The 57,671-nt window shown below is 48.1% G+C and carries 58 protein-coding genes and 1 riboswitch (1 of these 59 only partly in view); of the genes, 13 read left to right on the forward strand and 45 right to left on the reverse strand.

Annotated features, from left to right (window positions below; translation table 11 throughout):
• Window positions 1–13 precede the first annotated feature (13 nt).
• The 6 genes from ACUC6J_RS22885 to ACUC6J_RS22910 are packed head-to-tail and all read left to right on the forward strand — an operon-like array spanning window position 14 to window position 3,297.
• The gene (locus tag ACUC6J_RS22885) at window positions 14–658 is read left to right on the forward strand and encodes an immunity 50 family protein (protein ID WP_017427162.1); all 645 of its coding nucleotides are present in this window, start codon (window positions 14–16) and stop codon (window positions 656–658) included.
• Entirely contained in the window at window positions 651–1,061 is a 411-nt protein-coding gene (locus ACUC6J_RS22890; RefSeq protein WP_016822833.1) for a hypothetical protein, read from the forward strand. The genes ACUC6J_RS22885 and ACUC6J_RS22890 overlap by 8 nt, the downstream gene beginning before the upstream one ends.
• Window positions 1,062–1,105: 44 nt before the next feature.
• On the forward strand, window positions 1,106–1,612 hold the full coding sequence (locus ACUC6J_RS22895; protein WP_447249464.1) for a HEAT repeat domain-containing protein: 507 nt from the start codon (window positions 1,106–1,108) through the stop codon (window positions 1,610–1,612).
• A gap of 29 nt (window positions 1,613–1,641) precedes the next feature.
• Window positions 1,642–2,271 carry a hypothetical protein gene (locus tag ACUC6J_RS22900; protein WP_025366042.1) on the forward strand — a complete coding sequence of 210 codons (630 nt, stop codon included), beginning with the start codon at window positions 1,642–1,644 and terminating at the stop codon, window positions 2,269–2,271.
• Between the two features lie 28 nt (window positions 2,272–2,299).
• Window positions 2,300–2,860, forward strand: a complete 561-nt coding sequence (locus tag ACUC6J_RS22905; protein WP_044786187.1) for a hypothetical protein — start codon at window positions 2,300–2,302, stop codon at window positions 2,858–2,860.
• A 2-nt stretch (window positions 2,861–2,862) separates the two neighbouring features.
• Entirely contained in the window at window positions 2,863–3,297 is a 435-nt protein-coding gene (locus ACUC6J_RS22910; RefSeq protein ID WP_044786188.1) for an immunity 26/phosphotriesterase HocA family protein, read from the forward strand.
• A gap of 67 nt (window positions 3,298–3,364) precedes the next feature.
• Here ACUC6J_RS22910 and ACUC6J_RS22915 read toward each other — a convergent pair whose 3' ends face one another.
• Window positions 3,365–3,904, reverse strand: a complete 540-nt coding sequence (locus ACUC6J_RS22915; protein WP_447249465.1) for a hypothetical protein — start codon at window positions 3,902–3,904, stop codon at window positions 3,365–3,367.
• Between the two features lie 367 nt (window positions 3,905–4,271).
• On the opposite strand from ACUC6J_RS22915, the gene ACUC6J_RS22920 reads away from it, so the two are divergent.
• On the forward strand, window positions 4,272–4,916 hold the full coding sequence (locus ACUC6J_RS22920; protein WP_447249466.1) for a hypothetical protein: 645 nt from the start codon (window positions 4,272–4,274) through the stop codon (window positions 4,914–4,916).
• Between the two features lie 182 nt (window positions 4,917–5,098).
• Here the strand turns inward: ACUC6J_RS22920 and ACUC6J_RS22925 are convergent, their stop codons facing one another.
• On the reverse strand, window positions 5,099–6,733 hold the full coding sequence (locus tag ACUC6J_RS22925) for a DUF6138 family protein (RefSeq protein WP_447249467.1): 1,635 nt from the start codon (window positions 6,731–6,733) through the stop codon (window positions 5,099–5,101).
• Between the two features lie 203 nt (window positions 6,734–6,936).
• Between ACUC6J_RS22925 and ACUC6J_RS22930 the strand changes: the two genes are divergently transcribed.
• Together ACUC6J_RS22930 and ACUC6J_RS22935 are read left to right on the forward strand one after the other, a co-directional pair.
• Window positions 6,937–7,668: an SMI1/KNR4 family protein gene (locus ACUC6J_RS22930; RefSeq protein ID WP_228552457.1), complete on the forward strand. Its 732-nt coding sequence runs from the start codon at window positions 6,937–6,939 to the stop codon at window positions 7,666–7,668.
• 17 nt (window positions 7,669–7,685) lie between these two features.
• A complete protein-coding gene (locus ACUC6J_RS22935) occupies window positions 7,686–9,101 on the forward strand; it encodes an SMI1/KNR4 family protein (protein ID WP_447249468.1) in 1,416 nt (471 codons plus the stop codon).
• A 64-nt stretch (window positions 9,102–9,165) separates the two neighbouring features.
• Here the strand turns inward: ACUC6J_RS22935 and ACUC6J_RS22940 are convergent, their stop codons facing one another.
• Window positions 9,166–9,780 carry a TetR/AcrR family transcriptional regulator gene (locus ACUC6J_RS22940; RefSeq protein WP_016822822.1) on the reverse strand — a complete coding sequence of 205 codons (615 nt, stop codon included), beginning with the start codon at window positions 9,778–9,780 and terminating at the stop codon, window positions 9,166–9,168.
• Between the two features lie 25 nt (window positions 9,781–9,805).
• On the reverse strand, window positions 9,806–11,290 hold the full coding sequence (locus ACUC6J_RS22945; protein WP_447249469.1) for a phytoene desaturase family protein: 1,485 nt from the start codon (window positions 11,288–11,290) through the stop codon (window positions 9,806–9,808).
• Window positions 11,291–11,599: 309 nt separating this feature from the next.
• Between ACUC6J_RS22945 and ACUC6J_RS22950 the strand changes: the two genes are divergently transcribed.
• The gene (locus ACUC6J_RS22950) at window positions 11,600–12,832 is read left to right on the forward strand and encodes a peptidase (protein WP_447249470.1); all 1,233 of its coding nucleotides are present in this window, start codon (window positions 11,600–11,602) and stop codon (window positions 12,830–12,832) included.
• A gap of 114 nt (window positions 12,833–12,946) precedes the next feature.
• Here the strand turns inward: ACUC6J_RS22950 and ACUC6J_RS22955 are convergent, their stop codons facing one another.
• The 10 genes from ACUC6J_RS22955 to ACUC6J_RS23000 all read right to left on the reverse strand — a co-directional run bounded on the left by ACUC6J_RS22955 (window position 12,947) and on the right by ACUC6J_RS23000 (window position 21,712).
• Window positions 12,947–13,054, reverse strand: coding sequence for a putative metal homeostasis protein (locus tag ACUC6J_RS22955; protein ID WP_016822819.1), 108 nt, complete (start codon window positions 13,052–13,054; stop codon window positions 12,947–12,949).
• Window positions 13,055–13,292: 238 nt separating this feature from the next.
• Window positions 13,293–14,168, reverse strand: coding sequence for a cysteine ABC transporter substrate-binding protein (locus ACUC6J_RS22960; protein ID WP_017428606.1), 876 nt, complete (start codon window positions 14,166–14,168; stop codon window positions 13,293–13,295).
• Between the two features lie 137 nt (window positions 14,169–14,305).
• Window positions 14,306–15,061: an amino acid ABC transporter ATP-binding protein gene (locus ACUC6J_RS22965; RefSeq protein WP_017428605.1), complete on the reverse strand. Its 756-nt coding sequence runs from the start codon at window positions 15,059–15,061 to the stop codon at window positions 14,306–14,308.
• A 17-nt stretch (window positions 15,062–15,078) separates the two neighbouring features.
• A complete protein-coding gene (locus ACUC6J_RS22970) occupies window positions 15,079–15,756 on the reverse strand; it encodes an amino acid ABC transporter permease (protein ID WP_016822816.1) in 678 nt (225 codons plus the stop codon).
• Window positions 15,737–16,402: an amino acid ABC transporter permease gene (locus tag ACUC6J_RS22975; RefSeq protein ID WP_016822815.1), complete on the reverse strand. Its 666-nt coding sequence runs from the start codon at window positions 16,400–16,402 to the stop codon at window positions 15,737–15,739. Before ACUC6J_RS22975 ends, ACUC6J_RS22970 begins: the two co-directional genes overlap by 20 nt.
• Before the next feature lie 219 nt (window positions 16,403–16,621).
• Window positions 16,622–18,070, reverse strand: a complete 1,449-nt coding sequence (locus tag ACUC6J_RS22980; protein WP_019688861.1) for a SulP family inorganic anion transporter — start codon at window positions 18,068–18,070, stop codon at window positions 16,622–16,624.
• A gap of 272 nt (window positions 18,071–18,342) precedes the next feature.
• Entirely contained in the window at window positions 18,343–18,915 is a 573-nt protein-coding gene (locus tag ACUC6J_RS22985) for a hypothetical protein (RefSeq protein ID WP_277507908.1), read from the reverse strand.
• 23 nt (window positions 18,916–18,938) lie between these two features.
• Window positions 18,939–20,609 carry an ABC1 kinase family protein gene (locus ACUC6J_RS22990; protein ID WP_025366054.1) on the reverse strand — a complete coding sequence of 557 codons (1,671 nt, stop codon included), beginning with the start codon at window positions 20,607–20,609 and terminating at the stop codon, window positions 18,939–18,941.
• Between the two features lies 1 nt (window position 20,610).
• Entirely contained in the window at window positions 20,611–20,970 is a 360-nt protein-coding gene (locus ACUC6J_RS22995; RefSeq protein ID WP_016822808.1) for a phasin family protein, read from the reverse strand.
• 103 nt (window positions 20,971–21,073) lie between these two features.
• On the reverse strand, window positions 21,074–21,712 hold the full coding sequence (locus ACUC6J_RS23000) for a ThuA domain-containing protein (protein WP_016822807.1): 639 nt from the start codon (window positions 21,710–21,712) through the stop codon (window positions 21,074–21,076).
• A gap of 429 nt (window positions 21,713–22,141) precedes the next feature.
• On the opposite strand from ACUC6J_RS23000, the gene ACUC6J_RS23005 reads away from it, so the two are divergent.
• Entirely contained in the window at window positions 22,142–22,591 is a 450-nt protein-coding gene (locus tag ACUC6J_RS23005; RefSeq protein ID WP_016822806.1) for an AbrB/MazE/SpoVT family DNA-binding domain-containing protein, read from the forward strand.
• 107 nt (window positions 22,592–22,698) lie between these two features.
• Here ACUC6J_RS23005 and ACUC6J_RS23010 read toward each other — a convergent pair whose 3' ends face one another.
• From ACUC6J_RS23010 to ACUC6J_RS23100, 19 genes are all read right to left on the reverse strand, one after another.
• Window positions 22,699–24,153, reverse strand: a complete 1,455-nt coding sequence (locus ACUC6J_RS23010; RefSeq protein ID WP_447249471.1) for a cobyrinate a,c-diamide synthase — start codon at window positions 24,151–24,153, stop codon at window positions 22,699–22,701.
• On the reverse strand, window positions 24,146–25,234 hold the full coding sequence (locus tag ACUC6J_RS23015) for a cobalt-precorrin 5A hydrolase (RefSeq protein WP_447249472.1): 1,089 nt from the start codon (window positions 25,232–25,234) through the stop codon (window positions 24,146–24,148). Before ACUC6J_RS23015 ends, ACUC6J_RS23010 begins: the two co-directional genes overlap by 8 nt.
• A complete protein-coding gene (cobM, locus tag ACUC6J_RS23020) occupies window positions 25,227–26,021 on the reverse strand; it encodes a precorrin-4 C(11)-methyltransferase (protein ID WP_013373518.1) in 795 nt (264 codons plus the stop codon). The genes ACUC6J_RS23015 and cobM overlap by 8 nt, the downstream gene beginning before the upstream one ends.
• Complete coding sequence (gene cobI / locus ACUC6J_RS23025) at window positions 26,018–26,734, reverse strand: precorrin-2 C(20)-methyltransferase (protein ID WP_019688869.1); 717 nt, start codon at window positions 26,732–26,734, stop codon at window positions 26,018–26,020. The genes cobM and cobI overlap by 4 nt, the downstream gene beginning before the upstream one ends.
• Window positions 26,735–26,763: 29 nt before the next feature.
• A complete protein-coding gene (gene cbiE, locus ACUC6J_RS23030; protein ID WP_447249473.1) occupies window positions 26,764–28,020 on the reverse strand; it encodes a precorrin-6y C5,15-methyltransferase (decarboxylating) subunit CbiE in 1,257 nt (418 codons plus the stop codon).
• On the reverse strand, window positions 28,013–29,158 hold the full coding sequence (locus ACUC6J_RS23035; RefSeq protein WP_277507914.1) for a cobalt-precorrin-5B (C(1))-methyltransferase: 1,146 nt from the start codon (window positions 29,156–29,158) through the stop codon (window positions 28,013–28,015). The genes cbiE and ACUC6J_RS23035 overlap by 8 nt, the downstream gene beginning before the upstream one ends.
• 74 nt (window positions 29,159–29,232) lie before the next feature.
• Entirely contained in the window at window positions 29,233–29,877 is a 645-nt protein-coding gene (locus tag ACUC6J_RS23040; RefSeq protein WP_016822799.1) for a precorrin-8X methylmutase, read from the reverse strand.
• Window positions 29,878–30,042: 165 nt separating this feature from the next.
• Complete coding sequence (cobK, locus tag ACUC6J_RS23045) at window positions 30,043–30,822, reverse strand: precorrin-6A reductase (protein WP_016822798.1); 780 nt, start codon at window positions 30,820–30,822, stop codon at window positions 30,043–30,045.
• Window positions 30,819–31,892, reverse strand: coding sequence for a sirohydrochlorin chelatase (locus ACUC6J_RS23050; protein WP_430209188.1), 1,074 nt, complete (start codon window positions 31,890–31,892; stop codon window positions 30,819–30,821). The genes cobK and ACUC6J_RS23050 overlap by 4 nt, the downstream gene beginning before the upstream one ends.
• A gap of 94 nt (window positions 31,893–31,986) precedes the next feature.
• On the reverse strand, window positions 31,987–33,783 hold the full coding sequence (gene cobJ, locus ACUC6J_RS23055) for a precorrin-3B C(17)-methyltransferase (RefSeq protein ID WP_447249474.1): 1,797 nt from the start codon (window positions 33,781–33,783) through the stop codon (window positions 31,987–31,989).
• Between the two features lie 309 nt (window positions 33,784–34,092).
• Window positions 34,093–34,278: riboswitch (cobalamin riboswitch) on the reverse strand.
• A 57-nt stretch (window positions 34,279–34,335) separates the two neighbouring features.
• Window positions 34,336–34,890 (reverse strand): LOG family protein, encoded by a 555-nt coding sequence (locus ACUC6J_RS23060; RefSeq protein WP_044786214.1) that lies wholly within the window; start codon window positions 34,888–34,890, stop codon window positions 34,336–34,338.
• A 199-nt stretch (window positions 34,891–35,089) separates the two neighbouring features.
• A complete protein-coding gene (locus ACUC6J_RS23065) occupies window positions 35,090–35,947 on the reverse strand; it encodes a uroporphyrinogen-III synthase (protein ID WP_031462389.1) in 858 nt (285 codons plus the stop codon).
• Window positions 35,948–36,048: 101 nt separating this feature from the next.
• Window positions 36,049–37,215 carry a GerAB/ArcD/ProY family transporter gene (locus ACUC6J_RS23070; protein WP_090888860.1) on the reverse strand — a complete coding sequence of 389 codons (1,167 nt, stop codon included), beginning with the start codon at window positions 37,213–37,215 and terminating at the stop codon, window positions 36,049–36,051.
• A gap of 43 nt (window positions 37,216–37,258) precedes the next feature.
• Window positions 37,259–37,483 carry a hypothetical protein gene (locus ACUC6J_RS23075; protein WP_013373530.1) on the reverse strand — a complete coding sequence of 75 codons (225 nt, stop codon included), beginning with the start codon at window positions 37,481–37,483 and terminating at the stop codon, window positions 37,259–37,261.
• A complete protein-coding gene (locus ACUC6J_RS23080; protein ID WP_340865833.1) occupies window positions 37,476–38,693 on the reverse strand; it encodes a Ger(x)C family spore germination protein in 1,218 nt (405 codons plus the stop codon). The genes ACUC6J_RS23075 and ACUC6J_RS23080 overlap by 8 nt, the downstream gene beginning before the upstream one ends.
• Window positions 38,693–40,318 carry a spore germination protein gene (locus ACUC6J_RS23085; RefSeq protein WP_016822789.1) on the reverse strand — a complete coding sequence of 542 codons (1,626 nt, stop codon included), beginning with the start codon at window positions 40,316–40,318 and terminating at the stop codon, window positions 38,693–38,695. Before ACUC6J_RS23085 ends, ACUC6J_RS23080 begins: the two co-directional genes overlap by 1 nt.
• Before the next feature lie 179 nt (window positions 40,319–40,497).
• Entirely contained in the window at window positions 40,498–40,836 is a 339-nt protein-coding gene (locus ACUC6J_RS23090) for a hypothetical protein (protein ID WP_447249475.1), read from the reverse strand.
• A gap of 15 nt (window positions 40,837–40,851) precedes the next feature.
• Window positions 40,852–41,565: a pirin family protein gene (locus tag ACUC6J_RS23095; protein ID WP_107733774.1), complete on the reverse strand. Its 714-nt coding sequence runs from the start codon at window positions 41,563–41,565 to the stop codon at window positions 40,852–40,854.
• A gap of 70 nt (window positions 41,566–41,635) precedes the next feature.
• A complete protein-coding gene (locus ACUC6J_RS23100; RefSeq protein ID WP_016822786.1) occupies window positions 41,636–42,493 on the reverse strand; it encodes a LysR family transcriptional regulator in 858 nt (285 codons plus the stop codon).
• Between the two features lie 180 nt (window positions 42,494–42,673).
• Here ACUC6J_RS23100 and ACUC6J_RS23105 point away from each other — a divergent pair, with 180 nt between their 5' ends.
• The gene (locus tag ACUC6J_RS23105; RefSeq protein ID WP_025366067.1) at window positions 42,674–43,660 is read left to right on the forward strand and encodes a DMT family transporter; all 987 of its coding nucleotides are present in this window, start codon (window positions 42,674–42,676) and stop codon (window positions 43,658–43,660) included.
• 87 nt (window positions 43,661–43,747) lie between these two features.
• Here the strand turns inward: ACUC6J_RS23105 and ACUC6J_RS23110 are convergent, their stop codons facing one another.
• From ACUC6J_RS23110 to ACUC6J_RS23155, 10 genes are all read right to left on the reverse strand, one after another.
• On the reverse strand, window positions 43,748–45,736 hold the full coding sequence (locus ACUC6J_RS23110) for a methyl-accepting chemotaxis protein (RefSeq protein ID WP_025366068.1): 1,989 nt from the start codon (window positions 45,734–45,736) through the stop codon (window positions 43,748–43,750).
• Between the two features lie 158 nt (window positions 45,737–45,894).
• Window positions 45,895–46,302, reverse strand: coding sequence for a DoxX family protein (locus tag ACUC6J_RS23115; protein WP_013373539.1), 408 nt, complete (start codon window positions 46,300–46,302; stop codon window positions 45,895–45,897).
• A gap of 119 nt (window positions 46,303–46,421) precedes the next feature.
• Window positions 46,422–47,282: a M56 family metallopeptidase gene (locus ACUC6J_RS23120; protein ID WP_016822783.1), complete on the reverse strand. Its 861-nt coding sequence runs from the start codon at window positions 47,280–47,282 to the stop codon at window positions 46,422–46,424.
• Window positions 47,283–47,285: 3 nt separating this feature from the next.
• Window positions 47,286–47,699 carry a BlaI/MecI/CopY family transcriptional regulator gene (locus ACUC6J_RS23125; protein WP_016324858.1) on the reverse strand — a complete coding sequence of 138 codons (414 nt, stop codon included), beginning with the start codon at window positions 47,697–47,699 and terminating at the stop codon, window positions 47,286–47,288.
• 142 nt (window positions 47,700–47,841) lie between these two features.
• Entirely contained in the window at window positions 47,842–48,681 is an 840-nt protein-coding gene (locus tag ACUC6J_RS23130; protein ID WP_277507923.1) for a response regulator transcription factor, read from the reverse strand.
• The gene (locus ACUC6J_RS23135) at window positions 48,657–49,052 is read right to left on the reverse strand and encodes a Fur family transcriptional regulator (RefSeq protein WP_013373543.1); all 396 of its coding nucleotides are present in this window, start codon (window positions 49,050–49,052) and stop codon (window positions 48,657–48,659) included. Before ACUC6J_RS23135 ends, ACUC6J_RS23130 begins: the two co-directional genes overlap by 25 nt.
• Before the next feature lie 424 nt (window positions 49,053–49,476).
• Entirely contained in the window at window positions 49,477–50,583 is a 1,107-nt protein-coding gene (locus ACUC6J_RS23140; RefSeq protein ID WP_447249476.1) for a GerAB/ArcD/ProY family transporter, read from the reverse strand.
• Window positions 50,580–51,689, reverse strand: a complete 1,110-nt coding sequence (locus ACUC6J_RS23145) for a GerAB/ArcD/ProY family transporter (RefSeq protein ID WP_025366069.1) — start codon at window positions 51,687–51,689, stop codon at window positions 50,580–50,582. Before ACUC6J_RS23145 ends, ACUC6J_RS23140 begins: the two co-directional genes overlap by 4 nt.
• Window positions 51,690–51,712: 23 nt before the next feature.
• Entirely contained in the window at window positions 51,713–52,954 is a 1,242-nt protein-coding gene (locus tag ACUC6J_RS23150) for a Ger(x)C family spore germination protein (RefSeq protein WP_225164818.1), read from the reverse strand.
• Window positions 52,932–54,566, reverse strand: coding sequence for a spore germination protein (locus ACUC6J_RS23155; protein ID WP_250247967.1), 1,635 nt, complete (start codon window positions 54,564–54,566; stop codon window positions 52,932–52,934). Before ACUC6J_RS23155 ends, ACUC6J_RS23150 begins: the two co-directional genes overlap by 23 nt.
• A gap of 222 nt (window positions 54,567–54,788) precedes the next feature.
• Here ACUC6J_RS23155 and ACUC6J_RS23160 point away from each other — a divergent pair, with 222 nt between their 5' ends.
• The gene (locus ACUC6J_RS23160; RefSeq protein WP_031462399.1) at window positions 54,789–55,880 is read left to right on the forward strand and encodes a diguanylate cyclase; all 1,092 of its coding nucleotides are present in this window, start codon (window positions 54,789–54,791) and stop codon (window positions 55,878–55,880) included.
• 87 nt (window positions 55,881–55,967) lie between these two features.
• Here the strand turns inward: ACUC6J_RS23160 and ACUC6J_RS23165 are convergent, their stop codons facing one another.
• Window positions 55,968–56,465 carry an RrF2 family transcriptional regulator gene (locus ACUC6J_RS23165; protein ID WP_447249477.1) on the reverse strand — a complete coding sequence of 166 codons (498 nt, stop codon included), beginning with the start codon at window positions 56,463–56,465 and terminating at the stop codon, window positions 55,968–55,970.
• A 66-nt stretch (window positions 56,466–56,531) separates the two neighbouring features.
• Window positions 56,532–57,671: the 3' end of a glycoside hydrolase family 3 C-terminal domain-containing protein gene (locus ACUC6J_RS23170; RefSeq protein WP_447249478.1), read on the reverse strand. The gene runs 1,782 nt beyond the window's last position; only the last 1,140 of its 2,922 coding nucleotides appear in the window; its start codon lies beyond the right edge, outside the window; it ends in the stop codon at window positions 56,532–56,534.

Consider the following 57,671-nt stretch of genomic DNA (forward strand, 5'->3'; position numbering starts at 1 on the left):
GAGGCTGCAATTTATGCAAATTCAAGTTCACAATATTGAAAAAAAAGAAAACGAATATCTCATTCATTATCAAGCCGGAGGAGCACTGCCGTTCGTTCCGCATGATGTTGTCCTGATCCATGGCAAACAGTATTTTATTGGTACGATGTTGAAGGTAGAGTCGGAACAGGCCCTTATCCGTATCAATCCAGAATATGAAGACCAACTGACAGGGTCCATCGGACTGGAACTCGCTTTCTCTCCAACCGTTTCTATTCAAGGTGCAGACAGCATTGTCGAAAAGCTCGGCTATTTTCCACCTTTTCACTATGACCGAATCACGGCTGCCAACATGACGAAAGACCAGATTACACTGACGATTGAGCTATCTCCCGCTAGTGTGCTGGTTCCTAAATCACCGGATCTGGAGCCTTCGGCTGAGGCACCTGTGATCCCTGAAGCTCCAGTCCAGGACATTCCACGCTATGCAGTGACGTTTACATTTCTGGAAACCAAAGAGCATGTATTAACCCCTGTAGAAACAGAAAATATCATCTTGCAGCTTGATTTCCGCTATGAAGAAGCAGACATGGTCGTTGATATCGATGCCTTGTCGGGACTGTCAGGTAGCTTTCTGTGCAGAGGTATCCGTGCAGAGATTACGGAACTTCATGAATAAACAAGAAGCCCGTGAGCTGTTGCGCTGTCATTCTTTTATTCACGATGATTTGGAGCATCCCAAAATGCAAAGCGGATTTCTAGGGATGCTTCGTCCCTTTCAAGGCGAACTGATCGAGGACAACTTCCATGAGCTCATGACTATCATTGAAGTTCTGGCAGATGAGTTGGAGAAACCGTCCGTAGAACGGGAGCTTATATCCGCTCTGTGGGGAATTTGCCAATATACACGGGCATGGGCGTTGTATCCTGATAGTATGCTGCAACGGAATCACCTGCTGACCGCAGAGCAGATTAGTACCCTTGACGATTGGATTGATACAATCTCCTATGCGATTATGGTGCTGCTGGAGGGGGGCGGAACGGAAGAGGCTTTATCGAACTATAGACATAAGAGTAGGTAATACACAATGCCAAAAGTAATCTGGCTAAGAAATAAGGAGGGTATATGTCCATACAAACCGATGATGAGGGAAAGACATTTTTATCTATTTTCCCTACACTATCGTATGAAGATCGGTTGGTATCACTACGCGAATTAACAGCGATCCCCCAGCCTGTGGAGGACACCATCGCATTACTTTTGCAGCTTGCGCAGCAATCATCCGCGGATGATCCGCTTCGTATAGAAGCGCTGAAGGTCATCGGACTATATGCAGATCAGAGCCAGCAGCCGACCATCATGCGAGGAATTCGCGAGCTGCTGTCCAAGCCTGATGAAGATGATGATGTGCAAAACGCAGCTTTACAAACTTTGGCATGGATGCCTTATTCAGAAGCAGAGCTACGTTTAGCTTTGGACATAATTTGCAGTGATACATATATCTTAGTCAAGGGGGCCGCTTTTGCACTGCTCCGCGCACATAAAGCCAACCCTTTTGCACAACATGCGCTGAAGCAATTATTGCAACATGAGGAATTCGGCGCATCTGCCCAACGAGAGCTGTCCACATAATCGACAACCAAAGGAGAATTACTCTACTCATGCGTGTAAGAATATTTATATTCATATTGATTATCGGAATTATATGTGTGCCTGCGTATTTCATTATGAGCAGCTTTGGGTTATTCCAAAATGAAAAGGTGCTCGTACATTATAAGGTTGCCGTTGAGGTAAAGGGTAAAAAGTATGATGCCTGGCCTTTAATCAGTAGCTATACCGCGATCGATAAAAAAGGGGATCATCGTCAGCTCTACTATCAAGCAGAGGGCTCAGGCATAGAATACCTGTTTCAACTCGCATATGGACAATATGAACTCAGACCCTCCAAGGATAATCCTTTTCTGGACGGGGGAATCCACTACACCATGGACCATCCCGATTATGTGCGTGAGGAAAAACAGTATGAGAACGCCAACGACTATACGGAGTTAACCCATTACTACAATCAACAAGAGCAGGTTATTTATACTTACAATCCTGAAGCCAAGCTCGACAAAACCTATGTTCGCTCCATCATCACCGCTGGGATGACTCGCACCACTGGTAATTCAAGCCGTGCGGTAAAGGATAACTATATCAATATCAGTAAGCTGTTTAAGGACAAGCTGGGAGTGAACGTGAAGGTAGATGTTGACGAGGACAACAAAATCGTGACCCTGTCCATGTCATAATGAACGAAAAGAAAGGAAGGCGCTACGGATGACAGAAACACATCATGTTAAATTAGGACCCGCTTATTTGGATGGTTGGGTTGTACCCGAAAACCCGGAGGCATGGGTCGAGCAGGAATGGACAGGTAAGCTCCGTTCACAGGCCGGAAATACGAAATTCCACATTTTTTATTATGGAGAGTTCATGGACGAGCTGATTGCTGTAACGGAGTTTGCACCCCAGCTCATTATTGCAGAAGATGCAGTCACAGGTGAGCAGATCGTGATTTTTGATGGAACCCGCCATGGTTACGATGCACTGCTGTGTGAAGTATATACGGAAGAACAGCAGAACAATCGCACTCCCCTGCTACCTTATCTGGACGATGATGGTGAAGATACCTTTGAGGTGACCGTGACTGCTTTTTATAATGTTGATTGGGATGACGAGTTTGCGGATGATGTGGATGAGAACGGGCAGCTGGAGCTGATCAGCGGCGAACGATGTGATTTTGAAGAGGTAAAGCGAAATGGCTTTGATGCGATCAGCATTACGATTACCAGCGCTAAAGGCTTAAAAACAGAGATCATTCAGGAAGAGCTGGCCTGACGATGGTATTGAAAAGAATCAAACATCAGGAAGGCGACATTTTTGTTATCCCCATGCATGACGGCCGCTTTGCGGTATGTCAGGTGATCTGCGCGCTATATGGTCGATTCAAAAAAGCATTCTCCTTTGGTGTTATATCCATAGGTCAGAATCAAGCGTACGAGGGTGAAACCACATATCTTCCGTTCACCAATCACCGTGGCCGATTCGAAGTTATTTTCACAGCCACCCAAAATCTGGCGAAGGGAGTATGGCCCATTATCGATCATCGCCCTCTAACCGAGGAACAACAGCAGCTAAAGTATTTTAATTGTGCGGGCCATCTGTATTGCGGGGATGAATATATACGCAATCTGGAACTGGAAGAATATAATCAATATACTGTAATGGGTGTGGCTGGATATGAGCTAGTACAGCAATATTTAGCCCAAACATAAAAGCTAGAAGAATAGCAACGCAAAGAGCCACCTTAGACTTCGAAAACTAGGGTGGCTCTTTAACGATTTAAAAGGGTTCAAATGTATAAGGGAATGATGTACGATGTGTTCCCAAAACCGACTTTACACGCTCCCCATCCAGCAGCACTTCGACGAAGCTATACAAATCAGGGGCTGCATACCGAAAGTTGCCCCATGTGCGCAGATTCAAAGCATAAATTGGGAATTCCCCCCGTTCATCAGGCGATTGAACATCCCAGACCAGCAGGTCATTTCCTTCACTGGAAGCGAAGGGAACAGCATGCTCCAATAATTCCGGGAAACCGTCTGGCTCCAGCGCCGCTTCTTGTAAAACCTCTTCCGATTCCAGTACATCATCAAACCAGGCTCGCCAGTCATGGTAACGACGAAGCCATGAATCCGGGTGATCGCCGAGAGGAATATGAATGTTCCATAAGCTGCATAATCGTCCGTAGCCAAGAGTTTTGACGTAATCTATATAGGAAGGCGGAAAGCCCCTGTCGTTTTCAAAACGATGCTTTATAAGAAATTCCTCATCATAGTAGGCCTGAAATTGCGGACGCTGCAGTCCTGTAAAAATGCTCATATACCCATTCTCCTTTGCACTACGTAATCCTATTTCCACGCTTCGGCACATTGAAAAGGCCTTTTTCAAGTGTTAAAATGGAAATAAGATGTATATTCTAAAAAAGAGTGAAGATGCGTCAACATCCTCACTCTTTGGCAACAGCCGCTTTTAAGGGCGGTGGCTGCAAGTTTACGGTACATGAAATAGACCGGTTCCTACCACGGGCGGTCTATTTCTTTTTATGGAAGGAAAGAATCAGGACCCTCACCTCCTTCACAGGAAACTAGCCGACCGCCCATCTAAGCCATTCTGTTGTTAAGGAATATTATAACATATGATAATAAAAAGTACGTTTTTACGCTCTTTCCGAAAAGGAGGAACGAACATGGAGCAAAAACGCTTCAAAGATGAATATGGATATAAATATGACTTTGCCGCCGTGATCTGGAGGGGAGAACAGGTAGCTGTCCACTGCCCTCGCTGTCAGAGTCAAGCTTCTATTTCCAAATCAAAGGAAGACTGTTATTACGTTGTTCGTTGCTCTCATTGTTACTACACATTTCAGCAGCCAGAATCGTATAAATTCTATGCACGCAGCGTATGCAGCCATTGTGAACGATATTTTAATATCGAAATTCATGATGACCGAACGGTTACTCACAAAAATACAAATATACACTGTCCGCATTGCGAAACACTTAATCAGGTTCCGGTGCATCGTATGCAGTCACGTGAATGGCATACGGACGTGATCCAAAATGGAAAAGATCCTATTTTCCAGCTCCAGCTGTACTTCCTTGATTACTATCGGGGGAAACCAGTCTGGGCTCTTAACCGGATACACCTGAATTACCTGCTCTCCTATATCTCTGCCGAGTTGCGAGAAAAACCCTCATCCGGTATGATGCGTACGGCTTCCCATTCCATTCCCAAATACATTAAGGATGCCAAAAATCGCCAGGCCATTTTAAAAATATTACAAAAGCTACAGCATAAACAAGCGTCTAAGGGAGAGCATTACCAAACATGAGTATACAAACTTTTGACAGCCTAGAAGCACTGATCCAGGCCGTTTCCCAGACCATCACGTGCAATCTTGGCTGGAAATAGCGACTGTACAGGATGTTATTGAAGTGCTACGCCGCAGTGGAAGCGAGCCAGATATTCAACACATTGCGCAGGGACTGCGATATGATCAAGAATACGATGCTTTTATGGAATAAGCGGCTCCAGTAACTCTTTTACCTCAGGGACAGCCTGCTTCAGGCTGTTTTTTAGTTTCTTCGCGCCACCCCATATACGATAAACGAGCATCTCTTGTTCGTAGTCTTCCAGTTGTAGAAGCACATCTACTAACGCCTGTGCCTGCTCTACACTTTCAATGCCAGCCGATTTTAGTGGTTTGGCGGAATCATTACCTGCCAAAAGAATCCTCGCCCAAACGGGGATCGTATCCGGTGTCAGTCCATGCGCCTCAGCAAATACAGCGGCGTAACCGTCCTGTACCGACTGATGTTCACTGTCTACCAGCTTCATATAACGATTCACCAGCGAAAAATACTCCGTTCCTTTAAGTCCTAATCCCATCACCGCATAGGTTCCTGGCATCGCCGACTTCTCCCCCGGCTCTACATCGTTGTACCACTTGAATTCTTCCATCACGTTCTCGGCATATTCCGCCAGCAACGGAAGCAGCGAAGGGTATTCAAGTGCATTGGCAAAGAAACGATGTAATGCAGATTTGGCCAACTTGGGTACGGGTAGATAGTTTTTCACTTTGCTTTTAAACTTCATCCCATATTCCTTAGTAAAGCCTTTCCGTAATATATCACATAGATATATGAGTGCTTCTCTGTAGCTCTCTTCTTCCTCAGAACGAATCTGAACCTCTAGTGTTTGCAAAATATCATTCGCTTGGCAGGTGACACGCTCGCTTGTATATGACGCTGGAATGCTGCCTGATCCGCTCTTAAGCCACTGAACAGCCTGCTCTGAACCCAATTGTGCAGCAATCTCCAAATACTTCTGCCGTGCATCGGCATCGGTCAGACCCACTCGCATCGCGGTCAGCAGGAACATCTCCATAACCGGGGCGGGAATATCTGAAGGAAGAATATCGGGTCTCACCGTATAATCAAGCCCGTAACTTTTTCCCTGATCTGTATACTTAGCCAAAAATTCATCTTCAGCCCAATGCATTAAGCCTCTGCTCAGCTGATGCCTCCATGCTTCTTCTCGCTTGCGGCTGACCTGCACTTTTGCATCCATTCGATTCAGCAGTTCATTCACCCGCTGGGCGTCTACAGGGTACAAATGAGGATCAAGCAAGTGCCTTACTAAGAAAAAATCGTCCTCTTCCTTTGGCATAGCTCTACTGGCAGGATTGAGCTTCTGCTCCAGAAACTGTTCAATAGAGGCTAACAGGTGCTGCCGCTTATCTTCGTTCAGGAGCGAGAACGTAAAATGACTGGCCTTATTCTCCAAGACCACCTCCAGATGAAATTCCAGCCGATAACGAAAAAACATAGGACCAAATTCTTCCGAATTATACAGAGCCGCTATCCGTTCTTTGAACACTGGCATCCATTCATCCTGCACCTGCTGGAGCGTCACTTCCTCCGTAAAACCAGGAATTTTTGTGTCTGGTCTACGATGATCCCAATCAAACGGTTCGTAGGTATCCACCCATACCCCATCTCTCTTACAGGTAACTTTTAAGTATTCATGAATCCCTTCGTGAAGGACGCTTTTGTTCTTAAATTCCGCGATGCGCTTTTGCTCAGAAGCGTATCTCTGGTCAATCTCTTCAAAAATTGGATCTATGTAGGCCTGTACCCCCGATGTCATACGATGAGTTCCCCTTTCGTACCCTCACAAATTGTAGTTCTTACATAATTGAGATAGACTAATATTTAACTATTTTATTTCCTGATTATAGCATATCTCTCATTTACATTTGGGCTCCATCCCTATAGATAGAGTGCCGGAAAGCAGGTGTATTCTTCATGTATTGGGTTTCCACACGACACACGCCAGTGGCTGCCGATGAAATGACAAATTTCGAACATACCCATGGCATAACTTTACCAACTCCCTATGCTTCATTTCTCACCCAATACGGGCCAGGCACCTATTGCGGCCTGCTGGTGATTGAACCGCCTGATCCTCAACTTTTGCAATCCTATGCAGATTACGAACTGTGGACGCATGATGATAACTGTCCGATCACCGCGCAACAGCTGGGCGAGTGCGTGGTCATAGGCAGTTCCATAGATGGTGATTTTCTAGCGGTGCATCCTCAGGTCGAAGGCTTGCTTTGGCTACCGCGACATTCGGAAGTCATTACTATGAAGCCATTAGATGTTCAAACCCCATTTACAGATACGCTGGAGCATATACTACGGGATGAATTCGGAAAAACAGAGCCATTCCCCCGTTATTTCGAACCTGTCAGTCTGGACAGAACCGCGACATTCCTACTATTTAATCCCCCGGATACGGCAAAAGCTTACGATCCAGCCAATCCGAATGATCAAATTCCGGAAATAGCTCCGGCATCTATACAAGTATTGGCTCAGCGGTTTAAACAGCATTTTGACACAAACCTATGGATCGAAAACGAGCATACCTGCATGGCTTTTTTCCAGCTTCTTGGCGGATATGTGCGCTTCAACTATGCATATGGACGCGAAGTGGCGATCATTTATGAACCCAAGGCGATAGCACTTCATGATGAAATTCTATCATTCTTGCAAAAAGAGCATTGCCGAGTTGTAGAGTAAGAGGAGGACGAATACGAATGACAGTACATTTTGCATATACCTTAGAAAAGCTGGGGGAAATCGCTGATCGTCTGAGACAAGGTGGAATGCCTGACGTGGCATACCAATGCACGAAGGGGATTTCCGAAGAGGAACTGACTGAGCTGGAGGAACGGCTCCAGATCACTTTGCCTGCCTCCCTGTCTGAATTATTAAAGCGGTGTGGCAGCTTACATCTGCTATGGTGCCTCCCTCAACACTGTGTTGTAGTCGATGAATCAGAGTATTCATATGAAGGCAGCCATGACCTTGAACAAGAACCGACTAACCTTGACGATATTACAGGAGAATTTGGCTGGAATTATGAGGATATTAGCTATTTTACACCCTATGAAGAAGATAACGACTCAGCAGCGGACGAACAACGATATCTTATTTTGAACTATAACGGTGCTGGTGATCCGATCCTGCTTGATAGAGCGACATCCGCAACAGAGCCAGCAGTGTTCTGTTATGAGCATGAGTTGGACCAGTTCACGATGCTTGCAGAAAGTCTACCTACCTATATAGAAACCATGCTTACCTTGCACGGACTATGGCTGTGGGACTGGTCTAACGTGTTAGACGAGCATGGTATTCAGCTAAATAGCCCGTCGCTGCAGCTGTGGCAACGCTGGTTGGATATGTTCTGCACGATGAAACTGGAGGATGCCCGGTCGTTGGATACACTGATCCACTACACCACCATGCATGGCGTAGATCATCCTGCTGTACTGCAGGCTTTCCAGGCCTATGATCCAAAGGATATTTTTCTTGCCTGGGAGCAGCGCATTCAGTGTAACCCGGCCCAATTCGCTACATGGGCATTTTTCGTTGGGGAGACCGCAGGTATTGGGGCTGCTGATTGGGTTCGCTCCTTATGGGAGCCGGACACGGATACCGCGCAAGCATGGAGACCTCCCGCTTCAAATAACACACATACTAGGGCCGCATTTATCTCGACACGTGCCTATCTATCCGCCCGCTGCCTGCCCGAGCAGGAAGGGCTTACAAAAGTTTACAATGATCTGATACAGCATAGGGCGAAGGATGGCAAATTAGAAGGATACACCGTTAGCGGGCAGTTACAGCATTTTCATTCCCCCCAGGTCATCGACTGGATGCGGGATAAGGTCAATCATCCGGTTGATGGCTGGGCAGTACTTTTCGCCTACTCACGTCCTACAGATGAGCAGGTGATTGAATGGCTATCCGGTAGCGAGCTTCATCAGAAAATTGCAACCGAGGCGATGGATATCATGATTCAGCGCGATCTTCTGCCCACTCTAGAAGCAGACGCTTGGGCTAGCATCTCAAATCTGCTTCATGCTTCTTTACAGCTCGTGGTGCTCAAAAAAGATAAACGTCGCATTGAAGCCGTGCTTCAGCAGCTTTCACATTTGGAACTTCGTTAACACTGGAATCGACGTATGCAGACTTGCATGTATGGGGTGTAAGGATAAAAAATGAGCCGCTTCATCAGCGGCTTATTCCCCGAATAAAAGTATCTATAGTAAATGAAATCAATTCATCATTTGATTTTGCCATAGGAAGTTCAAAATTCAGGAGCAAAGAAGTCAATCCGTGCAGCATACTCCATACGGATCTAGCCATCAGGCGCTCATCTCCTTGAATGATGCAGCCTTCCTCCATAGCGGCTTTAAGTCCGCCCTCAAGCAACTCAAACCCTTTAAAACTCCCACTGTCTATAAGGGTAACCGAGCTTACAGATTCAAGGTTGCTGATAAACAGGATGTTGTAGTATTCGGGATTAGCCATGCCAAAACGGACATAAGCATCGGACACTGTTTTCAGTGTGTCCAGAGCGTTCAGTCCGGCTGCCTGTGCTTCATCCACGCGCTGCTGGAGAGCCTTCAGGAACAAAGCATTCCCTTCTAACAGCAGTTCACGAACAACTGCTTCCTTATTGGAGAAATAATGATAAATAGTCGTTGGTGAATATTCGATCTGATCCGCAATTTTACGCATGGAGACTTCAGCATACCCTTGGTTCAAAAAGAGGGAGCGGGCGGCCTCAATGATTTTGCGGCGGATCTCACTGCTTTCACGTTCTCGGCGTTTGATATGTTTCATGAGTAGATATACTTGCCCTTTCTGCCTATCTCAATTTGGTGGCGATACGATCAGCTTCCATTATACCCGAGTTCATAGCTCCTTGAAACCCGCCCCCAGGCTGTGTCCAGGCTCCTACCAATGACAGGCGGTTCACTGCTGATTTGCGCTTCAGTCTGTTTATGCCGGACTGCCGGACCGTTTGTGCATAGCCATAAACGGCTCCGCCGGGATTAGCAGTATACCGCTGCATGGTGCGTGGTGTGCCCAACTCTGCCACCACGACTTTGCTGCTAAAACCAGGATATAGCTGTTCAAGACATTCCAGTATCTGCTGTGTTACTGCTTTCTTTTTGGCTTTATATTCGGGACGTGCACTAGGCCAGTTCTCCAATCTGTCCAAAAATGTAACAGCGATGACACCCTTTCCCGCTTCATTGAGTGTAGGGTCCATGGCGTTATAATTTGTGAGCATCCAGTTGCCTTTCATATACTCGCCGCTCATCATGACTTCATAATCCGTCTCCGAATCCGGCTCGTTACACAGGATTAAGTCTTCTTCGCTGATCCCAAGCTCATGAGGCTCGCATGATAGCCCTAGGTACAGTTGAGTGAGAGACGTGCCAGTTTCCAGTCTGGTTACAGCCTCCAGCTCGCGACGGGCGGCATTGTGACTCTCCAGCAGACGGCCATAGGTATGATGAGGACTGATCCCAGACACAACCCAGTTGGCTTTATATACATCCCCTTTTTTCAGACGTACACCAGCTGCTTTACCGCGTTCAAGTATAATTTCAGATACCTGACTGCGCAGGTGGACTTCTCCTTCAGCTGATTGAATAGCTTCGACCAGCGCATTGGACAAGGCCTGTGCACCTCCCTGAATGTAGTACGTCCCCTCCAGATGATAGCCGATCCAGGGAATAAAAAAGTACAAAGCCGCCAACCGCTTCGGGGGCAGCCCATAATAGGGCCAGAGTGCAGTGAAGAACTCCGTGAATCGGTCAGACAAGCCAAACTGACTTACAGCCTCCCAGGTGGTCATTTTCGTCCAGCGGAAGAAGGTGCCTGCTTTGAACAGACCCGCCAGCTTACGCCAGGAAGTAAGGGAAGAAAAAGCGGTAAAGCCTGTCTCAAAACGGCGAATGCCCGCGAATAGCTTGTCAATGGCTGCTACCTCAGCAGGAAACATGCCTTTGAGGAGTTGCACATACTCCTGCACATCAGATGGGATATCAATGATCTGCCCTTCCCAGCGAATGGAGTAAGGGTGCTTTTTACGGAGAGGAACGATTTGCTGATCCACATGGCAGTCCTTTAACATCCGACCGAAGCTGCCTTCTTCGAGTCCGCCGACGCCGTGCAAGGAGACATCAAAGGTATATCCCTTTCGTGTGAATTCAGTAGCAAAGCCGCCAGCCAAAGTATGACTTTCAAACACAGCTGTCCGGTAACCCAACGCAGAAAGTCTGGCTGCACAAGACAAACCACCCAGCCCAGCACCAATGACAATAACATCATATTGGTTCATGATTTCATCTCCCTTATTAACGTCGTTATATAAGTTAACAGTGTTAAGTTAAAGAGATTATATACTATCGTATCCCGGTTGAGAAGGAAAATTTTTTATAAAAACATCCAAAATTGTAGCGCTTTCACTTGTCAGATTCCAATGAGGATGCTATCCTTCAATTGGGATTGTTACTGAAAAGGCAAAACCCGAGTACACTTGTGTACCCGGAGTTTGCCTTTTTTTGATTTGTATGAGTTCCACAGCATACAGTCAAGCATCCTGAGCATATAGTAAGCGCTTTATAAAAACGCCAAAGGAGATTATCTTATGCAAAAAAGACGTTTCGCCCTTGTTCTACTATCTTTCGTGCTCCTGCTTACGATCTTTTATCCATCCTCCAGCTCTGCCGCAGCAGCCGATGTTCCAGCACCACAGGCAACCGTGCTTACTGAGGTACAGCCTCTGGGTGAGGTTGTTACTGCCGTTGTACTGAAATACAGCACCAATATGGACGGATCATCCCTGTCCACTTCCAGTTTTCAGGTTCAATCTGTGCTTAATGATGTATACGCAGACAGAACTGTGACTGGTGTATACACCAATGATACTGGTGCCATCACCAACCGCAGCACTTATGGCAAATATGTCGTGATCGAGCTGGATACACAGGATAAAAATGCAAACACCCTTACTTACGATTCGACAAGCGCAGTCAATCGTATTAATCCGCTGAACTATTACATTAGCCAAAAGAAAGATATTGCAACTTCGAAGAAAACAGTCGTTCCAGCGACTGCACAGCCTGTAAAAGCAACCGATAAAGTGACACCCATCGTAGACGATTTTCAAAAAAACACTTTTGAAAATAAAGACGGCTTCAAACTGAACTACTTTACGTTTGAGCCTAAAGTAGAACCTGGCAAAACCTATCCGCTGGTAGTATTCCTGCACGGAAACGGCGAACGTGGTGACGGAAACGGGGTTAACCTGTTAGCGAATGCCGGGGCCGTTACTTGGGCTTCTCCTGAGCAGCAAGCCAAGCACCCATCCTTCGTCATCGCTCCTCAAAGCCCGATTGACCTAGAGCATAAATTTATTTGGGCAGATGAACCGCGCAACAGTGCTGTTGCCGATTTGGTACGTGAAACGGCCTTGAAATATCCGATCGACACCAACCGCATCTATATCGTAGGTATTTCTCAAGGAGCCATGGGTACATGGAGATTGTTGGAGAAAAATCTTGATCTGTTCGCTGCAGGCGTACCGATTGCCGGACTGACCAACTATGAAAAGGCTGTTAACATGTATGCCCCTGTTGACCCTGCACACGTTGAAGTATTGAAGAACGTTCCGATTTGGGCCTTCCATGCTGCGGACGATACGACAGTAAGTCCTAAGAACTCAGAAGAAATGGTTGCTGCTATCAAAGCACAGAACGGAAACCTCATTCACTTCACTGAATACGAAGCAGGGATTATCAAACCTACAGGACACTTCTCCTGGGTTCCTGCTTTACAAAATCCAGATATGATTGAATGGCTGTTTGCACAAAAGAAATAAAAAAAGACACCTGCCTTCCTGTGTACCACCATCAGGAAGGCAGGTGCAATATCAAAACGAGGAGACTAAAAAATTTGACACTGGTATTGCCATTTGCAGTTAACTTGAAGCTTGTTACTTCGCGCGCTTCGCAGCTTTGATCGTTCTCAAAGCCCGTCTGCGCGTTACCTTGTTCGGACTGCTGAGCTGTCTTCTGGCAGTGGCTACATCCGTTTTAGCCATGTGTAAAGCACCATCCTATTCACTTAGGCTCATATTGGGAGTCTGCGCCTAAAGACTTAAATGATAATGAGAATCATAATCATTTAAAATTATATAATGAAATTTACGAGCATGCAAGAGATTTTGGGGAAGTATTATCTCGATTAAGACCTTGCAAATCTCCCTTTCCTCATATGCAAGAAGCGTCGGGACAGCAAGCCCAACGCTTCTTTATGCTTAATAGCAACTTATACGATGATTAATTCACCTTTCCGCCCTCCACAACCAATTGATCTGTAAAGCCTTCTCCGTAAACGGAGGTCAGTGTGTCCTTATAGGCTTGATGGACAAAATTTTCTTTACCCAACGTAGCCAGTTCGTTGTTGATCCAATCCAACAGTTCCTTATTTCCCTTCGCTACTGCAGGGGCAATCGTATCTTGACCACCGAAGGCTGGAATGCTTACGGTAAAGCCGGGATTGGCCTTGGCCCAAGCGATCAGCTCTGTATTATCGTTCGCAATGGCGGCACCGCGTTTGTCTTTGAGAGCCGAGAAGATTTCGGTGTATTGATCGAATTTGAGCAGCTTGATGTCAGGATAATTTTTCGTAAAATAGGTCTCTGCTGTCGTTCCCTTGGCAACAATCAGCTTTTGATCCGAGCCCTTCAATTGGTCAATCGTGGTGATGGGAGCACTGTCGGGTGACACAATGCCAAAGGATAATTTCATGTACGGGTTAGCAAAATCGACTTTTTCTTTACGTTCATCGGTCACAGTAAAGTTAGCCATAATGATATCTACCTTGTTGGATTCCAAATAGGCAACCCGGCTGGCGGCATCCACCAGAACGAACTCCACCTTCGACTCGTCGCCCAAGAGGTCTTTGGCAAATCGTTTCGCAATATACACATCAAAGCCTTGATTTTTCCCTTCTGAATCTACGTAGCCAAAAGGCGGCTTATCCGCAAATACACCGATTCGAATCTTGCCATTCTTTTTAATGTCCTCAATTGAAGCAAATTTAGCCGAGCCTGAACTACCGTTGGTATTGCCAGCCCCTGCACATCCTGCCAAGCCGACAATCAGCAAGCTCAAAGCCAGTAATAACGTTGTGAACTTCATTCCTTTTCTCATCTGTATCCATCCCCTTATTTGTCAACATTTTGCATCATTCGGTTTCTTTCGCTTCTGGGTGCAATATAGAGACCAATAGAAACATTTCGATCTCTATATTGTGATTGGAAGTCGCTCATGGGATTGATGCAAAATGCTCATATCGTTTCGTACTGAAATATATCCAGAAAGTGCTGGGCACGCTCTGTTTCCGGTTGGGTAAAAAATTGCTGTGGTGTAGTCATTTCACATATCTGTCCTTGATCCATAAAAACGATACGATCTCCTACCGACTTGGCAAACCCCATCTCATGCGTCACGATAATCATCGTCATCCCCTGTTGGGCCAGCTCTCGCATGACATCCAGCACCTCTCTGACCATTTCCGGGTCCAAGGATGCGGTGACCTCATCAAAAAGCATAATTTCAGGATTCATACACAGGGCGCGCACAATCGCAATCCGTTGCTTTTGCCCGCCTGATAATTGTCGCGGATATGCATCCTTGCGGTCCAGCAAACCGACTCGCTCCAATAGCTGCTCCGCTTGTTTAAGCGCCTCCTGCTTGTTTCGCCGCTGAACTTTAAGCGGGCCGAGCAATATATTTTCCAAGACGGTCATATGCGGAAACAGCTCATAGTTTTGGAACACCATTCCGATATGCTGCCGCACCTCACGCCAATTCACTTTTCTATCCGTCAGATCCTGTCCTCTATAACGGATATCTCCGCCCTGAACTGGCTCCAGACCATTGAGGCACCGAAGAAGCGTGCTTTTTCCACATCCCGAAGGACCGAGAATGACCACGACTTCCCCTTTCCTTACGTCCAGACTAATCTGCTGCAGCACTTTTCGGTCGCCGAAGCTTTTGTCCAGCCCTCGAATTTCCAATAAAACCTCCACAGCCTCTTCCATGACACCACCCCATCCTGCTAATTTTGCCATCTGCGTTCAAATCTTTTGGAAAGTCTGGATAACGGATAGCATACAAGAAAATACAATATAAAAATAAAGCCATACACCCAAAAGGATGCCGAAGGCGCTTTGATTACACCAAGCTCAATAATCTGCTGCCCAACCTTGACCACTTCCACTACACCGATCAGTACCACGAGTGACGTGGTTTTGATCATCCGTGTCGCCAGATTAATAGAACCCGGAAGCATTCGGCGCACCGCTTGGGGAATGAGCACATGACGGTATAATTGCCAATAGGTTAGCCCTAATGCCTGCCCGGATTCCACCTGATGCTTAGGCAGTGATTCCAGCGCACCACGTACGATGTCACCAATCTCGGCTGCTCCCCACAGACTGAATACGATAACGGCCGTTAGTTCCCCGCTGATATTCACATTCAGCAAAGGCGTAAATCCAAAATACACGACATACAACCACACTAAAATCGGAATAATGCGAAATGTCTCCAAATAAAATCTCAGCACAAATCGAATCGGTCTTGATTGTAAAGTGCGGAGCAGACCCATCAAAATGCCTAGCAGCGTACCGATAATAATGGAGAGTAATGCAATTTCCAGCGTAACGAGCAATCCCCCTAACAGACGCTCAAAATTCGAACCCTCAAAAAGCACATTAATCCCCGAACTCAGCATATCGCACCTTCCTTTCCACCCACGTCAGCAGCATCGACAAAGGTAAAAGCAGAACGAGATATGCCAATACCAGCAGAATCAACGATTCTGTCGTTTTGTAGTACATACCGATCAGGTCCTTTGCCACATTCATCAGATCTAGTAAAGCAATGGCACCCACAATGGAAGTCTCCTTGAGAAGAAAAATTGCATTGGCTCCCAAAGACGGAATACTGATGGCAAATGCCTGCGGCAAAATAACATATCTCGCCAGTTGTATCTTGGACAGTCCGAGACTCAGCCCGGATTCCGTTTGGGTTTTACTCACGGCTTCGATTCCACCACGGAACGCCTCAGCCATATAGCCCCCGCCCAAAAAGGTCATGCCCACAATGGCACATGTCATTTCGCTCATATGCAGACCTATTTTGGTAAACCCGTAGTACAGAAAATATAACTGTACAAGCAGCGGCGTATTTCGGGAAAGCTCGATATAGGCTACAATAATTCCACTAATTCCTCTCACCCTGTAATACAGCACTATGCTACACAGCAAACCGACGACTAATGAAAACAGAATAGCAAAAAAGGCAATCTTCAACGTCAGCCACATGGCTTCTCCATATAGCGGCAAGCTTTCTACAATAAACTCCCAGTCTAAGTTCATATGTACATACCTTTCAATTTTCAATTATTCCTATGTATTTGCTATGCTTAATAACAATGATTGTATTCCTGCCCATTTATTACGTCAATACTTTGCTGAAAATTTGTCATATTTATCTATGATTAAGAAAGAAAACTGTTATTTCATTTCAGAAATAAATAAAAAAAGCCCAAAATGGATGAATTCCATTTTAGGCTTTGCTTTATGCTATACGATTCATCACACGATCGGCTCTGTAACTACAGGACCACCGAGCTTTTCCACAATTAAACGACTTTCCTCATTTAACCCTTGTAAGGTAATAGATTTACCTGCGTTTCTGTATTTTTGCAGCACCTTGCCAATGGCAGTAACCGCCGAGTGATCCCACACATGTGAATGGCTAAAGTCCACTACAACGCGCTCAGGATCATCCGAAGGTTCAAAATGATCGACAAAATGAGTCGTTGAGGCGAAAAACATCGGCCCTCTGACATGGTACACCTTTGCTTCCTGATCCTCAGTCGCACTGATACGGATTTTAGCCATTTTCCAGCCAAAATGCAGGGCACTCAACAGTACGCCTACGATCACGCCCTTGGACAAATCGTGCGTAGCCACCACGATGATGACCGTGACCACCATAATAAACGTATCTGCTTTGGGAACCTTGGCGATGTTTCGGAGCGACTTCCAATCCACGGTTCCGATACACACCATGAACATGACTCCCACCAATGCGCCCATAGGTACTTCCTTTACAACACCGCCAAGCACGAGCAGCAGAAAAGCCAAGAACACCCCCGCCGTGAAAGTGGACAGTCGTCCTCTTCCGCCTGAGCTTACATTAATGACGGATTGTCCGATCATGGCACAGCCACCCATACCCCCAAAAAAGCCATTTACAAAGTTGGCAATCCCTTGCCCACGGGCTTCCCGGTTTTTATTGCTTTTCGTTTCGGTCATTTCATCCAAAATACTGGCTGTCAGCAGTGATTCCAGCAGTCCAACCAGCGCCATCGTAAAGGAATATGGCAGCAATATCCGCAACGTGTGCCACGACCACTCAATTTGCGGCAAATGGAATGAAGGCAGCGAGCTGGTCAGCGTACCGATATCCCCTACCGTTTTGACATTCAATCCAAAAACATACGTAATAATCGTCATGATGATGATTGCTGTCAACGGGGCGGGAATGCTTTTCACAAATCTCGGTAAAATATACACAATGAGCAATGTCCCCGCTACCATCGCGTACATGATCCAATTGGCTCCATGAAAGTGGGTTAGCTGTGCCATAAAGACGAGGATCGCCAGCGCATTCACAAACCCGGTCATGACCGGCTGTGAAATAAAGCTAATAAAGCGACCAATTCTCAAAACACCCAGCAGTACCTGAATGATCCCAGCCAAAATAGTAGCTGCAAACAAATACTCCACGCCATAATCTTTGACCAAACCAACAACCACTACAGCTACAGCCCCGGTTGCTGCCGAGATCATCGCCGGACGTCCACCTGCAAAAGAAATGACAATCGCCATCGAGATGGAGGCATATAGTCCGACCATAGGGTTGACACCTGCAATGATGGAGAAGGCAATCGCCTCTGGAATCAATGCCAGCGCCACGGTCATGCCCGCAAGTATATCAGCCCGGATATTACCGAACCATTGTTGTCTAAGATTCATACTGTTTCGTTCCAGCCTCCTATATTCACAGAGAACAGCATTTTGACCCGCAACCCGATCTTGCTTTGGGCATCCGTCCAGCGGTCAAACGCTAAGGCTCTCCTATCATTCAGCTCGTCTCTCTCAAACGAACCCCTTCCGTTACATCCAGTCCATCATTATAACGCAAGGGATTCGCAGAGACGAATGAGTTAAAAGGCTGTTTACAGAATGAAAACGTCTATTTACTTGAAATAGCGCCCGTTTTCTTTATCTAATTCGTTTTCTTATATTTAAAATTTTCGTAATTGCTGCACAAGCTCTGATAGGGATTCAGCAATCTCTGAGTCCGCATAGCGCTGGAGCAAACTCTCAAAATCAGGCAGCGCTTGCTTTAGTAACCGACAGCTATAGACATAATAGCTCCAAAAAGCTACCGGATCATAGCCACGTGCTTCTTCCTCTTCCCACTCCACTTCATCATCTTCTGGAGCGCTGTCTACCGGCCACAAATATTTCTCTTCTAGCAGCATAGTCAAGGATTCTACAGACTTCTGTGAGTCCGCTTGTAGATTTTCCATGTCCAATGCTTGAACAACCGTATGGTACAAATCCAACTCACTCAGCGTGATATCCTGCGGGCTTCTCGCATGCATATTCCGCAATAAGAATAGTAGCGCCCATGGGGTAACCTGCCACAATGTACCTTGATGCTCTATCAGATCAGCGATGGCTGCATACTCCCTATTGGATATCAAATGCGGCAGGTCCGTGCCCCTACCATAAGGAGTAGTCAGGCGGTGCCACGGTACATCTGTAATTTGAAGAGTATTCATTGAGACAGTGTTCATCTTATGAGTGTCCATGACGCCTCCTTTGTTGTCGATATCTAGAATCTTCCTGATTTAAAAATTGAATATAGTAAAAAGGCAACCATCAAGAGCGCTACAACAAAACCAATTTCAATCGCAGGTACGTTCCACAGCATGGTCGCCTGGTGATTTAGCGATGAACCGATAATCAGCCCGACCATAATAATGCTGAATGCTAACAGCACAATACTGAATGACAGGCGATTGCTGATCTGATCCAGCTTGCGCAAAAGCTGTTCCAGCTCTGGTACAGTAACTTCCAGTTTAAGCTTACCCTTGCTGATAATTGAGGCCAGATGCCTCGTCTGTCTCGGCAGTTCCATCAGCGTCTCCATCAGCTCGGTTGCACTCCCCAACAGCTTGCCCCGAATACGGCGACCGCTGAAGCGTTCCTTCAGCAGCTTATTGCCAAAAGGCTCGGCCAAAGCAATAATGCTGAGATCAGGGTCCAGATGCTCTACGACCCCTTCCAGTGTCAGCAGCGCCTTGCCCAGCAGCAGGACGTCTGATGGCAAACCAATCCGATGGCGCTGTGCTGCGCCAAACAGGTCGTTCAAGGCATCGCCAATGCTGACCTGTGAGAAAGGAACGTCCGCGTAATCTTCGCGTATTTTGTCCAGATCGGCTCGCAGTGCATTCAGGTCAGTATCCGGATCGACCAGCCCTAGTCGTTCGATGGCGCGAACCATAGCATCGGTATTTTTGCGCATCAGGGCGATCATGAGAGAAGCGAGATGATTCTTCATTTCTTCGCTTAGCCTTCCCGCCATGCCAAAGTCCAGATAAGCGAGGCTTCCATTATTCAGGACGAGCAAATTCCCCGGATGGGGATCGGCATGAAAAAAGCCCTCTATAAAAATTTGATGCAGCATGCTGTTGACCAGCCGCTGCGCCAGTTCTTTCAAGTTATAACCACGGCGCAATAACTCTTCACGACTCCCTAAGTGAGTTCCGTCCAGAAACTCCATGGTCAATATACGTGAGGAAGTATGGTCCCAGTATATTTTCGGAATATAGATATGTGGGTCCTGCTCAAACTGGAGCGCAATCTTTTCCGTGTTACGAGCTTCATGGTTGTAATCCAGCTCCTGAATGAGCGATCTCCCCAGCTCTTCCACCATCTGGCGAAGCTGATAACGCTCCACCCATTCCCAGCGCTTGGCTGCCATTGCGGTCAGTTCCCGTAAAATGTCCAAATCTCGTCGGATGATGCGATTAACGCCTGGACGCTGGATTTTAATCGCGACCATTTCGCCGCTGTGCAGCTTGCCCAGATGCACTTGCCCGATCGAAGCAGCCGCCAGCGGATCATCGTCAAAACGAACCAGTATGTCCTCTAATGACGTATCCAGCTCCTGTTCCAGAATGCCACGCGCCGTGTCAGGCGAAAAAGGCGGTACCTGATCCTGGAGCTTAACCAGTTCGCGAATAATAGGCTCTGGCAGCAGGTCAGCACGTGTACTTGCCAACTGTCCAAGCTTGATGAATGCAGGCCCCAGGTCCTCCAGCACAAGCCGAATCCGTTCACCTAAGGTTTTGGACTCGGGGGTTTCTCTCGTTAGCCACTTGCGGGGCAGGGATAGCAGCTGGAACAGTCCCATTTCTTCCACCATATAGCCAAAGCCATGACGCGCCAGCGCCATGGCAATTTCCCGGTAACGACCGGCGTGCTTCATGCGAACGGCCATTTTAATCCAACCGGTTCGCTTCTTCAGCGTCACTCGAACCCGTAAGCGCCGCCTTTTCTTTTTCCAGCTCCGCTACCTTTTTTTCCAACAATGCCACACGCTGCTCCAAACTTGTGACATCATTTTCGGTAGGTACTTCCAGCTCCTGCAAAATGCGGCTAACCTGCTCGCGGATCATGGTTTTGAATTGTCCCTGCTCCTCTGCCCCCCGTTCGATCAGACGATCGACCAGCGCTTTGGATTCCGAGGGCGCAAGTTCTCCACGGTTTACAAGATCCTCGACGGCTTTCTCCACCTTTTCTTTGCTGACAACGGTGAGGCCCCACCCCAATGAGATGGCTTTTTTGAACAAATCGCTCATAATATATCCTCCCCTACCTGTGATTACCTATAGTATAACCTGAAAAGGGGAGCCGCATAAAGTTCGCAGCTCCCCCCACAATGGTTGGAATGAATGATTATACTTAACCTGGAAAGCGTCCGGCCCACTTAGCAGCCTGAAGCAGTAGCTTACGGTATCCCTCGTGCTGGAAACTTGGCTGATTATGTCCAGGCATCAGGTAGACGACTCTGCCCAAGCCATAGGACAATGACCATGCAGCTGGCCACCACTGACCTTCATACTCGTATTCCATTAACAGTGTTTTTTCAGTGAATGGATCAAAATCAAAACGATACGGCTCCTCTTGAATCTCGAACGGCTCGATTCCTTCCATAATCGGATGATCCGGCTCTGTTACCTTGAAGGAAAGCTGCTCCGCTGACGGATGCCGCAGGAAACGCGCTCCCATGAGCTGTGCAATTTCATAACGTCCTTGCAATGTGATTCCGTTATGCAGCACAAGCAGTCCACCTCCGCCGCTGACGTAGGACAGCAGTCCTGCTGTTTGTTGAGGAGACAGAACCTCCTTACGGCTATCACAATACGAGATGCATAGATCAAATGAAGCTAGATTTTCCTTGAGCAGCATTTTACGATTCTCACTGCATTGAACCGTCATCCAATCTTGTAAAATATGACTAATCTCTTCGTCCACCCCTTGTAGCGGGTGAAACTCCGGATATGAATAATCTCCTAGCAGCAATGCTTTTCTTTTTTCCATCATAAATCCTCCTTGCCTGACTTGTATATAAGGACTTTAAAGGCGGGTCCCGTACCAACGGTCTCTTGTTTGTGGGATCAAAACGCTCTGAAAAAATCCTTTGGCCCTCATCTATTTCCCATAACACCGCCATCGTTGTCCAAGCTACGGCATATATAATAATTCTACAGACGGCCTATTAAATCCTTTAGCAGAAGATTATAGCATATATGTTCGCTCGGAATAAACTAATTATAAATTTATAAACATGAACGCTGGCGATTCCGCCCGTTTATGGTATACTCGTAAGAAAAAAAGTGCGTCCATGCATGAATAGCAATGAAGGGCCGCTTTTCGTAAGAAATCTATGCTTGCGGTTATAGAATTGATAAGAATTGCCTCAAAGCTTATACATTCTATAAATCTTAAAACACTGGGGAGGTTGCATGAATGAAAAGGACTGGAATGACCCGGCCCTTGGACAGCTTGGGACGAATTGTGCTTCCTAAAGAGTTGCGCATGACGATGGAGATTGACATCGGCGATCCATTAGAGTTTTTTATTGAAGACCAAACACTCATGCTCCGTAAGTACAAATCAACTAATTGTATATTTTGCGGTTCGGTTGATACCAACACCTATTTTAAAGATCAGTTTATCTGCGATGCATGTGCCACCTCGATGAAAACGGAAGATTTACTTCCGGTCACAGCGACTGAAACCCAGTCACCTCCACTGAAGCAAAATATGCATATGAAAAAGATTTATCAGCGCACGGATGTTATTTTGGAGAAAATGAGAGAGCTTATGGAAGAACATCCAGCATCTTCACAAAAACAACTCGCTTCCATGCTTGGCGTGAGTCAGGGAAGGATTTCCCAACTGAAAAAGCTCATGTAGGCGAATCGCCCAAAAAAACAATGTATACGCTTCCATGTTATGTAAGATTTAATTCTCTTTATATTTAGAACAGCCGGACCCTTATAGGGACCCGGCTTTTTTGTGTTTTAGTCGTAAGCTCGGCATTTTTCAACCCAGCGTGCTGCTGCCTTGGGTAGAGAAGCGAGATGAATGTGTGTGTAGGCTGCCAAGAGGTTCCCTTTGGCATAACCTTCACTCTGGAGTCCGCGCATCCCCTTGGTTTGATAGGCAAAGGGATAGGGGGCGGCAGATTCATCATAGCTCATGACCGAATAATGAAATTCATGTCCCCGAATCGTCTCTCCAGCCTCCAGCAGCAAGCAATCTTGCAATGCGGTTGCTTCCCGGTATCCCAATGCAGCCCGCTTCTCCTGCATGCGAACATCCGAAGGGATCACCCCGGCCATGCGATAGGCGTGACCCGCCCGATCCGTAAGTGTCCGGGCCAGTACCATATAACCACCGCACTCGGCGAATACAGGCATATCCCGGCTCACGGCGGTGCGGATATCTTGCAGAAAGCCCGTATTGGCAGCGATATCTGCCGCAAACTCCTCGGGAAAGCCGCCGCCCAGATATAGGCCGTTGGCGTGCTCAGGGACGCATTCTCCCGCCAGCGGACTAAAATAGACAATCTCTGCTCCCGCAAGGCGCAGCAAATCCATATTTTCGGGGTAGTAGAAATTGAACGCCGCATCTCTGGCGACAGCAATGATGGGACGTTCCCCAGTCTCGACTTCATGTCCTGCTGTGGGAGGCTGATCTGGAGGAAATAATGGGTGCTCGGGCAGGGTGAGCGGCGGAGCCGAATCCGCCAATGCCCGCAGTGCATCCAGATCCGTACCCGCGCGAATCAGCTCTGCCGCCCGTCTGAAGAGCGGCTCCAACTCGCCGCGTTCTACAGCAGGCACCAGGCCCAGATGGCGCTCGGGGATATCCAGCCCGTCATCGCGCTTTAACCAGCCGAGCACAGGAATGCCGCATTCCTGCTCGATCGCCTTTTTGACAATGCCGTAATGCCCCTGGCTACCGCAGCGATTCACGATTACGCCTACAATGCGCAGCTTGGGCTCCAAGCGCTGAAAGCCGAGCACAATAGCGGCCGCGCTGCGTGCCATGCTGCGCACGTCGACGACCAGCAATACCGGGCTATCCGTCAGCATGGCAATTTCGGCAGTCGAGCCAATATTGCTGAGCGGGTCCTTGCCGTCATATAGCCCCATGACGCCTTCAATCACGGAGATATCTGCGCCTTCAGATGCGCGGATAAAGGTTTCACGCACCGTATCCGGCAAGGTCATCCAGGAATCGAGATTACGGGAAGGCGTTCCGGTCGCGGCCGTATGATAGGTCGGATCAATATAATCCGGACCGCACTTAAATCCCTGCACTCGCAGGCCGCTGTCGGCGAACGCCTTCATCAGCCCGAGAGTCACAGTCGTTTTGCCCGCGCCGCTGCCCGTACCGGCGACAACGATACGACTTCTGCGTGCCGTGGCAGACGAGTCTGGCTGTATAGCCTGCTTCATATCGTCAGTCATAGGAAACCCGCGCTACAGACAACGTCATATTTCCGCTTTTTTTCTTCTCCAGCAGCCAATGGTCCGCACCGGAAGACAACAGGGCTGATGGTTCGCTGACCCCATAGGCGCCAGTGTATTTGAAGACAGTTTCCGATGGATTGGGAAGCTGCACCGTGTTCAGCTCTGACGGAGTGTACGTCACCAGCTCCCAGCCGTATTTGGCGCAGAGGGCGAGCAAGCCCTCTTCATCCTTTTTCAGGTCAATCGTAGCAATATTCCGTACGCTTTTGACAGACAAACGCAGCTCTTGCAAGGTGTTCAGCACCCCAGCCTCCAGTTCCTCCAATGCAGTTCCCCGATTGCAGCCAATGCCAAGCACCAAGCTTTTAGGACGATACAGCACGCCATTAGAAAGAAACCTCTCCTCTTCCTCAGGCTCTAACAAACGGTCACTTACGACCAACGCGGCGTTGAACGATTCTTGTACCGCTTCCGCCATTGAGGCAAATACCTTGATATGTGCAGGTACTGGCTTGTCATAACGCCACCAGTTCCGTTCGCCTGTCTCTTGTATGAGTACAACGGGCTCCTCGTTCACAACAGCGGCGCTCACAGGCGTGGCCTTGTCGAAGCTATCGACCACCCAACCCAATTCCCGACCCAACATATCCACTGGAATCGTGCCCTGCACGTCCGATGCAGTCGTGATTACCGCACGTGCCCCCAGTACAGCGGCTACATGACGGGTCAATTCATTTGCGCCGCCCAAATGCCCAGACAGTACGCTAATGACATGTTCTCCGCGATCATCAATGACGACCACGGCTGGGTCTACCTTTTTATCCACCAAAATCGGTGCAATCATACGAACCACCGCACCGAGGGAAATAAATAAAATAATACCGTTATATTGTTTGAATAAATCCGGCAAAATCAGTTTGACCGAACCTTCGAACAATTGAATGCCACGCTCCTGCTCGTCTCCACGCTCAAACTTGGACATGTAATACACATCCGTACCCGGAAAGCTGGCTCCCAAATTGCGGACCATCTCGACTCCATGCTTCGTGATCGCCACAGCGGCAAATGGATTACTCACCAGGCTTCACTCCCTTTCGGTAGCCGTGGGTGAACGACTTGTCATACAGCTTGGAACGATGTGCGTCCTTGTCCACTAACCCCGGGTCGAGCGCCCACCCTGCCAAAATCATGGCATGCATCGTAATGCCTGCTGCACGCAGATCGGCTGGCAATTGGGCAAGCGTCGTGCGCACGATTTTTTGGTCTGGCCAAGTTGCGCGCTGCACAACGGCTACAGGCGTGTCTTCGCTCCAGCCAGCCGCCAAAAATTCAACGACTACCTTCTTCGCCAGCGTTGCACTGAGGAACAGCGCCACTGTACAGTGATGGGATGCCAGATCACGCAGCTTTTCACGATCCGGTACAGGTGTACGGCCTTCGGCACGCGTCAGAATGACCGTCTGCGTCAAGTCAGGCACGGTTAGCTCTGCACCCAGCACGGCCGCAGAAGCAAAGACCGAGCTGACGCCCGGTACGATTTCGTAGGCTACTCCGCGCTGCTTCAGCAGCACCATTTGCTCCAAAATCGCACCGTATACTGCCGGATCACCTGTATGTACACGGGCTACACTGCGCCCAGCCTGCACAGCCTCGCTCATAATCTCGACCTGCCGCTCCAAATCCATGCCTGAGCTTTGCAGTACCTGTGCCTCGGGCTTAGCCGTAGCAATCAGCTCATCGTTCACTAGTGAATCAGTGTACAACACCACATCTGCCGTACGTAGAATCCGGGAGCCTTTGACCGTAATCAACTCCGGGTCACCAGGGCCTGCTCCTACGATATATACCTTTGGCTCCAACGTCATTTGCTCACCACCATTAAACTCAAATATTCAAGCTCCTGTCCGCGCAGCTCACGGGCGTTGTGCCATACCATTTCATAAGGAGACGTGACTTTGGTAATGACAGAGGCACGATCGCCAAGATTGAGCTCGTCCAGCACATCCAAAATCAAATCCAGTACCTTGGCGACCTTGATAAATACGACTGTATCGTGATTCTCAATCGCCCGCTTCATCGCTGCCCGATCCTCCGTAGCCGGAATAATACCTACCTGTTGGTCTCCGTCTGCCAAAGGCAATTCCAGGGCTGCCGCTGCTCCCAATACAGAAGAGATGCCCGGAATAGATACAATCGGCACCTCGGGATGAAGATCCTTCATAAGACGCGCCAAGTGAATAAAGGTACTGTACAGATTAGGGTCTCCCTCTGTGACAAAGGCTACATCCTTGCCCTGACTCAGAGCTTCCCAGCAAGCAACTACCGTTTTGTTCCACTCCCGCTCCAGTACAACCGGGTCTTTGGTCATTGGAAAAATGAGTCCCAACATCTCCTTTTCCTCCGGGTTAACGTATAATTCCACAATCTCGTGAGCATACGATTTGCCTCCCCGGCGCTTCTTCGGATATGCCACAACTTCACATTCCTGAATCATCCGGTACGCCTTGACCGTGATCAGCTCGGGATCACCCGGCCCCACGCCTACGCCGTAAAGTGTTCCTACTGCCGCCGTATTCATGCTGTCTCTCCCCCTCTTGATTTACCAGCTTACTCCCCTGCTGCTCCGTCAGCCACGTCTACCGGCGGCTGTCCTGTGATGACATATATCGGATTGAGTCCGTCAAAACGAGTCATATTTAAAATCGGCTTGCTACGCGCTGTTTGCAGTAACGTCACCGAAGTTTCGAGTCCTGCGGCTTGCATCGCCTTCATACCGTCATGCAGCGTCTCAATGGTTGCAGCATTCACTACAATTCGCCCATCCTTACGCAGACGGGAAGCGCACAGACGAATCAGTTCTGCCAGTTCTCCTCCGCTCCCGCCGATAAATACGGCATCCGGGTCTGGCAGCTCGTCCAATCCGGCAGGCGCTTTGGCATGGATCACTGGAAAATCAGTGCGGAATTTGACCTTATTCGCTTCCACATTGGCCAGATCGCCTTCATTCTTCTCAATGGCAAACACTTGCCCGTACTTGGCCAGCCGCGCACATTCCACAGCTACAGAACCGGAGCCTGCGCCGATATCCCATACGATGCTTCGCTCGGTCAATCGCAGCTCGGACAAGCTAAATACGCGCACTTCACGCTTCGTGATCAGCCCTTTTTCCGGCTTGCGCTGGTGAAATTCCGCATCCTCGAAGCCAAATCCCCGGCGAATTGCTGGCACGTCTTCTCCCTTACGGCGACGCAAAACAACCACGTTCAGGGGTTGGAAGGTTCCCTGCGCCATCTCTTCCAGCGTATAATGCCGATACGCCTCATCCGGTCCTCCCAAATGCTCGCCGACAAAGGCATCATATTCCGTCATGCCATAATGCAGTAAATAGGCAGCGACTGCGGCCGGGTCATTCCGGTCGTCCGTTAGCAGCGCGACCTTGTTCTGTCCATCGATCCGCTGCGCTAGTCCGGTCATTGGACGACCATGCACACTTTCCAGCACCGCATCCTGCCAGCTTTCACCAAGACGCGCAAATGCCAGTTGAACCGAGCTGAGATGTGGTAAAATATCCAGGTGCTCAGCCCCCAGCTTGGCAGACAAATAGCCTGCAATTCCAAAAAAAAGCGGATCGCCTGACGCAAGCACGACAATATCCTTGTGCTCACGCAACCGTCCCAATTCTTCCACCACGGCGGATAAGCCGCTCTTTAATGTTCGTTTTTCTCCTGCGGCTGCCTCGAAAAAGGCTAGCTGGCGCTCACCACCCACCAACAGGTCGGCACGCTCAATTTGTTCCAGCGTCTCCTGCGACAGACCTGCCGCTCCATTTTCACCGATACCAATGACACGAATTACTCTACTCACCGACTCTCGCCCTCCCCAGCACGTTCCCTTTCAGCGTTATCAGTACCATTTCCACGGTGATTCCACCACCTGCATGCTCCAGACAATGCTGACACCCATAGGTACATAACTTTTCAAAAAAGCTCAGCGCATTCGCTTCGGTCATCATATCCGCCACCTGCGTAGCTGTATTCGCCTCGGCTACTGCCGTTGCAAGCGACTCATCCACACCTGCCTCACGCGCAACCTGGGCCAAAAATCCAAAATCCACCGGAGCGCTCTTGGAGTGAACCATCATGACACCCTGAGCAACCTTCGACAGCTTGCCGGGCATACCGACGAGAATAATCTTCTTCATTCCCAATCGTTTGCCATGCTTGACTGCAAAGCCGACAAAGTCGCCCATCTGAATAAAGGCTTCTTCCGTCAGCTGATCGTACATTTGCATTGCATATTTTTCACTGCTGCCGCCTGTGGTCAGGACAATTTCCTCGCAGTTCATCGCTTGTGCAACCGATATAGCCTGCACCACGCTGGCTTTATAAGCAGACGTGGAGAACGGAACGACTACACCGCGTGTGCCCAGTATGGAAATACCGCCAAGAATGCCAAGTCGCCCGTTCAGCGTTTTCTTGGCGATTTCCTCGCCGTCCGGCACACTGATAACGACCCGGACACCCTTGGCCGATCCATGCTCCTCAAGCACGCCAGATACGGCCTCCGTAATCATCCTGCGCGGCACCGGATTGATCGCGGCTTGTCCGACAGGCACAGGCAGACCGGGCTTCGTTACCCGCCCGACGCCGATACCGCCGTCCAGCTCAATGCCCGGCTCCTCGCGCCAGCTAACAGAGGCGCTAATTCTCGCCTGATGCGTGGCATCCGGGTCATCGCCACCGTCCTTGATCGTCGTGCAGGAAGCTTCGTCCGCATCCAACACAGGCTCGATCAGTTCAAATGCATGATCGAAGCCCGCGGGCAGCGATATCACCGCTTCCTTCGGCGCTATGCCCGTAATGAGCAGTTGTACCGCTCCTTTGGCTACTGCAGCCGCACAGGCCCCCGTCGTAAAGCCTGACCGCATCGGCTTGTCCGGCGCGGGAGCTTCACCACTTTTCATCCGTTTGGGCCTGTCGGCGGACGCCGCTTCCTTTTCCATGCCAATTCCTCCTTAACCTCTTCTGCTGATCATGCTCTAATTCATTTCATGATACAGCAAACGGACAACCGCATCTAGCGGGCAGCCATTAAGGAGATTGCATTCAATGCTGCTACGACAATCGTGCTGCCGCCCTTGCGTCCAATATTCGTAATGAACGGAATATCCAGCTTGCGTAGCTCGTCCTTGGATTCAGCCGCCGATACAAAACCTACGGGCATACCAATCACTAGTCCAGGCTTAGCCGCTCCTTCTTTCACCAGACGAATCAACTCCAGCAACGCTGTCGGCGCATTACCAATCGCATAGATTCCACCTTCGCCCGCCTGAATCGCTTTGCGCATCGAAATAATGGCACGTGTCGTGTTCAGCCTTTTGGCTTCTTCCATCACGTCCGGGTCAGATATGTACACATGAACATCCCCGCCAAATTGACGGATGCGATCCTTGCTCAACCCCGCCTGAATCATCTGCACATCTGCCACCACCGGCTGTCCTGCGCGAATAGCTGCAATTCCGGCTTCAATGGCTTTTGGATGAAATACCATGCTGCGGCCCAACTCAAAATCAGCAGATGCATGAATGACACGCTGTACGACAGGATATTGTTCAGCTGTAAATGGATGCTCTCCCAATTCTTCTGTAATCATCGCGAAGCTTTTACCCTCAATCTCCTGCGGCTGTACCGTTAGCGGTTTAAAGTCTGTTTTAAAGTCCATGGTATCGACCCACTCCCTTATGGAAAATTAGTTTAGGAAAAATAACTGCTCGTGTATTAAAACAACAGATATTTCTATTAAAACACGCATTTTAAGATGACTATATTTTAGATACATGCCAGCAGTCGTTATGGATTAACTGAACCCGTAGGGACTTGAACCAACTCAAATGGAAATCTTCCCTGTTGCTGTGCGCAATGTATCAATTACTCCGTCGAAATGATCAAATACCGTACCAAACTCTACTTCCGGTCTGGAAATCAAAATGACGTGAATACCCAGATCCAGAGCAGATTGAACCTTCTCATCCACTGCTCCCGTGCGTCCGCTTTCCTTGGTGACCATCACGGTTGTACCAAAGTGCTTGTACAATGCTTCGTTCATCTCACGGGAAAAGGGCCCCTGCATGGCAATAATATTTTTTTGCTCCATCCCCAGTTCGCCGCATTTCTCCATATTGTCGAGGCGCGGCAACATACGTGCAACCAGACGAATCTCCGGGTCTCCGAGTAGATGCTTGGTGAATGTGCCGAGCGTCTTACTGCCCGTCGTAAGCATGACAGAGCCTTTGAGTTGCTTAGCAATTAATGCGGCCTCTTCATAAGAAGACACAATATGGAGCAATGGATGATTGTCATACACCAGTCCCGTCCGCTCGTAGCGAATATAAGGAACTCCAGACTCGCGAGCAGCTGTCATCGCATTCGCATGTGCTTCTTCTGCAAAAGGATGACTGGCATCAACAACGGCCTGTATCCCCTTCTCCCGAATCATTGCACCCATTTCATTGGCTGTCATTCGGCCTGTACGTACGTCCAGCCCTGCTTCGGACAAGCTGGCCGCCGCGCTTTCGGTTACGACCGAAGTTAATACGTTAAAGCCGGTGTCACGGATTTGCAGCGCCAATTCCCTTGCATCGCTCGTTCCGCATAGCATGAAAATCATGAGCCATTCACCTGCCCGGTTACGTTCACTACAGACGGCGCATGTGAATGATCGTGATCATGGTCATTATGGCTGTGAGCATGGACATGCGCATGATCGTGAGCGTGGCTGTGTGTATGGTGCTCGTGATGGTGATCATGCTCATGTGCATGATGGTGGTGATGGTCATGATCATGGTCGTGATGGTGATCGTGGTCATGGTCGTGATCATGGTCGTGGTGATGATGGTGATGCTCCTGCGCTTCCAGACGGAACTGGCAGTTATCGCAATTAGCCGTAACCTTGCCGAACAGGCCTTCGTTAGCTCGCTCCAGCACCAGCTCAACTAATTGAGGATGGAAGCCAAAATATCCGCCCATTTCCACTTGTAATGCAGGGTGAGCCTCGGCGAATTCCTGAGTCATTTCTCCAATGCGCTTAATCAGCACACCCGTGAATAGAAAATACGGAAGCACGATAATCTTTTTGGCCCCCAATCGTACACAACGCTCTAGGCCATCGGGAAAAGAAGGCTGCGTCACACCGATAAAGCTGCTTTCTACCCACGTATAAGAAAGCTTCTCCCACAGCATACGAGTGATTTTGAAAAAGTCACTGTTCGCATCTGGATCGCTGCTTCCGCGTCCTAATACAAGTACCGCTGTTTCTTCGTCAGATACCTCGGTAGATGCCTCTACAGCGCTATTCATCCCTGCTGGAACTGCAACAGGGCGTGCCTCTTTCAAGCGGTTTAGCAGTATGCTAACGATTTTTTCGTGAACGCCAATCGGACGTCCGTATACAAATTCCACCTGCGGGTATTTTGCCTTTGCCCGGTCGATTGCCTTCGGAATATCAATTTTGGCATGCACTGCTGCGAACAAAATAATCGGAATAAAAACGACACGTGTCGCCCCTTTGTCCACACACGCCTGTACTCCTTCGGCAATACTTGGGCGTGCCAACTCCAGAAAACAGGTTTCTACACACGTACCTGGCGCCCGATCTGCCACCGCTTGCGCAAATTCCAGTAGTTCCTGATTACCCTCTGGGTCCCGACTTCCATGTCCAACCAACAATATTGCATCCACTGCTGTGTTTTCCTCCTCATTGATAGGGATAGCCTACATGACGCCCTATTTTATATATATGCTTGTATCCTGTTCATCAAGCCTACCAACCCACTTAATCACCACAAACCGCGTTCACTTCTACTGTTGCTGGTGCATCTTCATGCCGGAAACCCGCAACGATGCCTACACGTTTGAAGAATTTATGAAAACGCTCGTTCGGATGCCCTTTTTCCTTATATTCAGCAATAATGTTCTCCACGATATCCGTAATCTGATCACCCGGAATTCCTTCCGCTACGGGCTGAGCGGCATGAGCATTTCGGCCAAATTTTTTGCCACCAAGGAAAAGATCGTATCCTCCCTTGCGATAGACGATGCCGATATCCTCCAGCACCGCTCCATAGCAAGCCATGCCGCATCCATTCAAAGCAATACTCGTTTCCTTGGGTGCCTGTAATCCGCCAAGTACAACCTGTAGATGCTCAGCCACAGGCACCGCATCATCTTTCTCCATATTGCAGAAGTCGCAGGCCTTCACCTTAAACACATCGCCGATCGGCATGACAATGAATCGTTCATCCCGAAGCCGTCCGACCAGTTCCTCGGGGTCTGCGCACGGCACGCGCAGCACGATCTGATGATCTGGCGTGTATTCCAGCTCGCCATCATCACCCGCTACCTCGGCGAGCAATGCCATCTGCCGAGCAGTGAACTTCTTGTTTCCCACGCCAGGGGAAACCCCCACCTCAAACAGCGCAGGCTTACCAAAGCCGCCTGACGCCTTCCCAGTCGTAGCCACCGTTGCCGTTCCGACGGCGCTCTGGGCAGCAGGCGCTTGCCCGCTCCAGCGAGCGTTGGCTTCGCCCGGAAGCTTGCCGCCGACAGCAAGGCGGCTTAGCGCCTCTGCTGCCAGCGATGCTGGTGATGCCTCAGTCTGCTTCGCAGGCGCAGCCTGCACGGCAGCCATCGCTTGCGGGCGTACCTGCGTGGCAACCGCAGCGCCGCTCGCGGAAGGCCCGGTAGGCGCAGTCAGAGCTCCACCTCCCTGCGGTGTATCCAGCGCGCGATCCTCTTGCGCGCCCAGCGACCACGGCTCCGCTTCCGTGCGAAGCCGCTGATGCGGTTTGAGCACTTGCTCGGTCGCGTCCAGCGTGTATTTACGCTGATAGCCGCGCGGAGTCACGATTAACCCGTCATACACTGTCGTCGAGGAATTGCCGATGATTACGGTCGTCAGCATCCCGATATCATGGTTCAGCATATCTTCCAGCGTCGTTACAATAACCTGCTGACGTTCACGATAAGCACTCTTCACCAGTCCAACTGGAGTTTGCGGATCACGGTAACGGAGCAAAATGGACTGCGTCTCCACAATCTGGCGGGTACGTCGACCACTACGCGGGTTGTATAAGGCAATCACAAAATCAGCCGAAGCCGCAGCTTCTACACGCTTCACGATCGTTTCCCACGGGGTCAGATGATCACTCAGACTGATTGTGCAAGCATCATGCATAACCGGCGCTCCCAACAACGAAGCACAGGATTGAATAGCCGAGATCCCCGGCACAACTTCTACCTCAACCCCGTCCTCGCGACGCCAGCCTTTTTGCATCAGCACTTCGTACACCAGCCCTGCCATGCCATAGACCCCAGCATCTCCACTGGAAATGACGGCTACCTTCTTACCCATCTCTGCTTGGCGAACCGCCTCCTGCGCACGGCTCACTTCTTCTGTCATCCCTGTGCGTACAATCTCCTGTCCGTTCAACAACGGACGAATCAAATCAACGTAGGTATTGTAGCCGATAATGACCTCACTTTCGGCCAGCGCATCCAACGCCCGTTTTGTGATATGTTCCATATCTCCTGGTCCAAATCCAATCACCAGCAATTTTCCTAATGGGCTCATCGTGCTCCTCCTATCATCCTTTTCAGGGCAGCTATACTATCTATTTCAATAATTTGTGGCATCCTTTAACTCAAAAAAACCCCATCCTGCCCGGATGGGGTTCCTATGTACGTATCTCTCTTACCAGACGAAACAGCGTAAGAAGACAGTTCTTGTCTTCCTCCTATCTGCCGTTGTTTTCCATCTGTTTTGTTTACGCTTCAAACGCTGCTGCACGTTCATATCCACGCAAACCTGTAACCAACATGGAAAAAGCAACGTGTGCCTGATTTCCTGATTTCGTACACCCATCCTCTCCGCGAAGGTTAATGGTGCATACAGATCAAGGTAGGTCTCCTGGCTTGGCATCAACGGATTCTCTCGTCTTCCCCGTTTTGTACGAGTGACCATTTAAAAGAACCCTCTTCCTTACAGTGGCGGGACCGCTCGGGACTTGCACCCGATTCCCTGTTACCCTTTGCTCAACCGCAAAGGCACCTTGTCTGTCCGCTATTTGATTATGGGTCTTATCATAACCTTGCCTCAATCAGTTGTGCAAGCACGAAAAAAGCTTTATTTCAAGTTATCTGCTTTATTTTTCAACATATGCAGCAGTTCATCCGGGTCCGCAGATATACTCAGTAGCGCTGGATGATCAGCTCCGGTAAACCCTTCCTGCACGCTATGACGTACCATTTCTACCAACGGGTCAAAATATCCATTCACATTCAGCAGCCCAATGGGCTTGCGATGTATACCGATTTGCGCCCAGCACAATACCTCGAACAGCTCCTCAAAGGTTCCCAAGCCTCCCGGAAGGGCTATAAACGCATCGGCCATCTCGCTCATCGCCGCTTTACGTTCATGCATGCTTGCTACCTCAATAAACTCGGTAACTCCCCGATGAATGATCTCTGCATCGAATAACAGGGTGGGCATAATGCCGGTGACCTGACCATCACCCGCCAACAGTCCATCCGCCACCTTACCCATCAGCCCTCTGCTGGAGCCACCATAAATTAAACGGATATGCTGGCGAGCCATAGCTTCACCCAGCTTGCCTGCCGCCTCAACATATACCGATGAATGTCCAGGTCTGGACCCTGCAAATACACAAATAGAATTCATAAACGTCTCAGCTCCTGTCCTCAATATCATGCATCGAAACTTATTCATTATATTAGATAAATATTTTCGCTATAACAAAAAACTTTGCGATGCATGTCCAACAAAAAAAGATAAAGACCTCGTAGGCCCTTATCTCTATTTTACTCTGTATTAGTAAATATAAGTTCATTTTTAGCTTACTGCATTTATCGGTTCTAGCTCATTTCAAATGACCGTTCACGCTCTTCAGACCACAGCCATGCACCGAATCGCTATGTTCGAAATATTTGCCCAGCTCCACCATCATCGCACCCATGCGCTCTTCAGTTGGAAATACGACTCGTTCAATCCCTTCTTCCAAAATGGATTGTGCAGTCACCTTGCCTACCGATACAGCAATGACATCTTCACGAAAGGCTTCCAGTAAATCCTCCATTCGATTTTGCTCTCTGGCATATTGGGCCAAAAATCGAATTTGCGGACCACTCGTGAACGTAACGGCATCAATCGTACGGTTTATAACATCATCTAGTAGCGCCTGCAATTTTGCTTCTTCAGGTGGGATATGCTTATAAGGAAGTACTTGGCGGGTCACTGCGCCTTGCTCATCCAGCCACTCTACCAACCGGGGAGCCGGGTCTCCATGCAGTTGCAACAGTACTTCCTTCCCCTTCAGATCATATGGGGCAAAAGCCCGTGTCAATCCGATCAAACTTCCGTCCTCGTCCCGTACTGCTGGCGTAAAGCCACGCTTTTTGAGTCCATTGACCGTCTTGTAGCCCCGTGCTGCAACGTTGGAGGATTGCAGCAACTCTATAATCTGCTCGGCCACGCCCATATCCTCTGCCATATCGAACAGAGCATCCAGTCCCATACCTGTCGTGAAGATGTACCAGTCCGGAGGGTTCTTCACCCACGATACAACAGCGTTGCGCAGCTCGATATCATCCAGAAAAACAGTCCCCTGGGCCGGGCGTTCTACTGGCTCGCCCCCCATCTTCATAACTAGCAACGCCATTTCTTCTGCTTTACGGGGACCGGCAAGAGCGACTCTCTTACCTGCCATGCGTTGTGCCATGCTGTTGCCTCCCTTGTAGATGTCGTATTTCTTTCTACCAAGTATACAATCAGAGAGGCAAAAGACAAATAAGAATTACTTTTTCGATAAATACAGTAATCTTATAAGTGGGCGTGTCCTGTTTCGCTTTCCTGCTGGCTTTCCTGCTGGCCTTCTTTCTGATCACTTCTATCCCTCTCCCTGCCAGATGATGAGTTATCATCACCTCTCCCTTTAAATTTGGGTCGGAGCAACATCCACAGCAAGAAGGGCATGAATACAAAAAAGATGACCATCACCGCAGTCCATTCCCGGCTGAAATCATAAATTTGTACGATGTTGGAGAACAGCATAAACGAACAGACATAACCTAACAAACCTAAGGGCCAAACCATCAGACTCCCCCAGACATGGGCAAACATGCGCTTTACCGCCAAACTGGTAACGTACAGATCAATTCCAATCTTCGTAAGAAAGGCTGGTACGGTCAGTGCTGCCACGAACAAGTCGAACCGATCCAGGAAGTCCGTTAGTTGCAACTGACGCACCAGTTCATACGATGGATAAAACAGTCGTGACAAGATAGGAACTCCAATCACCAACTCCGACAGCAACACCAGCATGATTATAATAGCGGTTCCGAGTAAATGCCCCAACCACGCACTACGTCCATTATAGCTCTTCCCAGAAATCACAAAGGGAACGATCATGATATCGGCCATATATCCGAGCATGCGCCAGCTCCCCTTGATCACTCCATCTACCTCCGGATGTAAATAGGGTCTCAGCATCGAAAAATCCATATTACCTCCAAAAAAAAGCGGCATAGTCAACAGTGTCACAATCAACAATGGCACAAAAATCTCGGTCATATTGACAAGGGTACTTATCCCCCCTTTAACCATAAATGCCATAGTCAATAGCACAATAAGAGATACGACCACAATCGGAGTCAGCGGCAAAAGAACCACCTCCACCAGATCGGTAATAATCCTCAAATCCCGCGCAAAAATGATCAGGAATAAAATGAAATAGACTGCAAGCAGCATACGTCCCAGCACAGGGTGAGAGCTTACCATCGCCTCCATCAGATCCTGATCAGGGAAACGGCGTTTGAGTTTCAACATCGCCCAGATCGGCAAGCAGAGCACAATGGCTGCAATTATACAGGTCCAGTAGGCATGCTGATTCGCGTGATCTGCTGCCTGCGCCGGAGCATGTATAAGGGTAATACCGACCTCCATCAATACACTAAACAGCACAATTTGTCTGGTTGTGAACTGTTTCATGCAGGTACATCCTCCTTTTGCCCGCAGGCATCCATTACACGATTTACAACGCGGTGGGGAGCCACATGTCAATAAATCGGGTCAGCCAAGTAGCCACATAAACAGTGCTCTTCGTCGATGTGCCGTAAATCCAGATACCAATGCTAATGACATACAGTACGCGGGAGACCCAGCGATTGACGGCAGGTGCATTGCTAATACGTTTACGGTCAATCAGATACATGAAGAGCATAGCCAGCAATAAAGGTAATAGAAATACTTTATTCATTCTGGATTTGCTCCTTTTTGACCCCGAATGGTTTGGTGACCGCACCGATATTCTCAATATGCACGACCGGATCTATGGTAACCTCCACCTTGGGATACAATTGCGCCCACTGAGGTTTAATCCGTTTCCACTCATCCGGGTGATTGGTAATAATAGCCCGGCCCAGGCCAAGCACGTCTGAATGATACTTTTGCTGAATTTCCTTGACAGCCTCTCCCAGCTCCCTCTTAATTTCCTCGACCGTCTGCTGCTCCAGCCACTTCAAATTCTCCTCTCTGGAAATATCGAAGCTCGTCTCATTTTCCTTCACATTCCCATTGCAGTTCATATGAACCGTCATTCGAATTTCGTCCCCCCGAATAAAGGGCTCGATATGGACTTTATTTTCGATGAGATGCACAGATATGTAACCTCTACCTTTGGGAGGGGGGATAAAAATTTCTGTTTCCTTGGCTTGCTCCATACCCAACAGCAGAAACCGACTGAGGTGATTATCAATAACCCCTGTTAACCTGTCTTGTCGAAAGACAGCCAGTCCATCGACCTGAATATTTGTCTTCTTGTCTTTAAGACTATCAGGCCCATTCTTCACCAGAGACATTACCGGCACTACCGGATCAATGCCTTCCAGCAGGACGGAATTCATCAGCAATTTAACGGAACGAGGTTTCTTCATATAGGAAAAGTTGAGCTCACGCACCATTTCCGCTGGATATTGCTCAATCGGAGCATCTGCCTGAAGCATTTCCATCGCTGACCCCTTTGTAATAACAACAAGGGAAGACAGGCGGTTCTGCGGAATACGTGCAATGACATCCATCATTTTGCTAATCCCTTCTCGTGCCAGCGTCTCCCCGAACAGCAGCACCCGTCGATGAGAGTAATTCAGTGTTCGCGAAACCTCTCGCTGTTCCTCAGTACTTGCTCCCCGGAAGCTTGGACCTGTTTTGGACTCCAGGTAGTAGGACTTCGTACCACTGGTACCTCCCCCTCCTCCTGTGCTACCCGAAGATCCGAGCTGTCCGGGCAGAGCAATTTGCATCGTTACCCGGTATTGATCGCCTTCCTTATCCAGTCCGGTACCCATCACAAAGGCCACATCATTCACTTCACGGCGATCCCAACATCCTCCCAAAAGAACAGAACAAAGCAGTAGACAACAAAGTACAGCTGCTTTACGTATTTGCTGTGTATTTGATGTGGGCTTCATCACCATCCCTCCTCGGTTTTAGGCGATCCATTCATCTCTTTCTTCGCTCGTTTGTTGTTGTCCTTACCAATCCATGAAGGACGTTTGGTCATTTTCCACCAAGGTGCACGGACGATAATATCCTTTTGATCCATATGGTTGTACGGGCTATATCCACTCATATAAGGGACACCAAACGATGTTAGCTTGGTTAGGTGCGTAGCAATCAGCGTTGTCGCAATAATGATGCCAAACAAGCCAAATAAACCAGCCATCAGCATGATTGGAAATCGCAGCAGACGAACCGTAATGGCAAAATTAAAACGCGGTATGGTAAACGAGGCAATACCTGTGAGCGACACAACAATAACTATTGGCGCCGATACGATTCCTGCCTGTACTGCGGCCTGACCAATAACGAGCGCCCCAAGGATACTGACGGCCTGACCAACCGTTTTGGGGAGACGAATCCCAGCTTCTCGCAGCGCCTCAAAGGAAATTTCCATCATCAATGCCTCCACCAGGGCTGGAAAAGGGATGGATTCCCGAGCCGCCGCAATACTCAATATGAGTGTCGTCGGCAGCATATCATGATGATAGGTCGTCACCGCTACATATAATGCTGGCAGAAAGAGAGCCATGATGAGAAAAAGAAAACGAATCCAGCGCACCATATTACTGATGAAGAAGCGCTCGTAATAATCTTCGCTCGCTTGCATCATTTGCCACATCGTGACTGGTCCAATCAGGGCAAAAGGCGTGCCGTCCACAAAAATGGCAAACCGTCCTTCCAGTAATTGCGCGGTGACGGTATCGGGACGTTCGGTGTATTCCATTTGCGGAAACGGTGAATATGGGTGATCCTCAATCAGTTCCTCAATATATCCAGTCTCCAGAACACCATCAATTTTAATATCGCTGAGGCGCTTTTTAACATCCTCCACCAGCTTCGGATCTATGATCCCTTCAACATAGGTAAGGACGACGCTCGTTTGAGTTTCTGTTCCGAGGGTCATGCTGTGCATCTTGAGCTTGGAGGTCTTCAGCTTGAATCGTAGCAGTGCCGTATTCACGCGAAGCGTCTCCGTGAAGCCCTCACGCGGCCCGCGAATAACAGCCTCGGTCTGCGGCTCCTCCACGCCACGGCGGACGCCTCCCTTGGCGCTGAAAATATAAGCACGAGCCGTTCCATCTACGAACAGAGCGGCATTGCCGTCCAGTATCGCTGCCGATACCTGCTTCCATTCGTCCATCGTTTTGGTCTGGGACATGGAAATACGAGTCTCATCCAACGGCTCCAATTTGCCGTTCACTTCAGGGTCCTTGAGCATCATGCCCAAGATGACAGGCCGCAGAATATGATCCTGCAAATCTTCTGATTTTACCGTACCTTCGAAATATGCCAGCAACCCTTTTCGTTCAGGGGAAATCATGAGCTCTCGGTAGACGATATCAGAGCATTCCTTGAAAATATCACGCATTGCGACCCTATTGTCTTCCAGACTGCTGCGCAGTGGCTCTTCCAGCCATGAAGACTCAGGCAGCCCTTTGGGCACACGAGCATTTCGTGTTTTGCGTTCAGCGGCTGGAACCGCTCTCCGGCTCCACGGTAGCTTTGGCAGCTTGGGAAAGCGCCCTTTCTTCATCGTTAGTCCCCCCTTTACGAATAAACCGATCAGTTAATATGACATATAGGATGTACCAGCCTGCAAAGGATTATGTATCCAATGAACTCACCATCTTGAACTCATAACAAAAAGACCCTGCAATGATGCAGAGCCTTCGAAAATCGATTATACATCCGAACATTTATGATTAAGAAGATTTAGTCCCCCCAATACTCCTCGGGGTGGTATTCAATCTCAGAACCGGCTTCAAACGTAAGCTCACCGATCTGAGCATGATATTGTACACTTTCCGGGGTGACGTAATACCAATGCTTTACCACGAATCCGCCGTCTGCGGGTGTTACAAAACGAAATACGTTCAGCTCCTCGCTGAAACGCACAATCGCCTCCGCTGCCTCACTCGGCAACTCTTGAAGCGTGAAGCGAAACACGCCGTCCGCCGATTCCAAACGACAATCGAAACACTGCTTGCGGCTGTCAGCAAAGCTTCGCCCTGTGACGGCATGCTTGATCAGCCATGTTTCCTGCTGCGCCATTGTGCGCACCTCCTTTTAGGGCAAATCAATCAACATATAAAAAACAGAATCCTCTGCCTTTAGTGATAGCTTCGGCTCCTCCTCTATGCGAGCAGAATCTCGCTCTTGCAGAAGATGTTCACCGTTGACACGCAGTGAGCCCTCGATGACGAACAGGAACACGCGCCGACCCTCGGCCTGTGTAAATTCTACTTGTTCCCCGGGCTGAAGCTTGCTTAAATAAATCGTTAAATCCTGATTGATTGAAGCTATTTCACCCTCCGTGCCGGGTACACGCTTTCCAGCAACGACAGGCAGGAGTTGACCTTGCAGACGTTCCGTATTGAACGTTGTAGTCTCATAGGAAGGTTGCAATCCTCTTGTGTGCGGACTAAACCACAATTGCAGCAGACTGACATCCTCGGTTTGCGAAGCGTTGTGCTCCGTATGAATGATGCCGTGCCCCGCTGACATTCGCTGAATGCCTCCAAAACGGGTCACCGCCACATGTCCACGGTTGTCTTCATGACGCAGCTCCCCATACAGCACAATGGAGACAATCTCCATATCGCTGTGCGGATGCGCCCCAAAGCCCCGGCCAGGTGCGATGACATCGTCATTACAGACACGCATAGGACCAAACGCTGTATTGTTCTCATCCTGATACTCCGCGAATGAAAAGCTGTGGCTCCCCCGCAGCCATCCCTTATCGAAGCTGAATCGGGAAGCAGCCGGATATATTGTAAACATAATAGCCCTCCTTCAAGGATGAACAATGAGATCAAATCCCTCTCATTGTACCCGAGCCCAAGCCATAAAGCTACGCTTCTGTCTGAGTGGTAATCTCATCTATAAAAGACTGCAAGGTACTGGTAACGAAGGCCTCCTTACGGCGGATAAACACCGTTGTCACTTCATTGTAAGGCTCAGGGATGGCATGACCGCACACAAGACCTTGAGCCACCAGCCCGCTGATCGAGGATTCGGGGAAAACGGTCATTCCAATGCCTGCCGCTACACTGCCGATAATTGTCTCAAATGTCCCAAACTCCATGATCCGCTTGGGGATAATCCCCTCCATTTTGAGCCAGGTTTCCAGTCTTCCCCGATAGCCGCAGCCTTTTTTATATACCAGGAGCGGACGAGTTGTAAAATCGTCAACCGAAAAGTCATTTCCTTGAGATACGAGGACCAGCTTTTCCTGAAATACATCAAACTGTTCAATGAGCGGATGCTTGACTGGTCCGGTTACAAAGGCTCCATCCAGTCGCATTTCTGCAACCTCCTGCACCAGTGATTCCGTAACCCCGGCCTTGAGGGACAACTCGACATCCGGGTACTTACTGTAGTAAGCATGTAAAATGGCTGGAAGGGCAATGACAGTCTCCACGATACCAATCTCCAGCACCCCTGAAGGTGTAGAGGTATTCTGAAACGCATGCTTCATTTCCTCAAATTGCGATAAAATGCTTTTCGTATATTGCAGCAGACGCTTGCCCTCAGCATTGAGGATCATCCCCCGTTTATGTCTATAAAATAAAGGCGTCTGCAGTTCCTTTTCCAGCAGCTTGATTCTGGCCGTTACATTGGACTGGACGTAGCTAAGCTCGGCTGCAGCCTTGCTGACACTGCCATGTGCAGCCACCGTCTGGAAAATGTTTAAATCGTTCAGATCCACTACTGTTCCCCCTTATTGTGAAGGGCAAGGACCACCAAAATTGACGCGCCTTGTCACTTATCATCATTTTAAATGATCATAATGTTTATTTTCAATCATTTTACCAACAGCTTCCTATCCTTTATGATGTGTCCATAAGATATGTCTGCTGAGACCGGCAAGGAGGAGCTTTTGTACACCATGAACAAACAGATCATGACCGGATCTTTACTATGCCTGATCGCCAGTATGTCCTGGGGGGCGATGTTTCCGGTTTCGCACATTGCATTACAGCATATTAATCCACTGTACTTTTCATTTTTGCGCTATTTATCGGTTACACTCATATTAATAGTGCTATTGTGGCTCAAAGAGGGACGGACTGCATTTCGCTTTGAGGGCAAGGGCAAGGTGTTATTGTTCTTCGGAACTATGGGATTTACCATTTATAATATGGCCGTTTTCCAGGGACAGCACGCGATGGGGGCAGCAGGTACCCTTGTAGCTGCTATTATGGAAGTGCTAATGCCGATGATCTCCATTGCGATGGTGTGGATCATGACCCGTAAAATGCCTCCAAAATATACATTAATCAGCATGTTGATTGCGCTGGCTGGGGCATTACTGGTTATCACGAACGGCAAATGGACCTTTTTCACGCTTGCCGGACAACATCTATTGGCGCTGCTGCTTATTTTCGTGGGTGTCGTCGGTTGGGTCGTATATTCCATGGGAGGCAGTCATTTTGCAGGGTGGTCTACTCTTCGATATTCAACCTTGACCTGCCTGCTTGGAACTCTGGTTTCTTTTGTAGTCGTGACCTTTGCCTCTGCTTTCAACTGGATTGCAGTGCCGGATTGGCAGCACGTATGGTCAGTCAAATACGAAATGAGCTTTATGATCCTGCTTCCAGGGCTAGCGGCCTTGCTGAGTTGGAATGCCGGAATCCGCAAGCTGTCTCCGCTAAACGGTATTCTATTTATTAATTTTGTACCGATTACCACGCTGGTACTTATGTATTTTCAAGGCTATGCCATTAGCCGTTTTGAACTGTACGGGACTGTACTGGTCATTTTCGCACTGATTCTGAACAATATGTTTCAGAGAAGCTCTCTGCGTCCGTCCAACAGCTCACGGGGTGCCCGTTTCCGTCTGAATCGCCGCAAGTCGTTCAACGGTGACTTCTAACCCTGCGAACCAAAGTTATGATAAAACATCAAAAAAAGCGCCTGGATACGGAATATAACCTCCGGTATCCGGGCGCTTTTTATCATTTCAGGATTTTTTTTCAACCTGGAAACGTCCAACCAGTTCGCGCAGCTCCTCTGCCATTTGGCTCAGGTCTGCTGTGGATGAAGCAATTTCCTCGATGGAAGCCAGCTGTTGCTCAGCCGCCGCTGAGATCGACTCGGTGTTGCTCGCTGCCTCGTCCGAGATGTGGGAAATATCGCTCATAATATCTGCGACGCCTACAGTCCCCCGTGCCATTTCCTGAGTCACTCCGGTAATATCATGGATATGCCCCATCGCGCGTTCGACAGCCTGACTGATTTCCGCAAAGGAATGCTCGGATGTGGTTACCGAATCAATACCTTCCGTCACCCGTACCCGCGCTTGTTGCATCGCGCCCAAAGCATGGTTCATATCCACCTGCATCGCTTCAATGCGCTCCGAAATCAAGGTAGCCGATTTGGCAGATTCCTCAGCCAGCTTGCGTACCTCTGTAGCAACCACGGCAAATCCTTTGCCATGATCCCCAGCGCGTGCGGCCTCAATGGATGCATTCAATGCCAACAAATTAGTCTGTTTGGCAATACCAGATATAACACTGATAATATTCACGATTTCACCGGAGCGCTCACTCAGGGAGTCCATAGCTTGTCCAAGATCATGAACAGTCTCGTCGATATCATGCATTTTCTGTACAGCCTGCGTAGCAGCCTTGCTACCTTCCTGTGCTGACTCGGCGTTCATCTTCACATGTTCAGATACACCCACCATACGCTCGGATACATCCGCTGCTTGCTGAGCCAGTCCCTCCATACTCACAGAGCCATGCTTGACGCTTTGCAGCTGACGTTCGCTGCCTACAGCTACTTCCTGAATAGCAATAGTAACATGCTCAATAGCTTGGGTCGTCTGATCTGCACCCGCAGCCAGTTCTTCCGCTGAAGAACTTACCCGATCTGTCGTTTCGCGTACGCTTCGAATCATCGTGCGCAAACTATCCACCATGGTTTGAAAGTGAGCAGATAGCTCGCCTACCTCATCTGTTTTTCCAGTTTCCAAATCACCCGTCAAATCTCCTTCGCTGATTCGTTCTGCTGATTTTTGCAGCTTACGAATCGGTACCAGAACAGAACGGGTAATCAGGAAAATCGCGATAAGCGCAATTACCAACGAGGCAGCCAGCACAAAAATGGTTACATAACGCATGGCAGCGGTGGCATCGCTAATCTCGGATTGATAGAAGGTACCTGCGATTTTCCAGCCGGTATCCTCATTCGTTACATAGGTCAAATATTTCTCGCGGCCTTCATGCATATATTTAAAATTCCCGCTCGGCGCAGTATACAACCTGTCAAGCGAATTCTCCTGAGGAGATGAACCCGCTTTAGCCGTAGGATGGACCACGAATTTCTTCGTATGATCCAAAATGATGATATACCCCTCTTGGCCTACTTTGATGGAGGCCAGTTTACGTACACTTTCCAGATTCAGAGAGATTCCGATCACGCCAGACTGATCGGAAAGCGTCTGAGATACGATAACTACAGGAATACCTGAAGAATTGATGATAACCGGGGTGATCGCTACCTTGCCCGGTTGCTTCATCGCTTCGATGTACCACGGTCGTTTGCGAGGATCAAATGTCCCTTCGTCCTTTTTGGGCACCCCCCGGATCATCAGCCCCTTCGGTGTTCCCACAAAAATATCCTTCGCGTCTTCGTGTAAGCCTATGTATTGGATCAGCTTGGGCTGAATCAAGGGACTATTTGGTCCGTCAATCATCGAACCGTCGAGGCGTTCCGCCAAATATCGCACATCTTCAATTTTACTGGCGATTGCATATTCAATCACGGAGTTAGCCGTCGTTACCCCCTGATTTGCACTGCTGTAAAGCTGTTTTTCCATAGCATTATATGATGATTCATAGGTTGCAATGGAAATACTTAAACTTGGAATCAGCAAAACAAGTAAAAAACCTAAAATCAACTTGTTCCTGAGTGTCCATATGGTCTTTCTTTTTCGCGTTGTTGCCATGTATCTTTCTTCCCCTTTGCTCAAAAAGCGATATTATTTCATTACATTTCATGTAAGTTATATCGGCAGAAAGTAGCAAATCATTTACAAAGAATTTTCATAAAAGAGCAAAACAAAAACCGCATCCTATGAGACTAAGGATGCGGTAATATGAACATTTAGACCTGCACGTTACTATTTTCAGCCTTTTTACGGCCAAACAACTGATCCACCGCCAGAAAACGCCCACCGACAAGGGCTTGCTGAAGACTGGTGAACAAAATCAGGAGATCAAATTCAATCGAGCCAAAAGGCTGTCCTTTTTTTGCAGTCAGCAATACACCGATCATTACGATGGTCAATGCCGCTCCAGCCAGTCGTGTTCCGATACCCAGAACCAGTGCAATCCCTCCAACCAACTCAACCGTAGCGACCACAGGGGCCATCCAGCCAGGGAGTCCGAGGCTCTGGAAGAATCCGGAGGTTCCGTCTAGTCCCTGAAACTTTTGTGCACCGTGAACGATAAAAATAACTCCTGTAAAAATTCGTACCAATAACAATCCAATATTCGCAAGCGTTTGATTCATAAGCTCATCTCCTTTAAGTTGTATACCGATTAGATAATTAACACTACAAAATGTAGTGTTATACATATCAAGAACCGGTAGCGCACAAGGCGCCACCTTCTATGATACATATTGCCAAACTAGATTAACGCCAGTGTAAACATAAGCGTTAACATGACGAGTACATAGCCTGAAAACATAATTGAACGCCAAGGCATCTGAATGGTCGGCTTTTGTTGAGGGTCTAGAATACGTGAGATACGATAATTAATGGACGTCTCTGCAAAAGAGGAACAAGCGGCGGAGTTTACCAGACGGGCATTAGCGGGTGTCATACTCAGAAGCTTGAGCAATGCGCTCCCAATTCCAACCGGTGAACCGGCTCGATGAATCGCTTCGTTGTCCGCCAAGATTTCACGGGCCGTCTTGTAATGGTTGGTAATGTGACGTAGCACCGGCAAGTAAAACAGCTGTGTAGCGCACATTTGCAGGAACCAGGTCTTCAATGGATCATAATGCTTCATATGATAGGCTTCATGGTATATAACCGCTTCTTCCTCATGCTTGTCCAGTACGGACAACAGTGCAGAGGACAATACAATTCGCGGCTTCCATAAACCCATGGTGAAGGCAGCAGGCTTGGCATAATCAATGACCCAAATTCGATCGGTCCCGAGTTCGCGATATCGCTCACCCAGTGCTTCGGTCAACGGCAGGTCGCGCATTCGATGCAGTCTGCGGAAAGCCGCCCTGGTAGCCATGCACTGTCTGACTGCTTCTCCTCCGGCGATACCGAAGGTTACAAAAACCAGTCCACTGAGCGCATCCACCATGTAGCCGATTCCGTAGTGCTGCAACAAACTTCTGCAAATTTGAAACACGTTAAAATTCAATTTCCAGCCGAAAACATGCTGCCCGGCGTACATCCCCATCTGCATAAGGGCAAAACCCGAAATCAAGGCGCCTGCTGTAAACAGTAATTTAGAACGTGTTTTCCACATCGTCTACATATCCTTTTTCCATTGTTTAATTTTTTGTTCCAAACGTTCAATTAAAATCGGATCAGCTACTTCCAGAGCATCAATCATATGGTTGACAGCAAGCGGACCAAATTCATCCACCAGTTCGTGACTCAGCTCTTTGGATTGCTCATCCATAAACTCTTCTCTGCTTAAAACAGGACGGTATAAGGACGTTCTCCCGCGTATACTTTTGCTCAAAATCCCCTTTTCCACTAAACGGTTCATCACGGTCATTACCGTATTGAAGTTAAAGTCCCGATCCCCCTCCAATGCGGTCTGCACTTCTTTGATACTACGATCCGAAGTGGACCATAAAATATCCATGATTTTGGCTTCCAGAGGCCCGAAAAATCGGTTAAGTCCGGTTTCGCCAGCTTTAAAATTCAGTCGTTTCATAAGAAGCACCTCACACTACCGATTGTAGTGTATGTATCCTGATAAAGTCAACTGTCACACCTAGTGTCAGCTTCAGGCACCGTATACAAACCGCCGAATGGTATTCATCCGGCGGAATTTATCGATATTCATAACTTTCCGTTTAATCTGCCAATCTGTATCCTACACCTCTTACGGTTGCTATATATTCAGGCTCCGCAGGTCGATCGTCCAGCTTCTTGCGCAAACTTTTGACATGCACATCTACAACATTGCTGCCGCCGACAAAATCGGTTTCCCAGATATCATGCATCATTTGCTCGCGCGAGATCACTTTTCCTTGAGAATCTATCAGCTTCAATAGCAAATCGTATTCCGTTTTGGTTAGATTCAATAGATTCTCTTCCTTATATACCAACATTTTATCACGGTCAATCCAGATATCCTTGAACACCGTACGCTGACTGGTTTGCGCTGCCTGGCGGGAAATCACCGGATGACGCACAATCATCCGCTCAATGTCATGCACCATTTGGTTGGATGCTAGTGGCCATATCAGTACCTCTTCCGAAGGAAGCAGCTCATGCGCACGTAAAGACATCCGATCCTGAACCACATACATGACTGGTGTGTCTTTCATATATTCATGCTCAAGATCATTGCGGATACTCAGCAATTCACGCCGTGGATCAGTGGCGGTCAAATCGTAAATCAAGAGGTCGCTCCCCAAATGACGCTGCACTTCAGGCTCCCAGCGATGGAAGACCATTACGTCAAAACACGCATCTGACAACGTACGCACCACACCGTGGACTACACCCGGTACGGAACTGATCAGGATGATGCGACGCGTGGTCGGACAATACAAAGGTTCATTAGAAGGAACGGTCTGCACCGCAGGTGTAGACGGGTTAGACAACATTGATGTCCAACTGCCCTTCACCCGTCTAGGCATGTCAGCCACTTTAATACGATTCGTTACTTGATTCGCTTGCTTTGACATTCCTTACACACTCCTCCGAATACGACATGGGCATGGGCAATCGTATATCCCGTTTCATGCGCAACCGTATCAATCCAATCGTGTGGGACTTCACTCATCACTTCATCTACTCGGCCGCATACCTGACAAATAATATGCTGATGATCGTCCATCCGACCATCATAACGACTAGCAGCTTCCCCTAGTTTCAGCTCACGGATTAATTCCTTATCCGTTAAATAACGTAATGAATTATAGACCGTTCCATAGGCCAGATTATATCCGCGCTCCATCAGCCGATTCATAACATCGGCAGCAGTAGGATGATCGTGAGCCTCACGGACCACATCATATACCGCTTGGCGCTGCGAAGTTAAATTTAAAGTTCTCATACCGCATCTCCCTTAACCAACGCAGATTATATTTATTACAAACTTATAATCACAATAAAAATTAATTTAGAATAAGTATAAATCTTAATTTATTTCAAGTCAATGAGATCGGATAAATTGTGCCGCTTTGCAACACAATGTATACATGATATACATTCAGCTCATGGAGGGATGTTTGATGAAAACACTTTGGATATTCATACTTTTTATGCTGCTAATGCTTGGGACAAGTGTGTCGGTAAAGTGGCTTTTTGGTGTTCATCATCCTTGGGAGCCTGTTTCATTGGCTTTTCGCACGATGCGACCATCAGAATATATTGTGCTGGTGGGAATGCTCATGGTGCTCCTTATAAATGTAGGCAAAAAGCCAATAGGAAATGCATTTCGCTTCCTGTTCTCACAATGGTCACGTTTCCTCAAAGTTTCAGCTTCTTCCTCTGCTTCTCCGCAAGAGAGCCAGCAGAAAGAACAAACAAGGAATAACGTAAACAAATAATGGATGAACATAGATGAGGGACAGTCGTCCAAATTCAAAGTGCTCACTCAGGTTTGTTGCCCCTATCTGTGACCATAGTAAAACAATAATACCGCAAGGTAAGAGCACTTTTCGGTACGGTAAACCAAATATATCCGATATCGCCAACACTGCTGCATAAGAAAACAAGGCCACTTTAAAAAAGTCTCCGATAATAATGGACATCAGTACAATAACATCTGGACGCTGCACATATTCCGAAAGCTGCACGTTCTGGAATGTACTTAATAATGGAAAAATAGAACGCTCTGTTATATCGGTCCCCAGCACAGTTACATTTAATATTGCGACTTCAACTAAAATAGTGCCTCCAGCTAAAATACTTATATATCCAGCTTTGGTGATCTGTGAAGGCCTTTTTACAGAAGGGACAAACATCATAAAACAAATCAGCTCACCAAAAGGAAAAGCCAAACGATCCCTTAGGGCTGACATGAGTACAGGTTTAAAACCCTTACTCATGACGGGCATCAGTTCTTCAAGATGAACACTGCCCGATAAGAGCAATAATGTATTTCCCAAAAGCATAACGATGAGGATTACTACAAAAAACACCTGTCCCGTACGGGCCAGTACTTCAAAGCCAAGCCAGAGGACATAGATTGCACAGAGAATCATCAGAAAAGCCACGACTAGGCTCGGTGTTTTTTCCAGTACAGACACACGAACCAGTTCAGTCTCATCACGTAAATTTCTACTGGTCAAATACAAAAAAAACAGAATGTACAGTACCCCTATTGCCGTTCCACCCTTATTCCCTACCAATTGACGAGCATAGGTAGTCAACATTTGGCCGGGGAATCTCTCTGCCGTGTAGGTGTACATCCGGAACAATACCATTCCGACCAGCATAGCAATAGTCTGAGCAATCCAAGTATTCCTTTCATATTCACTATCCATATTAATAATGACTGCATTTCCTAGAATAAAATGGAACATCAGAATGAGCATTTGTCCGGTACTGATGTATGTTTTATTGGCAAGACGATGACTCATGGGGCATTCTCCTCTATTTTTTTATTCCGGGTCTTTTTCAGCCACGATACAATTAGAAGTAAGAGTGGAAAAAACACGGCAAATATCGGAAACAGCCATTTCAGTACAAACTCGCCTGTTTCAAGGTGATCTTGATAACCCAGTGCCATTAATACACAAGAGACTAACATGATCAGCCCAAATGGCAGAATCAGTTTATGGTAGGATATTCTCAATACATCCTCTGCCGCTTTAACTGCGGCATAATAAAAGATGAAGATTTTGAAAAAATCAAAAATTATAACGCTCATCACGCCGATCACATCGACTCTGTCGATAAAATCAGATATTTCGACCTTGCTGATCATAGAGAGCAAAGGGTAAGTAGCCCGTCTGAACACGTCCTCTCCTAGTACAAGTACATTGGACAGCGTAACAACAGACAGGAGTAGCCCTCCAAACAATATAGCAGAGACCCCTACCCCATTGGCACGATAGCCTTTTTTTAAGGTGGGAAGAATCATCGCAAACGTAACCATCTCGCCGTACGGTAGCATTACGGCCTGCGAATAAACTACTTGCCATATCCGCTGCCAGCCATGCTCGGCTATGGGCAATATATTGCCCACATCCACAATGCCTGCCAACAAAATCAACATATTAGTAGCGAGACCCAGCAGCAGTAGCAAAATCAACATGATAATGGCCGTCCGGCCTGCAACCTCAATTCCCAAATACACCACATACATGACAAGTACAACCATTAAGCCACAGATGACTGTCAACGGCGTATGCTGAAGTGTACGGTCAGCAATCAGGATCCCCGTGTCCCTAAGATCCCGTGCTCCGCCGTAGAGAAAAAACACGATATATAAAAAAGCAAGCGCGCTCCCTGCTTTCTTGCCCAAAAGAGCTCTGCAGTATTGTGTCATAAGCAAATCAGGAAAACGTCGGTGCAGGCTGCCATAGCATACAAAAAGCAATGCCCCAACAATCGTGGAAATGAGGATGGCGATCCATGCATCCTTACCCGCATCCCTTCCGGGAATAGACATCATGGATGTGCCCAATTCAAACAGCACCATGAGAGAGATCATTTCTTTTGAACTTATCTGTGTCTTCTTCATCGCCTTCCCCCTTCCTGATTTCACTAGTCGGCTTCTCCCCTTGAGTACGGGTTGGTTCGCGACTGTGTATGCTTCAATACCGAAGTCACCTGAACACGAACGGTGCTTTCTGCAAAATAACGGCTCCAATCGGAAGAGAGCCTTTTCCATTGTTTTGGGTATCTCCTCTCAAGTGCAAGACCTAAGCCGAACACATCGCTGCCAGTACGCTGAACCTCTTTGACGGTTGATAAAATGACGCGTTTCGTTTCCTCTGCCCATTGCTCCTGCAATCGTTTGATAACCTCTGAACTTTTCAGGTTAATGGAACATTCAGCTTCCTGTATTGCTCCGGTCTGCTTCAAATGAATTACAAAAACAGGCTCCCCTCGCTCCATCTGACTGTCTATATGGGTTTTAGAGAACAAGGTTTCAATACTAACGGTTTCCCCTTTCTTATCACAACTCAATGTTGTTTCCGCACTTTTCACTTTGTTATTAATCAAAGACAGTCCAACTGCTTGGTCATCGTCCAACCAGCGGACAAGGCGATCTTTTTGGAATACTCCCATCCCATTAATGTGAACAACTGCTTCCGGTAAGACATTGTCCACATTGTCCTTCCGTGAGGCCTGCTCCAAATTGCCGCTCACCTCTACGCCCGTAAGCACAGGACCGCTCCCTTTACTGGACATGCTGCGAATGACATCATCGACACTCACCGCGTAATCCCCAGCGTACAAATTTTGAGATAATTCCAGCTTTCCTGAAATATCATTAGCGGGAATGCGGCCGATCGCAGTCATGGTTGCCAGTACATCCTTTCCAGTTTCACCGCGCGCTATCAGCATTTTCATCGTCAGACGGGTTTCCGTATACCTTTCCAGAAAATCCAGCGTGTCGCCAATTCCATGCCGTGCCAGTTTTTCTCCGATGACGACCAATCTGGCATGCGCCAGAGAAATAGTCCGTGGGATCCTCTGTGAAGCTTTGCGAATCGCTTGAAACAGACTTTTGCCCTTTTCCCGATACAAAACGACAGGGGTATCTCCTCTCGCTTTGGCTCCAGCGATTTCATCTGCCACGATCACCTGCAGGGAGACCTCATATTCTGACTCCCCCGCCATATCAATTCCTATTCCCGCTACTACGGCTCGCTGGTTTAACTCCACAGAATCCCAGCAACCGGATAACAATGGAGCGAACAGAAGCAAGACCAAACACAGTCCTGCTATTCTCCCCTTAAAGGTTACAGCACTTTGTTCATTCCTCTTCCCCTGATACACCCTGATTGCCCCCCTCCTGCATCGGTGTGGTTTTATCAGATGAGGAAATCCTGCTTCCATCCTTCATTCGATTCTGATTCTTAGACGTAATGCTTTTAGGACGTTTCTTCATCATCCAGAATGGGAGTCGCAATACGGCATCCTTTTGACTCTCCAGCACAAAAGGACTAAAAGGTGCCATGTAGGGCACCCCGAAGGAACTCAGACTGTTCATATGAGCAATTAGCGCAATCAGCCCCAATGTAATGCCGTATAGGCCCATGAACGCAGACAGGATCATGAAAATAAATCGGCACAATCTCCCGGCTACTGCCATGTTGTAGGCTGGGATTGCGAAACTGGCTATCCCCGTCAGGGCTACTACAATCGTGAGCAGCGGGGTGACAATTCCGGCTTCCACAGCCGCTTGACCCAGCACAAGCGCTCCTATAACGGATACCGTTTGGCCACCCGCACGCGGCATTCGGATACCTGCCTCACGCAAAATCTCAAAGGTGATCTCCAGAATTAACGCCTCTAGAAATGCCGGAAAAGGAACGGATTCCCGCTGAGCTAATATGCTAATCAGCAATGGAGTCGGTATCATTTCATAATGATATGTTGTTAAAGCAATGTAGAGAGAAGGCCCTAGAATAAGAATAATGAAGCTGATATATCTAATGAGCCGAACAACAGTCGCCATATCGTAACGCTCTTCATAATCCGAAGAGTTCTGGAAAAATTGAGCAAACACTGTGGGCATCACCAATACAAACGGATTTCCGTCTATAATGAGCGCCACTCGACCCTCCATAATATTGCTGCTGATGGTATCAGGTCTTTCCGTGTTAAAGATCGTTGGGAAGGGTGTGAAATGATTTTCTTGTATCATCTCCTCAACCATGCCGGACTCAAATATAGCGTCAATGTTGATGCTTTCTATCCGTTTACGAACCTCCTCTACGACACGTGGATTCGCAATATTCTTCATGTATAGCATGGCCACATTCGTGAGAGACGTGCTTCCCACTTGAAACATTTCCAGTGTAAGATCAGAGCTTTTAATCCGTCGCCGAACCAGAGAAATATTCGTGAACAGAGATTCCACAAATCCATCTTTTGGTCCTCTGACGACTGTCTGGGTTGTTGGCTCGCTGACAGCGCGTGTCTCTCCCCCACGTGTACCGCACGCAATGGCTTTTTCGCAGCCTTCCAATAAGATGATTGTGTCCCCCATTAACAATTGCTTCATCATGGAATTCCAATCATCACAGTCCTTCACTTCTCCAAGTGCAAGCGCGTGACTCTGTATTTTTGTGTACAGCGCCTCTGCGCTCTCCACCTCCACAGCTACCTCAGCAGATGGGCGGCTAAGCATGGATTTCATGATGAGTTCATTCACCGTATCCGTTTTGGCCATACTATCTAGAAACACAATAGCGGCGGGGACATCCGCCCTAAGGCCCACTTTAAAGCGGCGAATCAGAAAGTCTGGGCTATCTGACGTCAACTCCTTAACTTGCTGCAAGTTGGTTTCCAAACAAGCCTCGATTTTTAAATAGCGCGGAGAATTTCCATTCTTCTTATCCACACCCGATTTTCTATTATGTTTGCGATAGGGATAGCGAATCATGAGCAAACCTCCTCTCCAAATGGCAACAGTACACTACCTATTTCCTAATTAATGTATCTTTGGAGTATGCGCAATCTGTTCCCAGTTATGCACCAAGCACTCGATCGAAACGTTTTAAGCAAACCCAGCGTAATAAATTTGAATAAATTTTTAATTTTTTAAGCCTAATGTCAGTTCTTTTTGATAAAATGAAGGAATATGCCTCTCGGGAGGGTTAACATCTTGTTTAGTACGTTTTTTGTAAATACCTGTATCCTTGTCACCTTTTTGTACATAACCGGTCTTGTTTCACAAAGGTATAAAATCCGTCTACACACCTTAACGCATAAGGTACATTGGATTGGTGGCGCTCTTTTTGGGTGCTATGGCATTGTTATCATGTACTACTCCATTCCAGTAGGATTTAATACCATCGCTGATCTTCGACATCTGGCTATCGTAGCTACCGCAACTTATATCGGCGCCCCAGCTGCGCTTATGGCAACGCTTTTTATATGTTTAGGCAGACTATTGCTGTTTGGTATCAACACTCAAGCCATCGTAGGCGCCATTTTTATGCTGCTCGCTGGTCTGGGGTGTGCTGTACTGTCACATTTATCCTGGTCGCGTTTACCCAAGCTGATTATGATGAATGTTTTTGCTTTGGGCATTATATTCTGTCCCCTTATGATAAATTTGAAAAATCTCGATGATGTTCTGCACGTGTATCCGCTCCAATTCTTCATTTCCATGGTCGGCGGATGTCTTCTGTACCTCATTGCTGAATCTATCAACACATCCAATGAGCTGTTACTTCGACTGGAGCATACCTCCTACACAGACCATCTCACTAATTTAAGCAATAGAAGACAGCTTGAGTTCTCATTGGAAGAACAGCTCCCTCAAGCTCGTCAACGTCATGAGCACTTATCTGTACTGGTGTTGGATATTGATCACTTCAAGGAAGTCAACGATACCTACGGACATGCCGCAGGCGATGCAGTGCTGCGTCAGCTTGGGCAGATTTTAATGGAAAAGTGCCGTACTAATGATGTAGTCACCCGCAGCGGGGGAGAAGAATTCACCGTACTTTTGCCGAATTGTGCTTTTCGGCAAGCATTACGCATAGCTAATCAGATTCTTAGCGGAGTAAATCAGTACGAGTTTGTTTTAGCCGACGGACTTATTCTTAAAGTCACCGTGTCCATCGGCGTGACCACCTTCCCTGGTACAGGAGAAGATATATCCGGAGCAGCCCTGCTGGAACAGGCGGATAAAGCACTATATGAAGCTAAAAAAGCAGGACGTAATCGGGTTTGCTCCTATGAAATATAATTTGAGGCATGACCTTTACACAGAAATAGCCGATACAACCCTCTCTTGAGGATCGTATCGGCTATTATCCTTTTAAATGAAAAGATGTTAATCCCTTTGGGAAGGTGAGTTGGTATCCTTATCTTCAATATGATTGCAATTCCCTACCACAAGTGATGTACGCTTGGCGAGCGAAGCAAGCGTATGAGATTCCCATACTTCCAGCATACGACGTTCACTCTCAGCTAAAATCTCAGATACGGATATCGCCAACTCCCTGCAAAAAGGGTTCGTCTCCGGTTCATGCATCATCCCCGGGAAAATGGGATCACATATTTCAATGGCGTGGTATATATCAGCAAGTGTAATATGATCCGCCGAACGGGTAAGCACATAACCTCCCTCGCGCCCTTCACGTGCTGCAATCAAATCAGCCTGCACAAGCCGTGTCAGCACCCTGCGCACCAAAGTGACCTCGCAATCAATGGAGCGGGCAATAGAACCGCTGGCACAAAGCTCCCCGTGTTTTTCCAAATAGACAAGCGCCTTTACCGCAATTCCAAGCCATTTGGGCGTTGCGGTGCGTAGTCTTTTTTCATTATTCAAATGAGATGACACCCCTAAGCTGTAGAAACTTCGTTGAATGCATTGTACGTGATGTCAGATGTAAGTTCAAGCCTGAAAGCCGGAACCCTCTGGATCCCTAACGCCCAAAGTAAAATGACCTAGTCGCACTTCTCCACTAAGTGACAGATAAACATCCCGGATGCCGGAGGCTGACTGTACCTTTTCCGAGAGTGTCACCCATGCTTGTGCCCCTCCTGTATTGCCCACATTGATGCGTGCCACAGCTTGGCTGTCTGGCCCATCCAAATGCAGTTCAATGGCTGCATCACTGCTGTTGCCCGACACGCGGCACTGAAACTCGGCTACACTCACCGTATTCATGTCTACGCCATGAAAAGCAATCCAACCAGAACGTTGCGCTGAACGGGGACGTACACAGGCCTCCCTTTGCTCCTTGCTTTCATCCAGCAGGATGTCGAAGCAATCATCAAAGTTTTCAGCTCGTATCCTTGGTCCAGCTTGCCGTGGTGGAATAACTTCACCTCGAACGTACACAGGATGCTCCAATCGAATATCTGCTGAGGAGGCACCTGCCAGCAGTGTATATTCACCCGATTCAACGCAATAACAATCCCGTGTGACATCCCAAATCGCCCAATCCTTTACCCGAACCGTAAAAGAGACCGTTCGCGTCTCACCTGGCTCCAAGCGAATGCGTTGAAATCCACACAGTGTCTTCAACGGGCGCTTTACGCGCGAGGCTTCAGAGCGTACATACAGTTGTACAACCTCTTCGCCAGCAGCTGCCCCCCGATTCGTCACATCTACCCACACCTGGAGAGTTTCCGCAGCGTCAAGTGCAACCATAGATTTAACGTTATCCTTATGGGCGTCTGTATGCAGATCACTATATTCAAATGGCGAATACGTTAGCCCATGTCCAAATGAATATAACGGTTCCCCTTCAAAATATTGATAGGTACGGCCGCCACGGATAATATCATAATCTCTGATATCACCCAATTGATCCTCATTCTGAACCCAGGTCATGTTCAGACGCCCTGCGGGTGCGTAATCTCCAAACAATACATCCGCTATGGCTGTACCATGCTCTTGTCCCGCATGAGACGTATATACGATCGCTGGAATATGCTCTTGAAGCCAAGGAATCGCAAAAGGATAGCTGCCCGTCAGAACCACAATCGTATTCGGATTGACGCGATATACTTCCTCGATAAGTCGCTG

The sequence above is a fragment of the Paenibacillus sp. JJ1683 genome, from assembly GCF_053006485.1.

Bases quoted from the DNA above. Each gene is read 5' to 3' on its own strand.
- ACUC6J_RS23070 (WP_090888860.1), bottom strand. From the start codon at position 37,215: ATGAAACAGTTCACAACCAGACAAATTGTGCTGTTTAGTGTATTGATG.
- ACUC6J_RS23130 (WP_277507923.1), bottom strand. From the start codon at position 48,681: ATGTCAAAGCAAGCGAATCAAGTAACGAATCGTATTAAAGTGGCTGAC.
- ACUC6J_RS22915 (WP_447249465.1), bottom strand. From the start codon at position 3,904: ATGAGCATTTTTACAGGACTGCAGCGTCCGCAATTTCAGGCCTACTAT.
- ACUC6J_RS22990 (WP_025366054.1), bottom strand. From the start codon at position 20,609: ATGGCCGTTCGCATGAAGCACGCCGGTCGTTACCGGGAAATTGCCATG.
- ACUC6J_RS23080 (WP_340865833.1), bottom strand. From the start codon at position 38,693: ATGAAGCCCACATCAAATACACAGCAAATACGTAAAGCAGCTGTACTT.
- ACUC6J_RS22890 (WP_016822833.1), top strand. From the start codon at position 651: ATGAATAAACAAGAAGCCCGTGAGCTGTTGCGCTGTCATTCTTTTATT.
- cobJ (WP_447249474.1), bottom strand. From the start codon at position 33,783: ATGAGCCCATTAGGAAAATTGCTGGTGATTGGATTTGGACCAGGAGAT.
- ACUC6J_RS22900 (WP_025366042.1), top strand. From the start codon at position 1,642: ATGCGTGTAAGAATATTTATATTCATATTGATTATCGGAATTATATGT.
- ACUC6J_RS23090 (WP_447249475.1), bottom strand. From the start codon at position 40,836: ATGGCGCAGCAGGAAACATGGCTGATCAAGCATGCCGTCACAGGGCGA.
- ACUC6J_RS22960 (WP_017428606.1), bottom strand. From the start codon at position 14,168: ATGAGAAAAGGAATGAAGTTCACAACGTTATTACTGGCTTTGAGCTTG.
- ACUC6J_RS22905 (WP_044786187.1), top strand. From the start codon at position 2,300: ATGACAGAAACACATCATGTTAAATTAGGACCCGCTTATTTGGATGGT.
- ACUC6J_RS22930 (WP_228552457.1), top strand. From the start codon at position 6,937: ATGACAAATTTCGAACATACCCATGGCATAACTTTACCAACTCCCTAT.
- ACUC6J_RS22910 (WP_044786188.1), top strand. From the start codon at position 2,863: ATGGTATTGAAAAGAATCAAACATCAGGAAGGCGACATTTTTGTTATC.
- ACUC6J_RS22950 (WP_447249470.1), top strand. From the start codon at position 11,600: ATGCAAAAAAGACGTTTCGCCCTTGTTCTACTATCTTTCGTGCTCCTG.
- ACUC6J_RS23010 (WP_447249471.1), bottom strand. From the start codon at position 24,153: ATGACTGACGATATGAAGCAGGCTATACAGCCAGACTCGTCTGCCACG.
- ACUC6J_RS23145 (WP_025366069.1), bottom strand. From the start codon at position 51,689: ATGAAGAAGACACAGATAAGTTCAAAAGAAATGATCTCTCTCATGGTG.
- ACUC6J_RS22895 (WP_447249464.1), top strand. From the start codon at position 1,106: ATGTCCATACAAACCGATGATGAGGGAAAGACATTTTTATCTATTTTC.
- ACUC6J_RS23105 (WP_025366067.1), top strand. From the start codon at position 42,674: ATGAACAAACAGATCATGACCGGATCTTTACTATGCCTGATCGCCAGT.
- ACUC6J_RS23035 (WP_277507914.1), bottom strand. From the start codon at position 29,158: ATGGAAAAGGAAGCGGCGTCCGCCGACAGGCCCAAACGGATGAAAAGT.
- ACUC6J_RS23040 (WP_016822799.1), bottom strand. From the start codon at position 29,877: ATGGACTTTAAAACAGACTTTAAACCGCTAACGGTACAGCCGCAGGAG.
- ACUC6J_RS23085 (WP_016822789.1), bottom strand. From the start codon at position 40,318: ATGAAGAAAGGGCGCTTTCCCAAGCTGCCAAAGCTACCGTGGAGCCGG.
- ACUC6J_RS22945 (WP_447249469.1), bottom strand. From the start codon at position 11,290: ATGAACCAATATGATGTTATTGTCATTGGTGCTGGGCTGGGTGGTTTG.
- ACUC6J_RS22995 (WP_016822808.1), bottom strand. From the start codon at position 20,970: ATGAGCGATTTGTTCAAAAAAGCCATCTCATTGGGGTGGGGCCTCACC.
- ACUC6J_RS23115 (WP_013373539.1), bottom strand. From the start codon at position 46,302: ATGAATCAAACGCTTGCGAATATTGGATTGTTATTGGTACGAATTTTT.
- ACUC6J_RS22975 (WP_016822815.1), bottom strand. From the start codon at position 16,402: ATGAACTTAGACTGGGAGTTTATTGTAGAAAGCTTGCCGCTATATGGA.
- ACUC6J_RS22955 (WP_016822819.1), bottom strand. From the start codon at position 13,054: ATGGCTAAAACGGATGTAGCCACTGCCAGAAGACAGCTCAGCAGTCCG.
- ACUC6J_RS23065 (WP_031462389.1), bottom strand. From the start codon at position 35,947: ATGGCACAACGCATGGCAGGTAAGAGAGTCGCTCTTGCCGGTCCCCGT.
- cobK (WP_016822798.1), bottom strand. From the start codon at position 30,822: ATGATTTTCATGCTATGCGGAACGAGCGATGCAAGGGAATTGGCGCTG.
- ACUC6J_RS22980 (WP_019688861.1), bottom strand. From the start codon at position 18,070: ATGAATCTTAGACAACAATGGTTCGGTAATATCCGGGCTGATATACTT.
- ACUC6J_RS22920 (WP_447249466.1), top strand. From the start codon at position 4,272: ATGGAGCAAAAACGCTTCAAAGATGAATATGGATATAAATATGACTTT.
- ACUC6J_RS23075 (WP_013373530.1), bottom strand. From the start codon at position 37,483: ATGAATAAAGTATTTCTATTACCTTTATTGCTGGCTATGCTCTTCATG.
- ACUC6J_RS23120 (WP_016822783.1), bottom strand. From the start codon at position 47,282: ATGTGGAAAACACGTTCTAAATTACTGTTTACAGCAGGCGCCTTGATT.
- ACUC6J_RS22965 (WP_017428605.1), bottom strand. From the start codon at position 15,061: ATGGAAGAGGCTGTGGAGGTTTTATTGGAAATTCGAGGGCTGGACAAA.
- cobM (WP_013373518.1), bottom strand. From the start codon at position 26,021: ATGACGTTGGAGCCAAAGGTATATATCGTAGGAGCAGGCCCTGGTGAC.
- ACUC6J_RS23000 (WP_016822807.1), bottom strand. From the start codon at position 21,712: ATGGAAAAAAGAAAAGCATTGCTGCTAGGAGATTATTCATATCCGGAG.
- ACUC6J_RS23005 (WP_016822806.1), top strand. From the start codon at position 22,142: ATGAAAAGGACTGGAATGACCCGGCCCTTGGACAGCTTGGGACGAATT.
- ACUC6J_RS23095 (WP_107733774.1), bottom strand. From the start codon at position 41,565: ATGTTTACAATATATCCGGCTGCTTCCCGATTCAGCTTCGATAAGGGA.
- ACUC6J_RS22940 (WP_016822822.1), bottom strand. From the start codon at position 9,780: ATGAAACATATCAAACGCCGAGAACGTGAAAGCAGTGAGATCCGCCGC.
- ACUC6J_RS23060 (WP_044786214.1), bottom strand. From the start codon at position 34,890: ATGAATTCTATTTGTGTATTTGCAGGGTCCAGACCTGGACATTCATCG.
- cobI (WP_019688869.1), bottom strand. From the start codon at position 26,734: ATGAATACGGCGGCAGTAGGAACACTTTACGGCGTAGGCGTGGGGCCG.
- ACUC6J_RS22925 (WP_447249467.1), bottom strand. From the start codon at position 6,733: ATGACATCGGGGGTACAGGCCTACATAGATCCAATTTTTGAAGAGATT.
- ACUC6J_RS22970 (WP_016822816.1), bottom strand. From the start codon at position 15,756: ATGCTGAGTTCGGGGATTAATGTGCTTTTTGAGGGTTCGAATTTTGAG.
- ACUC6J_RS23140 (WP_447249476.1), bottom strand. From the start codon at position 50,583: ATGAGTCATCGTCTTGCCAATAAAACATACATCAGTACCGGACAAATG.
- ACUC6J_RS22935 (WP_447249468.1), top strand. From the start codon at position 7,686: ATGACAGTACATTTTGCATATACCTTAGAAAAGCTGGGGGAAATCGCT.
- ACUC6J_RS22985 (WP_277507908.1), bottom strand. From the start codon at position 18,915: ATGGACACTCATAAGATGAACACTGTCTCAATGAATACTCTTCAAATT.
- ACUC6J_RS23125 (WP_016324858.1), bottom strand. From the start codon at position 47,699: ATGAAACGACTGAATTTTAAAGCTGGCGAAACCGGACTTAACCGATTT.
- ACUC6J_RS23135 (WP_013373543.1), bottom strand. From the start codon at position 49,052: ATGAGAACTTTAAATTTAACTTCGCAGCGCCAAGCGGTATATGATGTG.
- ACUC6J_RS23155 (WP_250247967.1), bottom strand. From the start codon at position 54,566: ATGATTCGCTATCCCTATCGCAAACATAATAGAAAATCGGGTGTGGAT.
- ACUC6J_RS22885 (WP_017427162.1), top strand. From the start codon at position 14: ATGCAAATTCAAGTTCACAATATTGAAAAAAAAGAAAACGAATATCTC.
- ACUC6J_RS23110 (WP_025366068.1), bottom strand. From the start codon at position 45,736: ATGGCAACAACGCGAAAAAGAAAGACCATATGGACACTCAGGAACAAG.